Source organism: Cyclobacterium xiamenense, assembly GCF_009467825.1.
GTDB classification, from domain to species: domain Bacteria; phylum Bacteroidota; class Bacteroidia; order Cytophagales; family Cyclobacteriaceae; genus Cyclobacterium; species Cyclobacterium xiamenense.
Genome location: NZ_WIOK01000017.1, coordinates 1 through 57671, shown reverse-complemented (window position 1 = coordinate 57671; position 57671 = coordinate 1). Strand labels below are relative to the sequence as shown.

The 57671-nt window shown below is 47.2% G+C and carries 49 protein-coding genes (1 of these 49 running past the window's edge); 35 read left to right on the top strand and 14 right to left on the bottom strand.

Annotation, left to right across the window (positions count from 1 at the left end; all coding sequences use genetic code 11):
- Window positions 1-694, bottom strand: the 5' portion of a protein-coding gene (locus tag GCU44_RS13935; protein WP_154856943.1) for an aldo/keto reductase. The gene continues 284 nt to the left of window position 1, outside the view; 694 of the gene's 978 nt are visible here — the first part of the coding sequence; its start codon is at window positions 692-694; its stop codon lies beyond the left edge, outside the window.
- 161 nt (window positions 695-855) lie between these two features.
- Here GCU44_RS13935 and GCU44_RS13930 point away from each other — a divergent pair, with 161 nt between their 5' ends.
- Window positions 856-1152, top strand: a complete 297-nt coding sequence (locus tag GCU44_RS13930; protein ID WP_154856941.1) for a Dabb family protein — start codon at window positions 856-858, stop codon at window positions 1150-1152.
- 46 nt (window positions 1153-1198) lie between these two features.
- Here the strand turns inward: GCU44_RS13930 and hslV are convergent, their stop codons facing one another.
- Complete coding sequence (gene hslV, locus GCU44_RS13925; protein ID WP_092174920.1) at window positions 1199-1741, bottom strand: ATP-dependent protease subunit HslV; 543 nt, start codon at window positions 1739-1741, stop codon at window positions 1199-1201.
- Window positions 1742-1832: 91 nt separating this feature from the next.
- The gene (locus GCU44_RS13920; protein ID WP_154856939.1) at window positions 1833-3488 is read right to left on the bottom strand and encodes a pyruvate dehydrogenase complex dihydrolipoamide acetyltransferase; all 1656 of its coding nucleotides are present in this window, start codon (window positions 3486-3488) and stop codon (window positions 1833-1835) included.
- Window positions 3489-3610: 122 nt separating this feature from the next.
- Here GCU44_RS13920 and GCU44_RS13915 point away from each other — a divergent pair, with 122 nt between their 5' ends.
- From GCU44_RS13915 to GCU44_RS13850, 14 genes are all read left to right on the top strand, one after another.
- The gene (locus GCU44_RS13915; protein ID WP_092174562.1) at window positions 3611-4573 is read left to right on the top strand and encodes a YheT family hydrolase; all 963 of its coding nucleotides are present in this window, start codon (window positions 3611-3613) and stop codon (window positions 4571-4573) included.
- Between the two features lie 41 nt (window positions 4574-4614).
- On the top strand, window positions 4615-5313 hold the full coding sequence (locus GCU44_RS13910) for an SOS response-associated peptidase (protein ID WP_154856937.1): 699 nt from the start codon (window positions 4615-4617) through the stop codon (window positions 5311-5313).
- On the top strand, window positions 5313-6212 hold the full coding sequence (locus GCU44_RS13905; protein ID WP_154856935.1) for an MBL fold metallo-hydrolase: 900 nt from the start codon (window positions 5313-5315) through the stop codon (window positions 6210-6212). The genes GCU44_RS13910 and GCU44_RS13905 overlap by 1 nt, the downstream gene beginning before the upstream one ends.
- Before the next feature lie 658 nt (window positions 6213-6870).
- Window positions 6871-9216 carry a GumC family protein gene (locus GCU44_RS13900; RefSeq protein WP_154856934.1) on the top strand — a complete coding sequence of 782 codons (2346 nt, stop codon included), beginning with the start codon at window positions 6871-6873 and terminating at the stop codon, window positions 9214-9216.
- A 35-nt stretch (window positions 9217-9251) separates the two neighbouring features.
- Window positions 9252-10157, top strand: a complete 906-nt coding sequence (locus GCU44_RS13895; RefSeq protein WP_154856933.1) for a beta-1,6-N-acetylglucosaminyltransferase — start codon at window positions 9252-9254, stop codon at window positions 10155-10157.
- Window positions 10154-11557, top strand: coding sequence for an oligosaccharide flippase family protein (locus tag GCU44_RS13890; RefSeq protein WP_154856932.1), 1404 nt, complete (start codon window positions 10154-10156; stop codon window positions 11555-11557). Before GCU44_RS13895 ends, GCU44_RS13890 begins: the two co-directional genes overlap by 4 nt.
- Entirely contained in the window at window positions 11554-12840 is a 1287-nt protein-coding gene (locus tag GCU44_RS13885; RefSeq protein ID WP_194201672.1) for a hypothetical protein, read from the top strand. The genes GCU44_RS13890 and GCU44_RS13885 overlap by 4 nt, the downstream gene beginning before the upstream one ends.
- Window positions 12837-13862, top strand: coding sequence for a glycosyltransferase family 2 protein (locus GCU44_RS13880; protein WP_241684954.1), 1026 nt, complete (start codon window positions 12837-12839; stop codon window positions 13860-13862). Before GCU44_RS13885 ends, GCU44_RS13880 begins: the two co-directional genes overlap by 4 nt.
- Window positions 13863-13894: 32 nt before the next feature.
- Window positions 13895-14992, top strand: a complete 1098-nt coding sequence (locus GCU44_RS13875; RefSeq protein ID WP_092174547.1) for a glycosyltransferase — start codon at window positions 13895-13897, stop codon at window positions 14990-14992.
- Between the two features lie 12 nt (window positions 14993-15004).
- Window positions 15005-16021, top strand: a complete 1017-nt coding sequence (locus tag GCU44_RS13870; RefSeq protein ID WP_154856931.1) for a glycosyltransferase family 4 protein — start codon at window positions 15005-15007, stop codon at window positions 16019-16021.
- A 56-nt stretch (window positions 16022-16077) separates the two neighbouring features.
- Complete coding sequence (gene pssD / locus GCU44_RS13865) at window positions 16078-16566, top strand: PssD/Cps14F family polysaccharide biosynthesis glycosyltransferase (protein ID WP_092174543.1); 489 nt, start codon at window positions 16078-16080, stop codon at window positions 16564-16566.
- A gap of 50 nt (window positions 16567-16616) precedes the next feature.
- Window positions 16617-17096 (top strand): PssE/Cps14G family polysaccharide biosynthesis glycosyltransferase, encoded by a 480-nt coding sequence (gene pssE, locus GCU44_RS13860; protein WP_092174541.1) that lies wholly within the window; start codon window positions 16617-16619, stop codon window positions 17094-17096.
- A 299-nt stretch (window positions 17097-17395) separates the two neighbouring features.
- The gene (locus GCU44_RS13855) at window positions 17396-18244 is read left to right on the top strand and encodes a polysaccharide deacetylase family protein (protein ID WP_161993943.1); all 849 of its coding nucleotides are present in this window, start codon (window positions 17396-17398) and stop codon (window positions 18242-18244) included.
- A gap of 14 nt (window positions 18245-18258) precedes the next feature.
- Window positions 18259-19224 carry a beta-1,6-N-acetylglucosaminyltransferase gene (locus GCU44_RS13850; RefSeq protein WP_154856929.1) on the top strand — a complete coding sequence of 322 codons (966 nt, stop codon included), beginning with the start codon at window positions 18259-18261 and terminating at the stop codon, window positions 19222-19224.
- A gap of 56 nt (window positions 19225-19280) precedes the next feature.
- Here GCU44_RS13850 and GCU44_RS13845 read toward each other — a convergent pair whose 3' ends face one another.
- The gene (locus GCU44_RS13845) at window positions 19281-21842 is read right to left on the bottom strand and encodes a malectin domain-containing carbohydrate-binding protein (protein ID WP_161993942.1); all 2562 of its coding nucleotides are present in this window, start codon (window positions 21840-21842) and stop codon (window positions 19281-19283) included.
- Between the two features lie 451 nt (window positions 21843-22293).
- On the opposite strand from GCU44_RS13845, the gene GCU44_RS13840 reads away from it, so the two are divergent.
- The 5 genes from GCU44_RS13840 (at window position 22294) to GCU44_RS13820 (ending at window position 27467) form a co-directional block, all read left to right on the top strand.
- The gene (locus GCU44_RS13840) at window positions 22294-23292 is read left to right on the top strand and encodes a 3-oxoacyl-ACP synthase III family protein (protein WP_154856925.1); all 999 of its coding nucleotides are present in this window, start codon (window positions 22294-22296) and stop codon (window positions 23290-23292) included.
- 13 nt (window positions 23293-23305) lie between these two features.
- Window positions 23306-23869: a hypothetical protein gene (locus tag GCU44_RS13835; protein WP_154856924.1), complete on the top strand. Its 564-nt coding sequence runs from the start codon at window positions 23306-23308 to the stop codon at window positions 23867-23869.
- 167 nt (window positions 23870-24036) lie between these two features.
- Window positions 24037-25620 carry a toxin-antitoxin system YwqK family antitoxin gene (locus GCU44_RS13830; RefSeq protein WP_154856923.1) on the top strand — a complete coding sequence of 528 codons (1584 nt, stop codon included), beginning with the start codon at window positions 24037-24039 and terminating at the stop codon, window positions 25618-25620.
- 46 nt (window positions 25621-25666) lie between these two features.
- Complete coding sequence (locus GCU44_RS13825; protein ID WP_143057618.1) at window positions 25667-25834, top strand: Lacal_2735 family protein; 168 nt, start codon at window positions 25667-25669, stop codon at window positions 25832-25834.
- Between the two features lie 163 nt (window positions 25835-25997).
- The gene (locus GCU44_RS13820; RefSeq protein WP_154856922.1) at window positions 25998-27467 is read left to right on the top strand and encodes a DUF6600 domain-containing protein; all 1470 of its coding nucleotides are present in this window, start codon (window positions 25998-26000) and stop codon (window positions 27465-27467) included.
- Window positions 27468-27534: 67 nt separating this feature from the next.
- On the opposite strand, the gene GCU44_RS13815 is transcribed toward GCU44_RS13820, so the two are convergent.
- On the bottom strand, window positions 27535-28458 hold the full coding sequence (locus GCU44_RS13815) for a sugar phosphate isomerase/epimerase family protein (RefSeq protein ID WP_154856921.1): 924 nt from the start codon (window positions 28456-28458) through the stop codon (window positions 27535-27537).
- Window positions 28459-28563: 105 nt separating this feature from the next.
- Window positions 28564-30279, bottom strand: coding sequence for an Ig-like domain-containing protein (locus GCU44_RS13810; protein ID WP_154856920.1), 1716 nt, complete (start codon window positions 30277-30279; stop codon window positions 28564-28566).
- A 208-nt stretch (window positions 30280-30487) separates the two neighbouring features.
- Here GCU44_RS13810 and GCU44_RS13805 point away from each other — a divergent pair, with 208 nt between their 5' ends.
- On the top strand, window positions 30488-31993 hold the full coding sequence (locus GCU44_RS13805) for a hypothetical protein (protein ID WP_154856919.1): 1506 nt from the start codon (window positions 30488-30490) through the stop codon (window positions 31991-31993).
- Here the strand turns inward: GCU44_RS13805 and porU2 are convergent.
- Together porU2 and GCU44_RS13795 are read right to left on the bottom strand one after the other, a co-directional pair.
- Entirely contained in the window at window positions 31982-37054 is a 5073-nt protein-coding gene (gene porU2, locus GCU44_RS13800; protein ID WP_241684953.1) for a putative type IX secretion system sortase PorU2, read from the bottom strand. The genes GCU44_RS13805 and porU2 overlap by 12 nt on opposite strands.
- The gene (locus GCU44_RS13795; RefSeq protein WP_154856918.1) at window positions 37017-38132 is read right to left on the bottom strand and encodes a putative type IX sorting system protein PorV2; all 1116 of its coding nucleotides are present in this window, start codon (window positions 38130-38132) and stop codon (window positions 37017-37019) included. Before GCU44_RS13795 ends, porU2 begins: the two co-directional genes overlap by 38 nt.
- A 398-nt stretch (window positions 38133-38530) precedes the next feature.
- Here GCU44_RS13795 and GCU44_RS13790 point away from each other — a divergent pair, with 398 nt between their 5' ends.
- The 8 genes from GCU44_RS13790 to GCU44_RS13755 all read left to right on the top strand — a co-directional run bounded on the left by GCU44_RS13790 (window position 38531) and on the right by GCU44_RS13755 (window position 46296).
- Window positions 38531-38869, top strand: a complete 339-nt coding sequence (locus GCU44_RS13790) for a PadR family transcriptional regulator (RefSeq protein WP_154856917.1) — start codon at window positions 38531-38533, stop codon at window positions 38867-38869.
- 49 nt (window positions 38870-38918) lie between these two features.
- A complete protein-coding gene (locus GCU44_RS13785; RefSeq protein WP_154856916.1) occupies window positions 38919-40814 on the top strand; it encodes a PspC domain-containing protein in 1896 nt (631 codons plus the stop codon).
- A gap of 56 nt (window positions 40815-40870) precedes the next feature.
- Window positions 40871-42271, top strand: coding sequence for an MBL fold metallo-hydrolase RNA specificity domain-containing protein (locus GCU44_RS13780; RefSeq protein ID WP_154856915.1), 1401 nt, complete (start codon window positions 40871-40873; stop codon window positions 42269-42271).
- A 56-nt stretch (window positions 42272-42327) separates the two neighbouring features.
- The gene (locus GCU44_RS13775) at window positions 42328-42873 is read left to right on the top strand and encodes a carboxypeptidase-like regulatory domain-containing protein (protein WP_154856914.1); all 546 of its coding nucleotides are present in this window, start codon (window positions 42328-42330) and stop codon (window positions 42871-42873) included.
- Window positions 42874-43004: 131 nt separating this feature from the next.
- The gene (locus GCU44_RS13770; protein ID WP_154856913.1) at window positions 43005-43574 is read left to right on the top strand and encodes an RNA polymerase sigma factor; all 570 of its coding nucleotides are present in this window, start codon (window positions 43005-43007) and stop codon (window positions 43572-43574) included.
- Window positions 43564-44325, top strand: coding sequence for a hypothetical protein (locus tag GCU44_RS13765; protein WP_154856912.1), 762 nt, complete (start codon window positions 43564-43566; stop codon window positions 44323-44325). The genes GCU44_RS13770 and GCU44_RS13765 overlap by 11 nt, the downstream gene beginning before the upstream one ends.
- A gap of 12 nt (window positions 44326-44337) precedes the next feature.
- The gene (locus tag GCU44_RS13760) at window positions 44338-45363 is read left to right on the top strand and encodes a hypothetical protein (protein ID WP_154856911.1); all 1026 of its coding nucleotides are present in this window, start codon (window positions 44338-44340) and stop codon (window positions 45361-45363) included.
- An 18-nt stretch (window positions 45364-45381) separates the two neighbouring features.
- Window positions 45382-46296, top strand: a complete 915-nt coding sequence (locus GCU44_RS13755; RefSeq protein WP_154856910.1) for a DUF4097 family beta strand repeat-containing protein — start codon at window positions 45382-45384, stop codon at window positions 46294-46296.
- A gap of 28 nt (window positions 46297-46324) precedes the next feature.
- On the opposite strand, the gene GCU44_RS13750 is transcribed toward GCU44_RS13755, so the two are convergent.
- Window positions 46325-46831, bottom strand: coding sequence for a hypothetical protein (locus GCU44_RS13750; protein WP_154856909.1), 507 nt, complete (start codon window positions 46829-46831; stop codon window positions 46325-46327).
- Window positions 46831-47931, bottom strand: a complete 1101-nt coding sequence (locus tag GCU44_RS13745) for a ferredoxin--NADP reductase (RefSeq protein WP_174238257.1) — start codon at window positions 47929-47931, stop codon at window positions 46831-46833. The genes GCU44_RS13750 and GCU44_RS13745 overlap by 1 nt, the downstream gene beginning before the upstream one ends.
- A 201-nt stretch (window positions 47932-48132) precedes the next feature.
- Between GCU44_RS13745 and GCU44_RS13740 the strand changes: the two genes are divergently transcribed.
- The 3 genes from GCU44_RS13740 to GCU44_RS13730 all read left to right on the top strand — a co-directional run bounded on the left by GCU44_RS13740 (window position 48133) and on the right by GCU44_RS13730 (window position 52250).
- A complete protein-coding gene (locus tag GCU44_RS13740; protein ID WP_161993941.1) occupies window positions 48133-48867 on the top strand; it encodes a DUF4397 domain-containing protein in 735 nt (244 codons plus the stop codon).
- Window positions 48868-49005: 138 nt separating this feature from the next.
- Complete coding sequence (gene purB / locus GCU44_RS13735; RefSeq protein ID WP_154856907.1) at window positions 49006-50349, top strand: adenylosuccinate lyase; 1344 nt, start codon at window positions 49006-49008, stop codon at window positions 50347-50349.
- Between the two features lie 338 nt (window positions 50350-50687).
- Window positions 50688-52250, top strand: a complete 1563-nt coding sequence (locus GCU44_RS13730; RefSeq protein ID WP_154856906.1) for a SulP family inorganic anion transporter — start codon at window positions 50688-50690, stop codon at window positions 52248-52250.
- A gap of 268 nt (window positions 52251-52518) precedes the next feature.
- Here GCU44_RS13730 and ftsY read toward each other — a convergent pair whose 3' ends face one another.
- The 4 genes from ftsY to rpmB all read right to left on the bottom strand — a co-directional run bounded on the left by ftsY (window position 52519) and on the right by rpmB (window position 54214).
- A complete protein-coding gene (gene ftsY / locus GCU44_RS13725; RefSeq protein WP_092174483.1) occupies window positions 52519-53475 on the bottom strand; it encodes a signal recognition particle-docking protein FtsY in 957 nt (318 codons plus the stop codon).
- Between the two features lie 90 nt (window positions 53476-53565).
- Window positions 53566-53718, bottom strand: coding sequence for a DUF4295 domain-containing protein (locus GCU44_RS13720; RefSeq protein WP_092174480.1), 153 nt, complete (start codon window positions 53716-53718; stop codon window positions 53566-53568).
- 32 nt (window positions 53719-53750) lie between these two features.
- Window positions 53751-53933, bottom strand: coding sequence for a 50S ribosomal protein L33 (gene rpmG / locus GCU44_RS13715; protein WP_092174477.1), 183 nt, complete (start codon window positions 53931-53933; stop codon window positions 53751-53753).
- A gap of 38 nt (window positions 53934-53971) precedes the next feature.
- Window positions 53972-54214: a 50S ribosomal protein L28 gene (gene rpmB / locus GCU44_RS13710; protein WP_092174474.1), complete on the bottom strand. Its 243-nt coding sequence runs from the start codon at window positions 54212-54214 to the stop codon at window positions 53972-53974.
- A gap of 212 nt (window positions 54215-54426) precedes the next feature.
- Between rpmB and rocD the strand changes: the two genes are divergently transcribed.
- The 3 genes from rocD to hemB all read left to right on the top strand — a co-directional run bounded on the left by rocD (window position 54427) and on the right by hemB (window position 57402).
- The gene (gene rocD / locus GCU44_RS13705) at window positions 54427-55713 is read left to right on the top strand and encodes an ornithine--oxo-acid transaminase (RefSeq protein ID WP_154856905.1); all 1287 of its coding nucleotides are present in this window, start codon (window positions 54427-54429) and stop codon (window positions 55711-55713) included.
- Window positions 55713-56369, top strand: a complete 657-nt coding sequence (locus GCU44_RS13700) for an HAD family hydrolase (protein ID WP_154856904.1) — start codon at window positions 55713-55715, stop codon at window positions 56367-56369. The genes rocD and GCU44_RS13700 overlap by 1 nt, the downstream gene beginning before the upstream one ends.
- A gap of 64 nt (window positions 56370-56433) precedes the next feature.
- On the top strand, window positions 56434-57402 hold the full coding sequence (gene hemB / locus GCU44_RS13695) for a porphobilinogen synthase (protein WP_154856903.1): 969 nt from the start codon (window positions 56434-56436) through the stop codon (window positions 57400-57402).
- Window positions 57403-57671 lie beyond the last annotated feature (269 nt).

Genomic DNA, 57671 nt, shown 5'->3' with positions numbered 1-57671 from the left:
CCCCGGCTCTATTGAATTGCCTGTGATCTTCTGGATGAAATGTGGTCTCTTTGGAGATTTTACCGGTTAGAAGCCCACTTGCAAGGGGGACCCGGACGATTACCCCGCAGTCATTATTTTTCGCCTCTTGAAAAAACACATCTGCGGGCTTCTGGCGAAACATGTTGAAGATAATCTGAACCGTAGCAACGTTAGAGAAGGTCAAGGCCTGCAGGGCTTCGTCCACTTTTTCCACACTAACCCCCATGTGCCGGATCTTTCCTTCTTTTTGTAACTCTTCAAAAAGACCAAAAATTTCCGGCCTTTGGTATACAGGGCTCGGTGGGCAATGCAACTGAATCAAATCGATGGTTTCCACGCCTAAATTTCTCAAACTTGCTTCCACGTACTTCCTCAATACCAGTGGGGTATATCCCTCGGCCAGGTGCGGCTGTATTTGCCTACCACATTTGGTCGCGATATACACCTCTTCGCTGCGCTCCCGAACTACCTTGCCCACAGCTGCTTCACTTAGTCCGGCATCGTATACATCTGCCGTATCGATAAAGTTAATTCCCTGATCGATGGCTTCGTGAATAATCCTATAGGCAGTCGATTTATCGAAAGGGCCTCCCCATCCTCCGCCAACTTGCCAGGTACCCAATGAAACAGCTGAAACTTCAAAATTTGTTTTCCCTAATTTTCTGTAATTCATAATTTGCTCTTACCTTTAATTTGCGATTCAATACCGCATGTATCGATTACCATCTACCAAAACAACAGATGCTCAAGCGAAGAAAATTTATGGCTGCATTTGCAGCAATTAGTCTGGGAGCATGGATTCCTTTCAAAACCGTATCAAAAACCCCATCCACTATGATCGTCCATCAAGTATTTTTCTGGTTACACCATCCCGAGCAAGACCTAAATGCCGTCTGGGAGGGATGTACGAAAATCGCAAGCACGGAGAGCGTCAGTCGGTACGCCATCGGAAAACCCGCGAACACCGCCCGGCGGGAGGTAGTAGACCACAGTTTCCACCTATCGCTTACCGTTTATTTCGATTCCGTTGAGGCGCATGATCGCTACCAAACAGACCCGATACACCTGAAATTCGTGGAAGACCACAAGGACAAATGGTCACAGGTGAAAGTCTACGACTTTGAGGTATAACCAGCCCTGCGTTTCGGTTTCAGTACCGGAACGCAGGTATGCTCCATCAGGAAGTCACTTTCTCAATTACCAGGTTGTGGTTGGTATAAATACAAATATCCGCCGCGATGCTTAGGCTCTCCTTTACCATTTCCTCTGCAGTGAGGTGTCCAGCGTACATTTTCAAGGCTCTCGCTGCTGCCTGTGCGTACATGCTACCGGAGCCTATGGTAGCAATACCCAGGTCAGGTTCAATAACATCACCGGTCCCGGATAGAATAAGTATATCTGTGGCGTCGGCCACGATCATCATCGCTTCCAGCTTGCTTAGCATGCGGTCCGTGCGCCATTCCTTCGCTAACTCCACAGCGGCCCGCTTCATGTTATTGCTGTAGGCACCCAACTTTTCTTCAAATTTTTCCAAAAGTGTAAACGCATCGGCCGTGGAGCCGGCAAAACCGGTAACGATCTTACCGCCTTGTAACTTACGTATTTTGTTGACACTGCTTTTGGCAATGGTATTTCCCAGTGTGGCCTGCCCATCCGCACCAATTGCCACCTGTCCTTCGTGGTGGATGGCCACTACCGTAGTAGATTTTAAACGTTCCATATCTTTGGTTTTCTACGCGCTATACACGTTCTTTCAAAAACAAAAAGCCCTATCTCTAGGACTTTTTGACTACTATATTTTATACCAATGGTCAAATAAGTAACCTCACCGGGTCTTCCAGCAAATTCTTGATGGTTTGGAGGAACGCGGAACCAATGGCTCCATCCACTACCCGGTGGTCACATGAAAGCGTTACTTTCATTAAATTACCGACCACGATTGCTCCATCTTTGACAATAGGCGTTTGCCGAATACCCCCGATGGCAAGGATGCATGCGTCCGGCGGATTGATAATTGCCGTAAATTCATCGATACCAAACATGCCCAGGTTGGAAACAGTAAACGTATTACCTTCCCAATCTTTGGGTTGGAGTTCTTTGTTCTTGGCTTTGCCAGCCAGCGTTTTGGCTTCCTGCGATATCTGAGAAAGCGACTTGCTGTCTGCAAAACGAATGACCGGTACCAGCAAGCCTTCTTCTACGGCTACGGCCATGCCGATATGTACGTGGTCGTTGTAGCGAATTTTATCACCAAGCCAGGCTGAATTCACATTGGGATGCTGTTTGAGTGCAGCAGCCACTGCCTTGATAACCATGTCGTTGAATGAAATTTTTACCGGAGCCACCTCATTCATGCTCTTTCTGGCTTCGATGGCTTTGTCCATATTGATTTCCATGGTCAGGTAAAAATGAGGGGCCGTAAACTTGCTTTCTGCAAGTCGTTTGGCGATCACTTTCCTCATTTGAGATACCTTTTCTTCCCGGAAAGACTCCTGTCCTACGCCTGCTGCAGCACGGCCGGCCTCCGGCGCAGCCGCTGCTTTGGCTGGAGTATAATTCTCAACATCCTTTTTGATTATCCTTCCGCCATCACCCGATCCTTTCACCAGGCTGATATCTATGCCTTTTTCTTTGGCCATTTTTTTGGCGAGCGGAGAGGCCTTGATTCGGCCGTTGGATCCGCTGTTGGAGGTTTCCGTGGATTGCTCTGCCTTAGACGCTGGTTTGGCAGCAGGCTTCTCTTCGGTTTTCTCCTCTTTAGGCGCTTCCTTTTCCGAGGCAGCGTCCGGCGAAGACTCCTGCTTATGGGCCTTTAACAAGGTTTCGAAATCGGCTCCTTTTTCACCGATAATCGCGATGACACCGTTCACTTCAACGGAATCTCCTTCTTCCACCCCAATGTACAGCAAGGTACCGTCATCGTAGGATTCGAGTTCCATCGTGGCCTTATCGGTCTCTACTTCTGCCAATACATCCCCGGATTTCACCTCGTCCCCTACTTTTTTCAACCAACTGGCAATGGTTCCTTCCTGCATGGTGTCACTCATTTTGGGCATGGTGATCAGCGCAGCATTGATGGAGGAAGTATCGATTTTTTCGCTTGGTGAGTCTTTCTTGGTCTCCGATGCCTTTTCTTCTGCTTTCGGTTCATCTTCCTTCACTTCTTCGGTGGGCGCAGCTCCATTTCCACCGGCTTTAATTTCCTTGAGCAGCTCATCTATATTTTCGCCTTTTTCGCCCAATATGGCAATGACTCCATTTACAGGTACGGCGTCCTTTTCCGCTACGCCGATGTGAAGCAAAACCCCTTCGTCGTACGATTCTAATTCCATGGTCGCCTTATCCGTCTCCACTTCCGCCAGAATATCACCGGGTTTTACCTCGTCTCCTACCTTTTTCAACCATTGCGCGATCACCCCTTCTTCCATGGTGTCGCTCATTTTGGGCATTCGTATTATTTCGGCCATAAGTTAAATTATTCGAATTCATTTATTCAGCAATCCAAAAATAGTTCTTAAAAGATGTTTATTCAAATTTAATAATAGTATTTTCACGTAAAGAAATGTTTACGGAATGCCCTATACGCTGAATGCCAGTTTCAAAAGAGTTCCCTTACCACCCACGCCGATTTTTATTTAACGGCCACCTTCAAACCCTGTTTCCCGCGCTTTTTAGAAAAAATATACCCTTACCTTTTGAAAGAGAACGGATTAACACGACAGACGGGGATTTCCTCGATTTGGATTGGCTCAGGCAGGGAAGTCAGGAATTGGTCATTATCAGCCACGGGTTGGAGGGAAATAGCCGTCGCCCGTATATGAGCGGCATGGCGGAAGTTTTTTTTTCCAACGGCTACGATGTGCTAAACTGGAATTTTAGGGGATGTAGCGGTTCCATGAACCAAAAACTGGTTTTCTACCATTCCGGAGCCACCGAAGATCTGGAACGGGTCGTGGTCCATGCCCAGCATTCCTACCGCTCACTGTTTTTGATCGGCTTTAGTCTGGGAGGCAACCTCACCCTAAAATACCTGGGTGAAAATAGATGGCCGGGTCATCAGAAAATAAAAAAAGCGGTCGCTATTTCGGTCCCATTGGATTTGGCTGGCTCTTGTGACCGGATAGACCAACCCGTTAATAAAATGTATGCCTTGCATTTTCTGCGCTCACTGAAGCAAAAAATCCGGCAAAAACAATTGCGCTTCCCGGAAATCACCCATGGAATAAACCTCCGGCAAATCCGTACCCTACGTGCATTTGATGAGGCATTTACAGCGCCTTTACACGGATTTGAAGACGCAGCCGATTACTACAAAAAGTGTTCCTCCCTGCAGTTTTTATCGGGAATCTGTCATCCCACACTTGTATTAAACGCCCGGAATGACCCTTTTTTGAGTGCAACGTGTTATCCAAAAAGCGAGAAGGAAACGGCAGATGGCCTGCGGATGGAATTTCCATTGAAGGGAGGCCACGTTGGGTTTGGTCCGCGAACGGTAAACGAGCGGTACTGGTCCGAAATCAGGGCACTTGAATTTATTCAATCTGGAAATTAACTTTAATCGAGGTAACTCGCTCAAGAAAAAACAAAACCTTTATGTGTGGAAGATACTCCTTAGCCAAGTCAAAAACAGAACTTGAAAACAGATTCGCTGCTGAGATGCTGGAACCCTTTGCACCCAGGTATAACATTGCTCCTGCGCAACTGGTGCCCGTCATTACTGGCGAAAGCCCCAAAGGCTTTTCCCATTTTTATTGGGGGATAACCCCCGCCTTTTCAAAAAACAAACCCGTCGCCAGTAAACTAATAAATGCCCGTTCGGAAACCATCACGGAGAAAATAAGCTTTAAAACGTCCTTTAAGAAAAATCGTTGCCTGGTGCCAGCCGATGGCTTTTACGAATGGAAAAAAATCGGAAAGAAAACGAAAGTCCCTTACCGGTTCGTTCTTCATGGGGAAGAACTATTTGCTTTTGCAGGAATTTGGGAAGAGTACGAGACTGAAAACGGCGACATTGCCCACACCTTTTTGATTCTAACCACCGCTCCGAATCAACTCGCCTCCGAAATCCACGACAGGATGCCCGTCATACTCCCCCCCGGTCAGGAAGCAACCTGGCTGGACCCTCAAACACCGGAAAACGTATTGCTTGAAATGCTGCAACCCTATCCCGATAAGGAAATGATGACCTATACAGTCTCCCCAATGGTGAACCAGGTGGCTAATGACAATCCCTATGTCATCCGAAAGACCTTGCCCATGGACCAATTTGGAAACTATACTCTATTTGGATAATGCATACCATACGTAGCCTGGACCTCCATTTTCAAAAAGAAGCCAATACCATTGCTAGTTTTTTGGTTTCCGATCAAAACCACCACGTGTTGGTTGAAACGGGACCTGAAAGTACCTGGCCTCAACTGGTACACCAACTTCAACGCCACCACCTCCGGCCCGAGGATATCGACGCAGTATTGCTGACACATATTCATTTTGACCATGCCGGTGCCGCCTGGAAATTGGCGGAGGCAGGCGCACGCATCTACGTACATCCGCTGGGGCTTCCCCATCTGGCAAATCCGGAGAAACTCTGGCAATCCGCCGCCCGCATCTACGGGAAAGACAATATGCAGGCGCTTTGGGGGAGCATGAATCCCATTGAGTCAACCAACCTTATCGCTTCCAGCGATATGGAAGCGGTACTTTTGGGGAAAATGACTTTTGTTCCGGTGCATACACCTGGCCACGCCATCCACCACGTAGCCTGGAAATTGGACGACAACCTATTTACGGGAGATGTAGCTGGTGTAAAAATTCACAGCGGCCCGGTGGTCCCTCCCTGCCCGCCTCCAGATATTGACCTGGAAGATTGGAAGGATTCCATCGCCAAAATTCGCGCACTTGAACCAGACAGGTTGTACCTGACACACTACGGCACCGTCTCGGATATTTCCAATCACTTTCAGGAACTGGAGCGAACGATGGACGAATGGGCCGCATGGATGAAAATCCGGTTTGACGATGGCACCGCGCCCGAAGTAATTACCAAAGATTTTATGGCCTATACCGAAAAGCAACTGATAGATCAGGGCGTGGGGAAACATCTACGGGAATGCTATGAACTTGCAAATCCGAGCTGGATGTCGGTAAGTGGTCTCATGCGCTATTGGAAATTGAAACAGTCAAGAAAATAATATTTAGACTATTTTTTCTAATTATTTAATATTTTTTACAAAATATACTTACTTAATCTATATACCTATTTAATTAGTGTTTTAATAGGATAAAAAATTTCCTGATTTAGAGGAACCTTTATTGTTTCGCGGGTAGGTATTTCTTTGTTTTACACATCATGTACCAAATAAAAAATCAATAAACCTATTCCCTATAAAATTAATGGTATATATATACTAAATAGGTAAAATGATAAAAAAACCAAGCTGTGTTTCCCAACTTCTGTCCCTCCAAAATCATCACTGCATTATTTACAGAAAGAAAAACTGATTTCAATCAGGTAACATTTTTGAAAAGAAATTTTTTTTTATCAGATTTATTATTTTACATTTGTAAAAATGTATTTCAAATACACAAAAAAGATTTACAATCGATAGCAGCCTAAAGCAGCATAATTTGCTGTGAGGTAGGTAATATTTAACTATTTCTAGTCATCGCTAGAGTATTTAAATATGTTTTTTTTTTAAAACAGCAGAAGACGTTTCAGGAAAACAGCAAGACAAAAAAACTGGAACAAATACATAGTTGATCACATCCATGTGATTGACCAGACGAAGTTGTGTACCGGCAAGGAGGTACGCTAGCCGTTTTTAACCGAATATTCTTTCACTTACAGTCATGGAAATCAGAGATTTATTAACCCAGGATATTGATGTAAAAAAATCGAGTGCGGTCCCACTCGCTTTCTATTTTAAGAAATACCTTCGGCTTTGGTATCTTTTTTTGATCGGCATATTTAGTTTCGTTGGGGCGGCCTTTACGTATATTTACTACACTCCGGAACAATACGAAATTACCGCTACATTGCTAATCAACTCGGGAGAGGAAGCGAAGAGAGGTTTTTCGACCAACGCGGTTTTGGACGACCTGGACGGGTACCAAACAAGCAATATCATTGAAAATGAAATAGAAGTATTGACGTCCGTTTCCTTGATCAGGAAGGTTCTGGAAAATTTAAACCTTTACAATTCTTTTTTTGTAGCGGACGGGTTCAGGAGGTATCGGGAGCTTTTTGGAGAAGCCGTTCCAGTAACGATCTCCTACACCAAGCTAAGCGATCGTCCAAAAAATTTCCCGGGAATGGTGCGCCTGGAAATACTTGACGAGAATTCGTTTATTTTAGAAACCGAGCAGGGGAAAAGGAGTCAACACCAGTTCGGCGAAAATCTATCCAATTTTTACGGCGAATTTACTATTCAGCTGAAAGAAGAGCGTGTTGAATCCCTTCCAACCACCCTTTTCTTTACTTTCAATGACATGCGGGAGATGGCATTTTCTTACAGCGAAGACATTCAAGCCGAGCCGACTAACAAACTATCCACGGTTATTTCCTTGTCCTTACCAGCGTCCATTCCTGAAAAAGGAGAGCTGATTTTGGCGAAGTTGGCGGAAACCTATAATAGTGAAGCCTTGAAAAATGTCAATTCAACGGCAGCAAATACGCTGTCATTCGTTGACGAACAAATGGCGAAGCTCACCGCAGAACTGGCGGAAATCGAACAGGCGGTGGAAGCCTATAAAAACGAAAATTCGATTTCCGACCTAAGTGCGGAGTCCCAGCTTTACCTGGAAAATTCCAGCACCGCCAAGCAAAAACTTGCAGAATACGACATACACATCGAGGTGCTAAACAACCTGGAAGAAAACCTTACGGATCAGAACAATCCGTCTAAAATGGTGCAGGGGTCGCTGTTAATCGACGATGTCACCCTATCGGATCTGGTAAAAAAATACAACGAACTGCAACGTGACCGGCAGCGGCTTCTCAATGGAACCACTGCAGACAACCCATTGGTGAAAAATCTGGACGAACAGCTTTACAGCCTGAAATCCGACCTGTTGGAAAACATCCAAAGCAATAAACGAAGCATCCAAATTGCGAAAAAGAGTCTGGAAGAAAACTCCATGAAAATAGAAGACCGGGCAAATCGGGTGCCGCAAATTGAGCGTGAACTACTAGCCATTACCCGGCAGCAGGCCACCAAACAGGAAAATTATCAATACCTCATGCGAAAGCGGGAAGAGTCCGTCCTCTCGCTAGCCGCCACTTCGGTGTCCAACGCCCGTATCATCGACCCACCCATGGCGGGCCTATACCCTATACACCCCGTGAAAAAATTGATCGTGGCATTTGCGCTACTCCTTGGTATCGGTGTACCCTTTGGACTCATCTACCTAAACAGCTATTTCTTCGGTAAAATAGGCCAGAAAAATGAAGTGGAAGCAATTAGTCAGGTACCAATTATGGGGGAAATTTCGCATGAGAAAAAGAAAAATCTGTACGTAGGTAATTTCAACCGGCGATCGCTTATTGGAGAACAGGTAAACCTGATCTGGACCAACATGAAATTTGCCTCCATGAGAAAATCCAATCAGGTGATTCTGACTACCTCCAGCATCGGCGGAGAAGGGAAGACTTTTTTCAGCATCAATCTGGCCCGTTCCATTGGCCTATCCGGTAAAAAAATCGTTGTTCTGGAATTTGATCTTCGAAAGCCTTCTGTTTTTAACCAACTTGGATTAAAACCTACCAAACCGGGCCTTAGTGAATACCTCTCAGACGAGCGTTTTTCCGCTCGAGATATTCTCACTCTTTCTGAGGATAACCCAAACATCTTTCTGGTAAGTGCCGGAAAACTACCAGAAAACCCGGTACAACTGTTGAATAGCCCGCGACTGGAGGAACTATTTTTGGAACTACGTAGCACCTTTGACCATATACTGATTGACAGCGCCCCCATAGGACTCGTTGCTGATGCATTCGCCTTGTCGCCGTATGCGGACATGCTTGCATACGTCGTTCGGTATTACTACACAAAACCCAACCACTTGACGTTAATCAATGACATTGCCGAAAAGGGCAAGTTCAGGAACCCCGTTTTGGTGCTAAACGACGCCAAGTCCGAACATAGCTACGGATATAGATACGGGGACTACTATACCAAAAAAACCGCTACGATTTAAGAAATTCAGTCTTCATTATTTTTTTTCAACCAGCCATGAAGCACGCTGTATTATTTTTGGCCTACAAAAACATCCATCACCTGTTTGACTACATAAGCATTTTGGACGATGACTTTCTGTTTTACATTCACATCGACAAAAAAAGTGCGGTCAGCAGCGATATCATCGAGGCGCTCTCGCAGAAGAAAAACGTCGTATTTCTAAGCCGTAAATACACGGTCAACTGGGGAGGTCTGAATCTCCTGAAAGCCATACTCCATTTGGCAGGGGAAGCCGTGAAAAACAGGGAGGTCGGATACATCCACACCATGAGTGGACAGGACCTGCCGATAAAAAGTAGCCGGGAAATAAAGGAGTTTTTCGAAAGGAATGATGGAAAACAATTCATTGAGTATTTTCCGCTACCGTCTTCCCGTTGGACGGATGGGGGCCTTGATCGGCTAAATTATTTCAATCCATACGATACGTTTGATCGAAAGACCCGCATGGGTAAAAAACTCATAAATGCCACTGTACGATTTCAGCGGTTTTTTGGAATCAAACGAAAACCATTCGACCTATTTCCTACACTGTACGGCGGGTCGGTATGGTGGTCACTTAGCAGCAGTTGCGTACAATACGTACTCGATGAAATCAGGAATAATCCCGCTATTTTGAAACGCCTTCGGTATACCTTATGCGCAGAGGAAATTCTCGTTCAAACCCTCTTGATGCATTCACCCTACCGAACGTCGATCGTTGGGAATACGCTGACCCTGGTCCTTTGGGAATACCGAAATGGAAACAGTCCGGCAACCTTGGATAAATCAGACTTTTCCACACTGCAAAAGTCACCTAAACTGTTTGCCAGAAGATTTGATTACCCTGCCTCCAGAGACCTGGTGAGTCTGATTAAAAAAGAGCTACTTCACAAGGAACATTCCAATTCATACCTGTCGTGATCAAAAAAATTTTTCAAAATACAGTTTTTCGGAATTTTTCATACCTAACCATCGGTAGTATACTGTCGCAATTAATTAGTTTACTGACAGTATTGAAAATTACCCAAATCCTACACCCGGACGACTATGGGCTGTACACGTTTATGATAGCCCAGGGAACCTTACTCCTTACGGTCGGTGATTTGGGTATCCGAAACATCGTGATACGGTCTATAGCCAGGGATCCCTCCCGATCCAGGGACCTGATTTATAACGGTGCGCTGTTACGGACCCTTGCACTTCTAGTGCTGGGAGGCTGCTACCTGGTGTACAATTATTTCCTTGGAAACCTTCAGGCAGAGGAACTGCTTTTTGTGTTTCTTTTTGCACTTATTTCCTGTTTAGGCAAGCTCTTTGAAACTGCATTTCTGGGCCACCAGAAAATGCTTCCCCCTTCGGTCATCAACCTCAGCTTCAGTATTCTTTGGTTTTTGTGGATATTTTTATTGCCGGCATCGACCTTGAACGTCGCCTTCTTGTTTTATTCTTTCCTGGCGCTGAATCTTCTGAAAAATCTCGTGTTTCACATCGTTCTACGAAAACAGGGGCTGATACTGGGGAAAATGAACAATTTTTTCGCTTCCTCCCATTCGCTGTTAAAAGAAAGCTGGCCCTATCTGGCTCTGGTTTTGGTGATGCTGCCTTACACGAAACTCACAAACAACTTCTTGGATATCCATTCCACACGAGAAGAAATTGGGTATTTCAACCTGTCCGAACGGCTTACCGGACCGATTGCGTTTGTCCTTGATTTTGGCTTGGTTACCATTTTTCCAAACCTGTCGGCACTGTGGGTTTCCAACAAAACAAAATTTAGGAACTACATAAGCGCTGGGTTTAAATACTACATGCTGTTGGGCATGCTATTGTGTTTTCTTTTCACACTATTTGCCAAAGAGCTGTTTGGGTTGATTTTTCCCGAAAGCTACCTACCCGCTGTGTTGGTTTGCCAGCTACAGGTTTGGTACCTTTTTCTTACCTCCGTGGACAGTTTGATTGGGACCATTTTTGGAGCTACTGACAACGAGAAAAAGATTCTTCGTCTGGGAATTGTCAACTCCCTGTTTTCAACACCTATCCTTTTCTTCAGTAGCCAGTACGGAGCACTGGGCCTGGCTTCCGGAATGGTTTTTTCCTTTGCTTTTTTTCAGCTATACCTCTGGTATGTATTTGGAAAAACGCTGCACGTCGCGATAGAAGACCGCGGGCTGATGTGGTTGTCTGCAGCCGTATTGTTTGTAACCTCCTATTATGTCGCCAGCGACCTGCATGTGGGCTACAAAGCGGTGATGGCTGCTGCAGCCTTGCTCCTTACCGGTATGTATTTTTTCAAAAATTACACCTTGGCTAAATCAACATGAAAGCAAATCTACTCGTCGTCTACCTGGTTCTGTTGATCGCAATCAGTTTGAATTTTTTTGATGCAAAATTCATTCCGGCAAAGTTGGTCAACTACCTTGAATTTGCCGCAGTCATGGGATCGGTATTGGTCGCAATCGTATACATGTTTGACAGGAAGGGTGGTTTTGTGCTCCCGGTACAACTGATTTCGTTGTCTATTATCTTTTCAATGGTAATGGCCTATATCTCCTGGGGACAAGGCTTTAGAGACAGTTTGCTTGAAACCTCCCAATACATATTGTGGCCGTTGTTTTTTCTACTGCTTCATCTCAAAGTACCCATTCGTACCCTTGAAAAAATCATTCTTACCTATGGGGTGCTTTACGTTATTCTCTATTTCTTTCAATACGCCAATGCGCACACGGTACTATTTGGCAAACCGATTTCAGGGGAGGAGTTTTCCGAACAGCGGGGAGCTATTCGCATTATTTTCCCCGGTGCAGGGATCTTTATACTGGCCATCTTTATTGCTTTAACGAAAATTACTCAAGCGGTACGATACCGTTGGCTCTACCTGGGTTTCGCAGCACTGGGACTCATCGTACCCATAATGCAGGTCACCAGGCAATTCATTGCCGGCGTAGTGCTGATATACTTTTATCATTTCTTCAAAAGTCAATCTATTCTGAAAAAAACGTTGATTTTGGGCGCATTTGCCGGAGGCGTACTTGTCCTGCTCAATGCAGACATCCCCATGATCCGCGGGGTTATTGAAGTACAACAACGAGATACCAAATTAGGAAAAAACTACATTCGCGTTCAAGCGGGCGAATACTTCCTCACCGATTTTTCCCCCAATGTTCTTAGTCAGGTTTTCGGAAATGGCGCTCCAAATTGGGGCATCTCCAGGTACGGAAAATTTATGGAGCGGCTCAGCAATACGCAGGAGTATTTTCTTTCCGATGTCGGAATCATCGCGGTTTACGCCATGTTCGGGATTTTTGCAATAGGGGGGTTTATGCTGATGTGGTACAAAAGCTTTACGCTGCCGGTTCCGGAGCAGTTCGCCTATGTAAAGTATTACCTATGGTACCTGCTTTTGACCAGTTTTACCTGGTATTCGGTCTACCACTACCATTACCTTATCGCTACGATCTTTGCCCTTTACATCTATCACCGAGCTGTGATGGACGAAAAAAAACGAGCGGTTATTGGCTATCTGCTCCGAAAAGCATCCGCCACTCCCAAAGCTGCAGACCGGGATTTTTCTCCAATGAAAAAAGAAACGCTACTAAAATCATGAAGACAGCTATGCTATCGGTGGTCATGCCCGTATACAACGGTGAAAAGCATCTACAGGAAGCTGTGGACAGTGTGCTTCAACAGACATTTTCTGAGTTTGAACTGATCATTATCGATGACGGGTCTACCGATGGCTCCGCAAAAATCATTCAGCAACTATCCGATCCCCGGATACGGGTACTACGTAATGACTCAAATAAGGGGATTTCCTACACCCGAAATAGGGGGTTGGAAGAAGCCCGTGGTGAATTTCTAGCCTGGATGGACTGCGATGACCTGATTTCCCCCGATCGGTTTGAAAAACAGTTGGCCTATTTGAAAAGGCATCCACTAGTGGGCATATGCGGCAGCTGGCTGACCCGCTTCGATGAAAATAAATCGGAGGTGTCAAAATCTCCGACCGATCATGCCGCCATCAAGGCACTTCTGTTATTCAAACCCGCGCTATGGAACGCTACTGCCATGTACCGACTGGATCGCATCAAAAAAGCGGGACTTTCCTTTGACACCCGACTTACCGTCGCCGAAGACTACGACTTTTACTGGGAAGCCTGTCGGAAATTACCCGTTGCCAATATTCCGGAATCCTTGTATTTCTACCGGGATTCAGATTCCAGCATTATGAAGAGCTTCGAAGGTGCCGAGGAGAAAAGCTTTGCCATCCATAAAATCATTTATACAAAATCATTGCATGAGCTGGGCATAGCTCCCACGGAAGCGCAGCTTAAAATCCACCGTAGGATCGGATCTACCCAACTGTTTTCTACCTACTCCTCCTACCTGGAGGCGGTTGATTGGCTGATTTACCTGCAGAAGCGGAACGAAATAGAAAGAGTTTATGAGCCAAACGCTCTTTCCGAGATCCTTGGAATCATCTTTTACTTCATTAGCAAAAAATCTTCTCGGGTAGGCTTGCCCGTGTATATCAATTACATAAAAGAAAGCAAGAGGTTCGCTCCGGTTGACCTATACCAACGCATCAAATTACTTATCCGGTGTCTTATAAAGTACCGGCGTTTTTAAGCGATCATTTTTAACGTAAACAGCATAGGAAAATGAAAAGCCTGCTAATCGTCACTAAATCCCAATACGGTTACCACATAGACCCGTATAAGTTTGGGGTGTACCTAAAAAATGACTTTCGAATATGCCACATTAGTTGGGATTTTGGTCTTCCCAAAATACAGGGAGAAGGCGTTCAGACCAAATACCTGCCCAGAAAGGGAACGAAGGCATCCCGATTTTTCCGCTTTTTACGGGAAATCAATACGGAAATCCAAACCGGAGCCTACGACCTGGTTTTTTTGGTCTATTTTCCCGGATGTTCGATTTTGCTGCAGCAAAATCCACAGCAAGCTTTCAACGTGGACATACGCACGGCTACGGATACGGACAGTTTGTTCGTCAACTATTGGAAAGACCGCCTGTTGAGGTGGGAGACCGGGCGATTTCCCCACCGATCGATTTTGAGCCATGGACTAGCGAAACGACTGGGTTTTGACCACTATCACTTCCTCCCGCTCGGAGGAGAAAGGTTTTGCTCCCAGGATAAAGCGTTTGACGAATTGCATTTGCTTTACGTGGGTACCCTGGAAAACAGAAACCTGCTCACCTTTATTCGTGGACTTCACCGCTTTATACGCCACTCAGAGGGGACTCCATTCCCCCCAATTTCCTGCACCATTGTAGGCGATGGCCCCGGTAACGAACGTGCCGATATTGAGGAATACATCCAGTCGAATGGCCTAAAAAAACTGATCCAAACGACCGGATACGTACACAATGACCAACTTTATGGCTTTTTTGAAAAGGCAACCGTAGGTATTTCGTTTGTGCCGATCACGCCGTACTATACCCATCAGCCGCCCACTAAAACCTATGAATACTTGCTTTCCGGCCTGCCCGTGTTGGCAACGGCTACGGAAGAGAATGCAAAAATCATTTCAGATACCTGCGGAGTATTGATTGCCGACACCGAGGAGGCCGTTGTGGAAGGGTTGGAAAAGCTGCTACAAAACTTAAACCGGTTTGACTCAAAAATCATTCGGCAGGTTTGCAGCGAACATTCCTGGCAGACCATCGCGCAGACAAATCTGGCTCCCTATCTGGAGACCATTTCCAAAGCGAAAAAAACCTCATTACAGATCGGTTAACGAAATCACGCCATGCAAGAAAAGAAAATAACAGCCCTCTATGTGACCAATATGTATCCTACACCGGAACATCCCGTAGACGGGATTTTCATCCAGGAGCAAATTGAGGATTTGGCCAAAACACTACCACTAGCTCCAGAAATTGCATTGATCGATTCGGTATATCAGGGAAAAAAGGAGTACCTGAAATCGATTATAGCCATCCCGAAACGCATTCGGTCAAAAGCTTATGACATCATTCATGTACATTATGGATTGTCTGGCCTTTTCCTGCTTTTCTATAAACCAAAGGCAAAAGTATTGCTCACCCTCCACGGTAGTGACATTCAGAAACGAGAAAACAATGCCTGGCAGGTTTGGCTGACGAAGAAGATCCTCCCCAAAGCGGATCAGGTCTTTGTGCAAAACCAAGCGATGAAGGACCTGGTTTTGCCACATAACCGGCAGGTGTCCGTTCTTACCTGTGGGGTAGATACAGCGTTTTTTAGACCAGAGGCCCCGCCCGAATCCACGGGTAACTCCAGATTAATACTATTTCCAAGCAGTCCCAGCCGGGAGGTCAAAAATTACCCCTTGTTTCAGGAGGTCATTCGCAGGATACGCGAAAAGGTCGCCTACGACGTGGAGTTTGCCTGTATAGACCAATTAAGCCGAACGGAGGTCCGCTCGCTTCTTAGCAAAGCAGACTGCCTCCTGCTCACATCAAAAACCGAAGGATCACCGCAGGTGGTAAAAGAAGCGCTGTGCTGCAACTTGCCGGTGGTGGCGGTTCCTGTGGGTGACGTCAAGCAAATCATCGCCGGCGTCCCCAACTGTCGGGTAGCCGGATCTCATGACGCAGACGAACTGGCCCATTTGACAATCCAATGCTTGCAGGAAAAGCGGGAAAACATCCGGGATGCTTTCTTACGAAATCAAAAATACCAGCATCGGGAAATTGCCGAGACCATGGCCCGGCACTACCTGCAAGCGGTACAAAAGGAATCTCCAAACAATCAACTCATACCATCCACTGAGACCGTCTCCTGATCGAGGAAATGTAGTCTTAGGAAAAATCCAAGTCAATTTCTAATCCAAGCACGCACATGTATACTTCAGAAAAAAAGAAAAAAATAATTCTTATCTGTTCCAATGGGGGGCATTTGGCGCAAGTCATGGAATTAAAGGATTGGTTTGTCAAATTCGATTACTTAATTGTCACGGAAGAGGCGCCGTCCACCCTGCCGTATGCGAAGCACTTCAATATGAAATTCCTAAGGGGTAGGCCAAAAGGAAAAAAACGTAGTTTATCCTTTTTCTATCACTTGTTGGTCAACTTCTACCTGACATTAAAAATCCTGGCACACCACCGTCCAAGAGCGATTATTACTACCGGCAGCCATACAGCCATTCCCATGTGTCTGGCAGGAAAAATCCTGGGAGCCAAAGTGGTTTGGATATTGTCATACGCCCGAATCAAATCACGGGCAGCATCGGCTGATCTCATTTACCCATTTGCAGATAAATTTATCATACAATGGCCGGAACCACAAAAGTTCTATAAAAAAGCCATTTATCTGGGCGGTATTTACTGAGGTACATCGTTAATTCTTCTTTCTTTCATTAACCTTTCAATTGACCTAAAATGATACTAGTAGTTTTGGGGACGTTTCCCACACAATTTCAACGCCCGCTGATTGCTCTTGATGCCCTGTGTAGGGAGGGAATTATTCGTGAAAACGTCATTGTACAAAATGGCTTTACTGAGTTCCCCTCCAGGTACCTGGACTACAGACCGTTCCTTCCGGTCGAAGAACTCGATCAGTTGTACAGCGAAGCCCGGATTATTATTTCACATGCCGGTTCCGGCTCTCTCTTAAAAGGCCTGAAGATGGGGAAAAAAATAATTGCCATTCCCCGCATGCCGAAGTACGGAGAGGTAGTAGACGACCACCAGCTGGAGATTCTGGAGGAGTTTGAAAAAGAAAAGTACCTCCTGGGATGGAGGGAAAGCGATGACTTGCGGGAATTACTGGAGCGCATAGAATCCTTCGAACCCGCGTGTTTTGTTTCGAAAAAACAAAACATCATTAATTTTCTAGATGAGTACATGGAAAGTCTTTAAATGTAAAAGGTGAAGCGACTGAATAAAAAAATGTAGGGAATGGTAGCACTGGACACCTTGTTCCAAAAAAAACCGTTTGTTACCCGAAACATCTTTAGTACATTCACTTCGGTTGCGCACTGATTACTAGAAATGGTAGAAAAGGTTTCGTTACCTTTGCTTCCTTACGCCAAAAAGATCTATCCCTTGCAATGCCTCTTCACGTGCAACTTGCCATGGGTCCTTACCAATTAGTGATAGCTGTTCGGTACCGGTATAGCCGGCTTTACTATTCATTCGAATTCCTTTTTTTACCACGCATGAAAAAAATTGTTTTTGCTTTGCTTCGGTATTCCGGATTACCCGTCCTATTTCGGGAAGTTTTTCAACGAAACAAAGTCTCGATTTTGGTTTTTCACGACATGGACCGCCAAACAGCGGAAGCATCGTTCGCTTACTTGTCCAAACACTATAACTTCATTTCATTGGATCGGCTGATTACAGCCCTCCAAAACAAGGACGAACGGCATCTCCCAAAAAAAGCCATGGTTGTCACCTTCGATGACGGCCACGCACGAAACTACGAGTTACTTCCTGTGTTCAAACGGTACAAGGTTCCCGCCACTATTTTCATTTGTTCGGGAATCATCGATACGGGACGCCACTACTGGTTCCGGGAGAAGTTGGACAAAAAAACGATTCGGTCGTTAAAGAAAATTCCAAATAAAGACCGCATCGCCTTCCTGCGGTCAAGAGGTTTTGACCCGGAAAAAGAATACCCAAACAAACAAGCCTTGTCCGCGGCACAGATCGAGGAAATGAGCACCTATGTCTCGATGCAATCCCACACCGTTTCCCACCCGATTCTTAGCCGCTGTGAGGACGAGGAATCCAACTGGGAAATCAGCGAATCAAAACGTTCGTTGGAAAAAAAACTAAAGCAACCGATCAATGCAATAGCTTACCCAAACGGCAGCTATACAAAACGTGAGGTGGCATTTGCCCAGGCAGCAGGCTATGCGTGCGGATTAACGGTAGAAGCAGGATTTAATTCGACGCGGACCGATCCGTTTCGCCTCAAGCGACTGGATCCAAACGATACTCCCGATATCAATGAACTCATTGTCAAGGCGTCGGGAATGCAAGTCCTCCTTGGCAAACTTCCGTAGCGAACCAACTACCCATGACGATCAACTACCTAATTCTTGCCCACACCAACCCACTGCAGGTGAAAAAACTCGTGGAAGCGTTAAACCAGGACAATGTCTGGTTTTATGTACACATCGATCGTAAGGAAGACGCTTTGCCCTACCAAGATGTCCTCTGCGAATTTCCGAACCTTTACCTGCTGACCGAAGAGCAGCGGCAACGATGTACCTGGGGCGGAATAGGCATCGTATCTGCCACTTTGACCATGTTACGGCTACTTGAAGAACACAAAAGAGATGGTTACGCCGTACTGATGAGTGGGCAGGATTACCCCATACGATCCAACGCGTATATTAGGTCTTATTTCCAACAAAATAAGGGTGTAGACTTTATCTCCTGCTTTCCCCTTCCATCTCCATACTGGACCAATGGCGGCCTGGACCGACTACGTTGCTACAAGATCGATTTATCCGATAGAAGAGGTGATGTTGTACTACTTCCTTCCATTCAATCTTCGGGATTTTACCGCTTGGAAAGTATGAAAAAGCTGGCAAAAGTACTGATTCGAAAAAAAACGGGGAAATTGAGGGTGTTGTTGCAACGAAAAGCCTTTCCCGCTTACCTTGAACCCTATGGAGGAGACACCTGGTGGGCGCTTAAAACCGAAACAACATCTAACATTCTGGCTTATACTCAAAATCACCAGGAGCTTTTGACGTTTATGAAGCACTCAAATTTACCCGATGAGATGTTGTTTCACAGCATTGTCCAGGAAATATACAAAGGATCTCCAGAAAAAATCGCTCATTCCCCCACCTTTGCAAATTGGTCTGGATTGGACGAGCCCTCCCCCAGAACCTTCGAACCCGAAGACCTTCCCCGATTAAAAAATCTCCCCTTTGATTTTCTTTTCGCAAGGAAATTTGACGCGAACCGATTCCCTGAACTTCTGGAAACCCTGGACGAGGAACTCAGAAAGCCCGTTACACTCGCTATTTGATCAAAAAGGCGAGGTCGACTCCACTGGGGAAATCGACCTCGCATCATTTTTCCAATTTAGGAAACCACCAAAAAACGTAGCCGTTCCACGGAATTATCCATTTTCACAATGCTGATAAGGTAGACGCCCTCCTTGATACCTGGTAAGGAAAGCAGGTACCCCTGGCCTTCCTTTTGAAGCGTAGCAGCATCGTACCGAAACAATAGATTGCCCAACGTATCGTGAATCAGAAATTGCTGAAAATCCGTTGTACTTCCCTCCAGGAAAATCCGGTCCTGTGCAGGGTTGGGATACAAGGAAATCCGACCAACAGAAGCTGCTTCTGTTAATTCATGTACAGGCTGCTCCTGGTTTTGCGCAACCCGAAGGTGCGTACCGGAGGAGGAATTGCTGCCAAAAATAGAAATGCCTGAAATTGTGGCCCGGTTGGCAGATGCCTCTAGCGCCAACTCCAGCAGTCCATCCTGAACCACCACTTCCTCAAAAACCAGCTCAAGCGGCTGATTATTGCTTACTAAAAATAAATCCAAGTTACGTTTCACCTGCTTGCCTTCCAGCGAGATGCTGAACACCCTTCGGCCAGCGCCGGCCGTAGGACCTTCCTTTCCAAACCAGAGCTCGTTGTGATAGGTTTTCACCACATACGTACCGTTAGGTACCGGGATTTTGTACGTTAGGTTAAGCCCATGTCGCTCCGATTGAAATAATTCTTCGCTACTTGCAGTCGTTGCCTGGTAGGTAGTTGGTGAATTAAAGAAATCAACCGACCCAATCTCTCCCAAAAACTCCTCGGTACCAAATACAGTGGATTTGGAGGAACCCGTATTCAGGGAGAGTTGAAAGGTATTTTTAACAGGCGCTGTGTTTGGCGCGTCCTGCTGGTGAGAAATTATCGAAATCCCCGAAAGCGTGGCCCGATTAAATCGGGCTAGCATGCGAATGTCCAAAACTCCATCCACTACCTCTATGTCCCGAAACGTCAACTTCAGGGGAGCGTTGTTGCTCTCGCGGTAAAGATCCAAAGCCTCTTTTACATTATTACCCTCCATCTCAATGGAAAACACCCGTTTGCCGGGACCCGCAGCCGGACCTCGTTTACCGAACCACAGTTCGTTATGATGGGTAATGACCGTATATCGACCATTTTTTACCGGTATTTTCAGCCGTAGATCCGGGGAATTTCGCTCTTGTTGGTACAGAGGAAGGTCACTTGCCTCGGGATTACTAAAGGTATACGACGTCCCGGAAAAAAGCGTTGGCCCTGGATCCCGCGCAAAAACTACTCCCTCAAAGGTCACGGCATCATTAGATCCAAATCCATAGTGAACGGATATCTCCTCTTGCTCCTCGGGAACCGATTCCGGTATATCGCTTTGTACGGGTGATTTTGCCAAAACCAGTAGGTTTACTTCTTCTGAATTTGAAACATTTCCTTTCGTATCCCATATTTTTGCTCTAAGCCGGTAGCTCCCCGCTGGGAGGGAGGGAATGGAAAAATCATAAGGCGCTGTTTCGGTGGCACCCATCCACGTGTCATTGCTAAAAAATGCTACCTGAGAAATCCCAGCACGAGGATCAGTAGCTACCTGTGTTTCGATGGTAAGCCCGTCCCCTTCTGTAATGACCGTTTCATTCCGAGGTGAAACAATAGCTGCCTGAGGTGCTGTCAACGGCTCCGGTTCTTTTTCCACTTCCGGCATTCCGGGCAAATTGATCGAAAGATCGTCGAGGAAAATGTTCGTCACATGCGGAAAAGTTTTATCAGCATAGGCATTGATGCTGAACATGTTTACGTCCACTTCCGGCTTCAGGGTATTGCGAAAACCGGTATCAATAATCAGCGTATCGTCCTGCCAAACGAGTACCCTGCCCTTGTCTCCCCGATCCTGAATAATTCTCAGTTGGATTTTTACCCACTTCCCGACGGGCAGGTCAATGCCCGCCGGGGCTTTCCATGTAACGTCCGGGTTGCTCCCCCAAAATTTCTGTAGGTCGGCAAGGCTCAGGTAATTTGCCCCTCCACTACCTGCTCCTCCACGTACTTCCAATCCGAGCACATAATGCGGCAAATTGATCTGATCCGGACCAGTACCGGCCCCTCCCGGTGCGAACTTGACGCCTTTGGTTTGGATTAGATTAAACCAATTGTTATTTCGGTCAAAATCGATCCGGTTAGGAAAATAGAAATACTGTGTAAAAATTAAATCGTTGTGCTCGGATATTTCTTTCCAGCGGTAGTTTCTTGTGGCATGCCCTCCCCCCTTTGTGGTATTTATGGACATCTTTAATGCGTAGTTTCCCGTTCTGGCCAGCTCCGTGCTGACGAAACTGTTGCCGGTATTGCTATTAAACTCACCGCCGCCGCCATTCACAAACCAATCCGCTTGTGAGCCACTTTCGTGGCCGGTGCTCCATAATTGTTCCCCTAGCCGGTTAGATGGGACGGAGTCCTGAACGAGAACGCGACTACTACGCCTGGTATTTTTTAGGGTGTGCGCATCAGCACGCGTAGCATTCAATAAAACAAAATTGGAGAGAATGACCGCAAAGGCTACGTTAAGCACCCTACGCATACTCAGTGGATCGGCTATCCGTCGGTTATGCACTACCTGAATCATGTTACTTGTGGTTAGATCTGTCAGCATTTATTCGTAAAAAAAAGAAACTTATTGCCTTTTTAATGTATTTAATGATTACAAATAATCTAATTTGTATTTTAAATACACCAATATATTTTTCTGATTTATGTGTATTTTTTAAAATAAACAAAATTTAATTTCAAAAAACAAGAAGGGATAAAAATACTTTTTACAGTCCCAACGGTCAAATTTCTGCCTAAACGTCGCTGAATCAATTAACATTCAATTATCACCAAATGAACGTCAAAAAAGCAGCTTGGAATAAACCGCCATCAAACAAAATTCTATTCGCTATTATTTCAGTATGAGCAGCAATAACGGGGTGAATCAAGCCACTTTTCCGAGGGTCCGATTTCATAATCAATGCCAAAATTGATTTTTACATTAAATTTGCCCTATTTGCCAAGAAAAGAAATCGCCATTCCGAAACATGAAGCATTCCCGAATTACCGGAGCAGGACACTACCTCCCTGAGCGAATCGTGACCAACGAGGATCTTTCCACCATGATGAATACCAATGACGCTTGGATCGTCGAACGCACAGGTATCCGGGAACGAAGGTGGTTTACTCCGGGAAAGGAAACGGTAACCAGCATGGCCAAAGAAGCCTCGGAAATGGCCCTCAGAAACGCCGGATTGACAGCCAAGGCCATTGATTTCATCGTATTCGCGACCATCACTCCAGACTATTTCATTCCCGGAAACGGCGTGCTGTTGCAGCGGGAACTTGGGCTGCAGGGAATCGGTGCTCTGGATATACGAAATGCCTGCTCGGGTTTTATCTACGCGCTTTCGATCGCCGACCAGTTTATCAAGACCGGTATGTACCGGCGAATTCTGGTAGTGGGGGCAGAAATCCAATCCTCTGCACTGGACAAAAGTGACGAAGGGCGCTCCTCCGCAGTTATTTTTGCAGACGGTGCCGGCGCTGTCGTCCTGGAGGCCACCGATGAACCCGAACGAGGTATTCTCTCAACCCACCTGCATGCGGACGGGGATCATGCGGAAGAACTGTATGTAAAAGACCCGGGAAGCAGCCGGGAAACGCGCATATCGAAGGAATTAATTGATTCAGGATCGTTCAACCTATCAATGAATGGCAATGCCGTTTTCAAGCATGCGGTCGTGCGGTTTGACGAGGTTATCCGGGAAGCGCTACAGGCCAACAAAAAAGAACCAAAAGACCTGGATTTGCTCATTCCGCACCAGGCAAACTTGCGCATAAGCCAATACATACAGGCCAAGCTGGGTCTGGAAGACCGGCAAGTCTACAACAACATCACCCATTATGGCAACACCACCGCAGCGACCATTCCCATAGCGATTTCGGAAGCCTTGATCCAAGAAAAAATTCATCCGCAGGACCTGATTTGCCTGGCCGCATTTGGGAGCGGGTTTACCTGGGCATCGGCGCTCATTCGCTGGTAACGAAATAAATACCATGTACAGCTTCGCCTCATTGCTTTCCATTACCCGGGAACGGGAACTTTTTGAAAAAATCAGTGCTGCTAAAAAACTATTTGTGACTATTTTTTCAGAAGTAGGCAATCGGGTCGGGTCGGTTGATTTGACGGAAATCCACGCAGGTCAAAAAGGAATAAAAATCAGCAAGGGAAACGAACTGCAGCACTGCCCCTACCAGGTGCTGGATATCATTCGGGACTTTGATCCGGAATCTGGCCTGAATATTCGGGTATTGCATTGGTGGGGAAGAGGCCTATTTCTCCAACTCTACCTTGGCCGGATACACCCCTTTCTTCGGACATCCCAGGTAGAAAAATTAACGCAGTACGAGTTTAACCTCTGCAAAGCCGATCGGTGGAACTACCAGCAAATCATCGACCAGGATAAAATGGAGCCCTTTGAGGTCCAATACCTGCCGGAACACCTGCTCCACTATTCCCACCTTCAGTTGATCAAAACCCTGCCGATTACCGAGCCAGACCAGGTGATACAGGATGTATCACTGGAGATCAAGCGGTTGTATTCCCTGCTTCGGAAATAGAAGGTAGCCTAGCAATCAAAAACAAGAAAAAATCGACTAAAACGATAAAAAAACAAAAACCCGGAAAGTTTTTCCAAACTAAATAAAGTTTTTTAACTATATCCCGTAAATTGGAACCAAGAACGGGCCCAATCCGTAAGACCTTTATAAATCGATTGAAATCGCTCATGAAATACCTATTTGCCTGTCTCGCCACCGTCTTTTTTATGGAATTCGCTTTTGGACAAGGTCAAATGGTCAACCTGTACAACAAGGATTCCACCCTTATGGGCAGTGGGCTCATGGTGAACAATAAAATGGACGGCCTTTGGAAATTCATCCACCCAAGAACCAAGGCCCTGATCCAGCAAGGCACTTTTGACAACGGAGTTAAGGATGGACCCTGGATCAGCTACTTTGGAAACAAGCAACGGAGAATTGTAGCGGAGTACAAAGACAACCTCCTGAACGGCAACTACCAGGAATTCGACCTGTTTGGAACACTGATTAAGCAAGCCGTATACCAGGATAGCGTATTGATTGGCCCTTACAAAGAATACTACGGAAATCGCGGTGAAAACGGGTTTTTCAACCCCGGGCAGGTGAAAATAGAGGGAGACTACGCTGCTGGTAAGCGAACGGGCACCTGGGTTTTTTATTACGAAAACGGAAAAAAAGCAGTAGAATTAAGCTACAAGGAAGGCGTAAAGGATGGGGAGTACAAGGAATTCTCGCCGTTTGGCGAGTTAGTTGTCGAAACCTCCTACCAAAACAACCAACCGCACGGCGAATTCAAGCGGTACTCTCCCTCCGGTAGAATCCAGGAAGAAGGCACCTACGAAGCAGGTAAGAAAGTGGGCGAATGGGTGAGTTTCTTTCCGGATACGGGGATCAAAGAATCCGAGAAAAATTTTGACGATTCGGGGAATAAAACCGGTACCTGGACCTATTATTACGAAAACCGACGGGTCGCTCGCACGGAGAAATACGAAAACAACATTCCGGTAGGAATGTGGGAGGAGTTTTTCCCGGATAAATCCTTATCTAAAAAGGTTACCTACGACCTGGGCGTACCGGTCGGCGACTACATCGAAAACCACAGCAACGGCAAGCCTTCCGTTCGGGGACAATACGAAAATGGCTTTCGTACAGGCGTATGGAAAAGTTACTATCCGGAAGGAAAACTCTATTCCATCGGTGAATATAAAAACGATCTCAAGTCGGGGCTTTGGAAGTACTTTAACAAAATAGGCATTCTCATAGCGGAGGGCAGCTACCAACTTGGAAACGAGACCGGACAGTGGTTTTACTACTACGACGGAGGGCAGCTAAAGTCAGTCGGAAGCTATTTGCTTGGGAAAGAAGACGGCATGTGGGGCCTATTTTACGACAACAAGCAACTTACCCAGGAAGAAACCTGGGAGTTTGGCAGACTAATGAACGTCAGTGAATACAATAATTACGAAGGTACCGAAACACTGGACGCCGGAACATTGACCGACGGCAACGGTACCCGGCTGACATACTACATCAATGGGCAAAAGGAATCGGAGGGCAATTATAAGTCCGGGAAAGCAGAAGGCACCTGGAAATACTACCACGACAACGGAAAACTAGCTTCCGAGGGACAGATGGTGGAAGGAAAGAAAAATGGGGCCTGGAAGTATTTTACCCGCTCAGGGAATCTGGAAGACATCATCAACTTCAAAGAAGACGAGGTCGTGCCGGAAAATATCCCTGAGGAAAGCGATTTGTTTCAGGATTTCAACTAATTCCGAACAAACTGCGCGCATCGCGGTTTTTATAGAAAAAGAAGATATGTTTGGTCTATTCAAGAAAAAATCGGAAGTAGAAAAATTACAGGAAACCTATAAAAGCCTGATGGAGAAAGCCCACAAAGCCTCTCACCAAAACAGAGCCCTGGCAGATGACCTGATGGCGCAAGCCGAAGAGGTTGCAAAAAAGATAGACGCCCTCAAGAAATAATTAGCTGGTAAATCCAGCTTTTTTTGTGATTTTTTTTGTGCACCATCCTATTTTTTAGTATTAAAAATCTATTTTTTCAATATAATATTTTGTAATGAATCCATTAGCGAAACATGGTACACTTATTGCCGTATACATTCCTAACAACAAATTGTTATGCGCCATGAAAACGTTCAGAATCAATTCATCGCTTTCGGAGAAATTTGTAGGGTTTGTCATTGTGGGTATGTTGCTGTTTTTGTTTGCCGGAAACAGGACTAGCCAGGCTTCTCCGTTTGCTGTTTCCTTTCAGGTTTTCTATGAAGAGCTTAGTCCCTATGGAGACTGGGTAGAGGACCCGCATTATGGGTTTATATGGATTCCATACGCCGAACGGGGCTTTCAACCCTACCGGACCAATGGACATTGGGTCATGTCGACCTACGGCAATACCTGGGTCTCCCATTACGATTGGGGCTGGGCGCCCTTCCACTATGGAAGGTGGTTCTTTAGTGACCTTTATGGGTGGGCCTGGATTCCTGGGTACGAATGGGGGCCCGCCTGGGTCAATTGGAGAACCGGGAGTGGATACTATGGATGGTTTCCCCTGGGACCACGGGTTAGCTTCTACACCTCGTTTCGATTTCCTGTATACAGCCATTGGGTATTTGTTCCAAGGCGACGCTTGCTAAGCCGAAACCTTTTCCGCTATTACCTGCCGGGTAGAAACGTCAACGTCATCTACCAGCAAACGACGGTGATCAACAATACTTATGTCTACAACAATCAGAACTACATTGCCGGGCCAAGTAGACGAGAGTTGCAGCAGGTAACCCGACGAGACGTACCGGTATTCCAGGTAAGGGAAGGACGAAGACCTGGAAGAACCGCCGTAAGCAACAACAACATAGAGTTATACCGACCTCGGATACAGCCTGAACAGGCGCGAAGTCGTAACAGCCAGGCTCAGGCCAGGCCGAGAAACTATATCCCTTCCACCGAGTACCGTAGCAGAAACGCAGAACGGGTTCAACCGGAAAGAAGGGCAATAGTACCCGGTAGCACACCGGCAAATACCGTGAGATCCGAAACACTCAAAGACGGGAATATTCGGGACAGCCGGTCAGCACGGAGCAATCAGGCGGTATCTCCCGCACGAATTGGGTCCGATACCGGCGGCACGCGCGGGGGCGCCACCTATACAAACCGAGCCGTTAGCCCGAATCGAAAAGAGGCACCCGCATCGCAACGATCCCAACCCTATGCCCGGTCCAGGACTACGACCGTCGCTCCTCGGAGCAGTGCACCTTCACAGCCCACGGTTAGATCCGCCCCTTCTCAACCACGGGTAAACGCCAGCAGACAGCCGTCTACGGTACAACGAAACACTAGATCTGCTGCGCCAACGATACAGCGCAGCCGACCGGCCCAAGGCCAGGTTCGGACAGCAAAGCCTGAAAATACCACCCGAATGAGGAGTTCGGCACCGGCTAGCCAAAACAGAACCCTTAGAAGCGCACCGGCTACCCGTTCTACCCGAACCTACCAAAACAGGGGTAGTAGCGGAACACCGCACAGGGTGGCGCCTTCTACGCCAAGAACCCAACGCAGCGCGCCTGCAGCTTCCAGTCAGCGCTCCCGAAGAGGTAACTAGTCGATTGTAGTCACAAAAAAAGGCGGTTTGCAACCGCCTTTTTTTGTGACTAGCCTGGCGGCAGCCCTCAGGAAGACGCCTTTACGGCGTTTTTCATCTTCAAGAGTCCTGTTTTTGCCACTTCCAACGGATCCCTTTCCCAATAAGAGGGATTAAAAAGTTCCAGTGAAAGGACTTTGTCTCCGCCCATTTCCCTCAGATCGCGAAGTATTTGCGACAAAGGTGCCACACCATCCCCAGGATAAACGCGGTCCCTGTCCTGCTGCTCCTCGCGTGGAATGGAGGCCGGGTAATCGTTCATATGGAATATTTCGATGGCTTGACCATGAATGAGTTTCAATCCATCAAACCCGGACCCTCCCCGGTACAAATGATACACATCTGGAAGCAATCGAACATCCGGATCATTGGCCACCGCTGCCACCATCAAAATCTGACCCAGGTGATGAAAGGGTGCAAAGGCCCCCCAAAACTCAAGTTGGGGCATCACGCCCGTCTTTCTACCCAAATCCAATAACGCCTTGTATTTTCTCCCAGCCGCCATCAAATCGACTGGTGCCTCCGCCCCAATACCCGGTGCGGCTACCCTGTAGCAGCCTATTTCTGCAAGCATGTTCATTTCTTCCTCCATCTGCCGAAAACCTGCCTTGCTTTTGGATTCATCGGAAGCCATCCAGGGAGCAAATCCAATGGCATTTTCCACGCGGAGCCCATGCTGCCGAAAGAGTTGCTTTAATGCTTCTGTACTGTGTCCTTCCGAAAGAAACTTCTTTACATCGTCTACCCAGACCTCGATACCATCGTATCCGGCTTCTGCAGCAATCTCTATGTACCGAAGCAGTCCCGGCTGCTGACCGCGGATGGTACTGGTGTTTAGGCAATAACTAAACGTAGATTTCTTTGGGGAACTGGAAAAGGCGGGAGCCGGAGCAAATGCTCCCAGGGCACCCAGGCCCATACACTTCACTACATTTCTTCTGTTGGTCTTCATGTGTTTTTGGGAAACATGGAATGGTTATTTGATCGAAAAAACGCCCGATAGGCGGTTAAATCTACAAAAAAAATTGCCCATTCCAGCTTCTCACCCTTGAGTCAATCAATTCTTTTCGAATCGAAAGAACTCTTCGCCCCGAATGCCAATATAAATTCCCTGTGGCAAGCGGTCAATTTCCAGGCGATTCAGGCAGGGGGCGTCGGTGACACATTTTATCAAATTTGTCTTTTCCCGCCCAAATAGGTCATAGATCCGAATTTCTTCCTCGCAAGAATCGCCCCCATCCAGCCAAAGCTCCCTATCGGAGGGATTGGGATACACCTTCAACTCCCTGGGTTGTCTTCGTTCAAAATTTGCTGCCCAAACCTCCGAGTAGGTGGTCTTTCCATCCTGATCCACCTGCCGAAGCCGAAAAAAGACATTTCCATCTCCTGATAAGGGCAAAAAATGGCGATAGGTAGTGGTTTTGCTCGAAAACCCTGCTCCTTCCACTTCTCCCTGTACGACCCAGTTTTTACCGTCGGTCGACGATTGTATCTGGTAGTACCAGGAATTTTTTTCGGAAGCAGTGGCCCACTTCAATGCAATCCCCTTTCCCTGGTGTACCGTACCGGAAAAATTCAATAGGTCAACCGGCAGGAATATTTGCTGAACCTCTATGGTAACGAGGGCCTCGTCGCATTGCAAACCACCGGCTCCACAAATTTCGTAGGTAAACTGATCCATTCCAAAGAACTCCGAATTGGGTGTGTAGGAAATGGTGCCGGTATTCGTGTCCACGGACAGCGAGCCATTCGCCGGATGTGCCAAAATGGTCAGGTACGTAGGATCCAAAAGACCCTCTGGCAGATCGTTTTCCAAAACGTTTAAGACAACTGGTTCCTCCATCGTGGTGACACCTTCGTCGTTATTCGCTGCAACAATATCAAAGACCCCTACCTTGTAAGCAGCAAAGGCCAAATCACTACTTCCATTTAGCCGGTACCGGAGGCTTCGCACCGTTTCGTAGTTTCCCATGTTGATACCAAAGGACTCGAGATCTGCCACCCACAAACGTAAGTCCCTTGATTCATTGGTAAATGCAGCCGAATTTCCATTCAATTCGTAAAAATCCGCTATCCATTGCCCCAAAACCGCTATCCCATTGTGATTAATGGTCAGCGAATTACCCACCTGATTTCCGGACGCATCGGTAAGAAATATCTCATCCAGGGTGCCACTGGGGTTTGCAAACTGGGTAACCAGGATATCCGGAATTCCGTCACCTATCTGCAAGGGATCAATAATTCCCGAAAAATCGAAAATAACATTCCCTGCGGCAACATTGGCTACCCCGGTACCGTAATCCAAACCCTGAAGACCATCTGTAAGAAATCCAGCAAGGTTTGGGGGTACAGAAAAAGGCGGTGGACTGGAAATTCCATCATTCACTCCATCGTAAATCTGACCCAATCCAATATACGTCCCCGAACTTTTCGCTTGCACATTCCGTACCGGAAAGGCTTGGTATACCTGGGGAGAATAGGAAACGCCCTCCAATGTCATTTGTGAATCGTTCACCCCGGTGGAATAAACCGTTCCTTGCCAGGTAAATCCAAGCAAATGGTGCGAGTCGTCCGGTTGCACGGGATTAATAGCGCCGGTGGCCGATGTCCAAAAGCCGTCATAATCGGTGTAAATTCGGGTGGCACCGCCATGACTTTGGGAAAAGGCAGATAGATGATTGACCAAAAAGGCAGCAACGATCCAGGTAAAAACTTTCCAATGAGAAAGTTTTTGCCGATAAAAAAACGTCCGCGGCATGATCGAATTGACCATTATTTTTTGTTTTCGCTACCCTTCAACCAATCTATGCAAATAATTGAATTTCTTACAAACGAAATTGTCGATCACAAAATTATTAAGCACTATTTATTAGATTTGGAGCATAAAATTAACCAAAAAACGGATAAAAATATAATTAAATTCTATAAATTACCATAATGATTCGCAGGCGACCTGCACTGTCCCGATCCAAAAACCGACCATGGTGAACCCCGAAAACAAAAAATTGTCTCCTGACATAAAAGGAAATAGCCCCCTCTTATCGATTCTTAAACTAGTGTTGGGCCTGTTGATCCTTAGTTCAGCCGCTAGTTTCTGGAAATTCGGATCCTACCTGTCTCCCGACTCCCTGAGTTATGCAAGACTCAGCGAGGGCTTTCCCTACTTGCTTTCCTCCTTGTCCCCATTTTATCCTTTCCTTCTATCCCAGCCTCCCCTTTCTCTCATTCCGCTTATTGACAGGATCCTGGTGCTGAATGTACTGGTATTCGGGGGAGCGATTTGGATGGTCGTTAAAATCGCCAGGAAGGCGGGCGATTATTTTTTGTTGATATTCTATACGTTCGGGATCAGCCTGCTGTCGTGGTGGTCCTTCCGGGTAATCGGAAGTGCCCACGCCGACAGCCTTTTTTACCTACTGCTACTCCTTTGGCTATACCTGTTCGTTTGGGGAAATAAGGGAGAAGACTACTACTTACCAGCAATAGCTAGTTTGTCTGCCCTGTTGATCTGGGTAAAACTCAATGCCTTGTTTTTAATCCCTTTTTTGGTGATTTGGAGTTTTATCGAGCGTAAAAAAGGCTGGCTTTTGATCGCAGGTACCACGCTGCTCTCCTGGTTGGTTTACCAATGGGCGATCCCGGAAAACATCCTTTCCTACCACCTGGGGGATTCCCCATTTCCCATCGCTAGTGGACTGGATGCGGCCCCTTTGTTTTATGAAAACTTCGCGACCTGGATGCAGGTAACGCTGGGGCTCGTCGTTTCCGATACACTGAGCCAATACATACCGAGAATGCTCGCGTTTGTACTGGGAATAGCCTGGCTCGCTTTTCTCGTCCTGTTTCTGATCGGCCATAAAAATAAATCAGGCAACAAACGATATGCCCTATTGCTTTTCGGCACCATCTACTCCCTGTTTTTTCTGGGTTTTCAACAGTGGTCCGGTTTTCGAGAAGTCAATTACCGTACGCTATTTCCTTACCTACTGGTAGTTTCCTGGTCGCTATGGCTATTTTTACTTCGAATTAAACGGCCGAAGATGCTGCTCCTTGTAGCACTGCTTGTGGCCGGTCATACCCTGGTCGGCCACCTGTTGCTTTGGCAACGGGAAGACGTTGCATCCCTTGTGGAAGCCCGTTCGTTTCACCACAGTGACTTGAAAAGGAATATCGTAACCCTGCTCAAAGGCAAGCGGATAGAAATACGAACAGACTACCCCGAAAAGCTGATGCTGTCTTATCGAGACAAAGAGGTGATTCGTCTGGACCCTGCATTTGCGTTTATCAACGGAAAAAACGAACCGCTAGCCCCGGACAAAATGCTGGAGCAGCGGCAGGAATCCCTAAACTCCCTCATGCAGGGGACGGCGGTGATCGTCCTTTTCAGACCGGACTCTTTTTGGAAGCAAGTGGCTGAAAACCCTTCCGTTCATCGCCTTATAGATGGGGAAACACTGATCCTTTACTCAGCGAGTTTACCGAAGTAGATACATTTTCCCGTACCCTTTTTTAAAGGCTTTATCGCCTGCACTATCCCGAAGCTCCATAAACTGTCCATTTTTCCTGACCAATACCCGGTAAATGTACACGCCATTGGCCAACTGATCGCCAAATTCATCTTTTCCATCCCAGGCATAGGCAGAAATATTGTTCCCGATAGTTACCGGACCCAACTCATCCTGGAAAATTTCCTTTACTACCTTGCCACTAACGGTCATGATTTGGATCTTTATCTCGTCCGGAATTTCAGCCCCAGTGAGCGTAAAAACAAAACGCACCCGGTTACTAAAGGGGTTGGGGTAGGGATAAAAATGCGTAATTTGGCTTTCGTTGATCACTTCGAAACTTACCTCGTAAGGTTCCGTTCCTGCCTGATTCCCGGATGCATCCATCGCATTGATTCGCAGGGCATACCGGCCATCCTCCAGGGGACCGGGTTGGAATTCAATTTTAAAATCCGCATTTTCGGTAGCCTCGAACCACTTCACCCTCGGATCACTAAAGGAAATTTTTTCAAAATCACAGGTTTCACAGGGCTTGCGTAACAGGAGTTCCATCCCCAATGTATCCTTTTTTAGTGCAATCTTGTTTTCGTCCTTTACGAGGGCAGAAATGATCACGTTTGGCGACACAATATCGCCATTCATGATGTATCGTCCGTCAAAGTTGACATCCAGTACCGGGTTTAGATCATCTCCCTGCACCTTAAAAAATCCGGGCAGATCCAACACGTTGTTTCTGTACAACTGTTCCGGGAAAATCCGGGGGTTGGCAAAAACGTTCAGGGAATTACTTCCCGGCCGACCCCTGGAATCGAATGGCAGGGTAAAGGCAACTGCCTCACCGGCTTGCGCGGGCCCAATTTTCAGACTACTTCGCTCGATACTTCGCCGTTCCTGATTCTGAAAGGTATAATCAATGGTGATCGAATCGGGAAACGAATGCCTGGAAATATTTACAAATTCGAAGGCCAACTCGTCTTCCTCCCCTTCCCGAAGGATCGATTCGTTTCGTTTATCTTTAAGTACCAACACCCCTTCTGGCACACCGGTATAATTAACCTGCCATTTTGCCAATTGGGGTAAGGAGTTTTCCGGTAGATCCTCCAGGGAATACCTTAATCTCAGGAAGGGGTAGTCGGTTGCACTAAACGCGGAAAGATCCAGCGGTGCGTCTCCAACATTTGAGCGCAGCGACACTTCCCCTCCCTCCGGCGTAACGCCGACCACATCCATACTACCCGTTTCGGGGAGATAGTGCTCTTTCCCGTTGATTTCATTAAAAAAACTAACCCAATCTGCCGCGGGACCAATTTTGGGAGACAAAATTCTTCCCGATGGAAAGTACCCCGTGATAGCTGTTTCAAAATTAATCACCTGGGAATCTCGTGGTAATTCGGCGTCGGTATCCGGCACCACCTCAATCGCTTCCCCCGGGTTCATGCCTTTGCGACCGAATAGAATATATGGGTCTCCTGTTTCCAAATTTCGCAGGGTGGCCTCGTTAGCCCCCAATTCTTTTAATTTTAGATAGGCCGCATCCGGCCAGTCTGAAAAGGTGACATTGCCTACAGAAAAAATAATCACGTAATCGTCCGGTTTCGTGCCGTCCACAAAATCCAACAGCATGGTCTGCCCTTCCCCTACAATGGATGCATTGCGAATACTTTGGATTACTTGCGGTACCCGACCGCAGGATCTGGGATCCAATACGTCAACAGTCACCAAAGGAACCGGCAAATAGGGTTCGAGGGTCTGGTGGTCAAAGGCCATGAGTCCGAGGGAGCCATTCGGACAAAACCGATTGAATGTATCCAAAATATACGCTACCCCATTCAGCATGATTTGCGTGTTTTCCACGCTGTATCCCTCGGTATCGGCCCCAAAGGTAAACACGTCAATATTCAGCGCGGTTTCCTGAAATTGCCATTCCCTTTTGGATAAATCAAGCGTAAGCTGATCCAGTTGATTGCCGGCAAACTGCGGGAGGCGCCGCTGGGTCCAGCCCTCAGGACCGTTTTGAATAAAGGAAAAACTGCTTGTATTCCAGGCTGCATTTTCGCCATCCCTGGGCTCCAAAAACCGGGTTCGCCAATAAAACGTCAGGGAGTCCTGTAGGGGAAGGTCCTCAAACAGGTCCACAGCCCACCTGGCCAGATTATCGGTAGTGATCCGAACTTCCTTTCTTCTCGGACTGGAAAAATCAGCCGCCGTATCCAATTGGATGACCAGGTTTCTTTCTTCCCGGGCAAGACCCGGTATCTGCGCCACCAGTTCAAAAGAGCGTTCGCTGACGATGCCAAACTCCAGGGGAAACAAATTTAACGTACCGCTCAATGGAACGAAAAAAGAGACCGATACGGAATTGTTAGCGAAAGTCATTTCGTCCGGTTCACGTCCCTTGTTCAGCGCAACGGTAAAGAGGTTGTCACCAAAAGAATTGATTCCCGTGTTAGGAATGGTTATAAAAAGGCTATCTTTTCTAAAAACAGGACGGAGATTTCGGGTATCGAGTCGGGTCAAGGTGCCGTCAGGCAATTGCCGTTCGATGTCCAGCGTCACCGAATCCAAAAGCACCATTCCCAGATTTCTGGCCACCAGAGATAGCTCCAGGGAATCAGACAGGGAATTCAAGGGATCACCGCCCAGTCCCCGTAGCCGGACTTCATCCGGGTACAGGGCATAATCGGGCTTATTTGCGGGAAACATTCGGGCAGCAGGGTCTCCCAACATAATGATTTGGTTTGCGTGCGATTGATTCACCTCCGAGGTTCCATACCGGCTATACAGTAGTTTTTCGGCCTCTATTTTGACTTTCCCCAGGCTTTGGTGAATCAGGGAAGAATCGGCAAACGCCCGCGCATAGAAGGATTCACTGTACCGTCGTAAATACACATCGATGCCAATGTCGGCATGTGCCAGAAAATTGGACGCCCCCCTTTCCGGAGTCACGATCCAGTCCTCCCCGAAGGTATAGGCATCCCCGTACGCATTTCCGGCATCACAACCGTTCAGTAAAAGCACCGGGTATTTCCCTTTGTTTCGGTAACCCATTTCATTCACACTGGCAAATCCGATATCGATATCGGTAGTAGAAGGAGCCGCATGCCCAAAAAACGTAACCAATCCTACACCCTGATTGATCTCTTCCGATATATTGATTAGCTCCGTTGTTGCATTGGATCGCTTTCGGACGGTGGCAACATTGCCTCCCAAATAAATATCCTCGGCGACAGCTTTAAACCCGTTTAGAAAATTAAAAAAACGCTCCAACTCAAAAGCCGACCGCCCCCCACTGAGATGAATCAAGTCCTTTTGCCAGGGCTCGGTGACTCCCAGAGCGTCTTTTTCCTTCATTTTGTCCAGGTAGGCGCCCACATCATCCGGAGTTCTGGCAGGAATGCGTCCGATACTGATCCGTTGTTCCAATGGAGACCCTGGATCCAAGCCGACGACGTAGCGGTTATCGGAATAGGGATAGCCGAAAGAGGGAATTAATTCCTGAAAATCGAAAAGGTCCGGGTTTGTCCGGTAAAAATAAGTTACTCCTCCTTGCCTTCGGGTATTGATCATGCCATACGCCCTCCCAATTAACAGTAGGTATTCCGGACTGAATCGGCTTTGGTACGCCTTCAAAAAATTACGAATGCCGAGGGGCGTTCTTTCTCCGTAGGAAAACTGGTCGTATAATTCCTGAACGGTGACCGTCAGGGTATCGAACCCACCGCCCGCGGGCGTGGCCCTGTACGAAGCATAAGCTCCCACCGGATCTCCATAATTTGCGGCAGGTCGACGTAGCAACGCATGCGTGATTATCAGATAATTGGCATTTTGTGCTAAAAAATTTCTGAACCTTACCCGTTTCATCACATTGATTTCCTTCACCAGGCGCTGGTTTTGAACCAGTACGCTGGCGGGCTTTCCGGGAAGGCCGGTGGGGAATTCAAGCAAATCTCCCGACCGCTCCATTTCCAATTTTATTGGATTGTCGGGATCTTCCATATCATAAGCCAGGTAGGAGTCATCGAGTCCTGACAATCGCATTTTGCCACCGCCATCATCTAGTCCAAAGGTTTCTTTCTCAAAATCACCTTCCTTTCCGGAGCCATGGTAGGTAACCTTGCAATAGCTTACCGAGATGTTGTCAATGGCATTATTGTCCCCCAACGAGGTAATCCGCACCACTAAATCTCCCTGTGGAGAGATGTCAGCAACCGTTAATTCTTCTTCAATCCGCCGAATCTCATAGTCCTTGAAATCATAATTCCCCAATTCTCGAAGCGAATTTTCAGAAGGCCCTACCCGAACGGAGGTAAGATGAGGCGTTCCCGACCTTCCCAAAAGGCTTAACTCGAGCCTAGGTGGCACCGCCCCCGATACAGCTGCCAACCCCGTATATAGGATGGACCTGCTAAGTCCCCTGGATACGATGGAAGAAGTCCATCCCTGACCCTCATCGTAAACCGATAGGCGAACACCGGGAAAATATACTCTCCCCAGAGAATATTGCTCTACAAACGAAGAAAGGGCTGTTCGTTGGAAGCTACTCACTTCTTCCCTACCCTGATCCAGCGCTACCACGCGCATCCTTTGCCCCCGCTGCCCTGGGGTAATGGTTAAAAAAAACGCCGTCGTATCGGAGTGGGTATTGTAATAGGGGTTTGGAATCCAATCCGGATTCTCGTAGAGTTGCCGATCCATGCTGGCATCGTTTCGCTTTCCAATAAACTCCAGGTAATCCCCCTGGTCAAAGGAGCCATCCCCTTCCCCCGATAGGTGCACCGCCACTTCTTTTCCTCTGTGAAAAACGCGAATTTCCCGCGGATCGATCGATTCTACCGGAATACCCGACGCAGCAAGCGTGGTGTAGCTCAACCGAAACACCCCGTCCGAAGCCGTGGGGATTTTATAGTAATCGCTACCAAAGTCAATCCACTGATTATCCTGCCCCGTAAGGAGCGCATGCGTGGAGAAAAAAACCAGCAACATACAGCATCCTTTCCGCAACAGATCACTCATTTTCCCACCCGCTATATATTCTGAAATCATCTTTTAATGGGTTCAACGAAACCTTTACACTAAAAACATGCGAATAGGGAGTCTCCGAAATACTCCCTATATCGGTAAGCGCATAATCTACCAATACCTTTTCACTCAGGCGGAACCCCAGGCCAAAACCTGGTTTCAGGGAAGTGTACGAGGACCCATCAAAGTTTTTCAGTCGCTGCACATTTCCCGCGCCCATCCGAAGGTACGCGGTTTCCTTGTAGGCCAGTTCCATACCGAATCGGGGATCTACATTGAACAGGCTGCTTCCATACAAGGAGTTGCGTTGCCCGTCAAACGAGAAATCCAGATCCAAAACGGCCAACAAGCCAAGATCCATTCCAAGTTCAAAACGTTTGGCCAGGCTAAAAATGGCCTTGGGCAAGGTAAGTTCGATGCTATTTACCGGTATCTCGTTCTGGGTTTGCGCATAGATATCCCGGACCATCGCGGCATCGTGCGACCAGGCATTGAAGGTAGTCGTGACATCCCTGGCCATAAAGCCAAACCTCCAGCCATTGACCAGGTAAATGGCGCCAAAATCCAGCCCAAATCCCCATGCTTTTGCAAATTTACCAACATTGCGGTGAATGATTTTTGTATTTACACCCATCTTGAAATGATCGCTCATGTCCCGTGCGTAGCTTAAAATCAATGCATAATCCGCCGCATTAAAGTATTGAATATTGTTATAATTCAACGCACCGTTCGCATCGTACAAAAAACGGGTATCGGGAATATCGTCCACGCCAAATCGGATAATGGATACCGCTACCTGATTGTCCTCCTGTATATTGGTGGTATACGCGGCGTAATCATACGAGGCAATCCCTGCAAAATATTCCGCATGCATGAGCGAAAACTCGTGTTCGTGAGCCACTCCCAATAGTCCGGCAGGGTTCCAATAGGCCGCGGTCACATCCTTCACGGCAGCCACCTGAGCCCCACCCATACCCAGGGCTCTGGCACCTATCCCTATGGTCAGAAATTCATTGGAGTACTTGGGCGCTATCCCCTGAGCCTTAACGGAACCACACAGCACCAAACCTACCCACACATAAAAATAAGCCCTGGAAATCATAAGTTTAAATAATAATTCCACTGCAAAGTAAAAAGAAAAAATCAATCGAAATACGCAGCAAATGGAAAAATTCAGCCAGATCGTGTGCGTAATGTTCAAAAGCGAACAAAAAACTGTTCGGAGTTTGGGTTTTTCAATGCGTATTTCAACCTGACTCGTGAATCGGTAATAATTAAGAGAAAATTATCCCTGCGTCTTGGCTAATGATTTATGTCCTTAATAGCTACTAAACAGTCGTTTATAACGTCGCTATCCTTAAAATCTCTGTTCCGGCAACACAGTTCCGCGTACCGGCAGGTAGCCGGAAAAAAATTGGTATTATTTTTCTTACAATTTTTGCCAGCGGGACCTGTGCACCGAAAGACCGGTTCCTGCTACTGGCTATTAATCCAAAAACCATGAATGCTTCAAACACCCAAACACAAATGCGAAAAGGAATCGTGGAATTTTGTGTACTACATATGGTGGGCCGGGGAGGAATCTATGCCTCGGATCTTATCGAAGAACTAAAAGACGCTCAAATGATCGTCATCGAAGGCACACTTTACCCCTTGCTACACCGGTTGAAACAGGAAGGGCTGGCAACCTACGAGCAGGTAGAATCCGATGTAGGTCCTCCCAAAAAGTATTATTCTCTAACCGATAAAGGGCACCAATTTTTGAACGAACTGCAGGAAACCTGGAAAAACCTGAATTCCGCAGTCAACCAATTGCTTTCAAAACCAAAAAACCACTGAATGCATTCGGGATAGTGCCAATTATTTCTTAACCTTAGCCAAAGAAATCATGAAAAAAACGATTAGTATAAACATAAGCGGTATCCTGTTTCACATAGAAGAGGATGGCTATACTTCTTTAAAAAACTACCTGGATGCGATCAATCAGCACTTTTCGCTGTACGCAGACAATCAGGAAATCATCACGGACATCGAAAACCGGATCGCGGAAATATTCCTCAGCAATTTAAAAAACAACAAGCAGGTTATTACCGCAGAAAACGTCAGCAACCTGATTGAAAAAATGGGGACGATCGCAGATTTCAAAGCCTCAGCGCTTGATCTGGACGGGGAAAAAGCAGGCGAAGAAGAAAACGACTTTTACAAATACATAACACCGCCGGACCAAAAATCAGGCAAGGCTTATAAAAAACTAACCCGACTCGCAAACACCAAAATCCTGGGTGGTGTCTGTGCAGGTTTTGCGAACTACTTTTCGATCGATCCCCTGTGGACCCGGCTGATAACCATTTTGCTGGTCTTTAGTGGTGGGCTTAGTTTCCGATCATTTCCAATTCCCTTCTTTTCCGACGACTTCGGGCTCTCAGTGGCCCTGGGCTGGTGGACGCTCATCGCTTATATTCTATTATGGATTATCCTGCCGGTATCGTACGAAAAACCGGAAGATAAAAACATAAAAAAACTCTACCGAAACCCAGATGATCGGGTTTTGGGTGGTGTAGGAAGTGGCCTTGCTGCCTATTTCAATTTGGACGTTATCTGGATGCGTCTGGCCTTTGTCGGATTGATTTTCGCCGGGGGGTCGGGGTTTGTATTGTACCTGATTCTTTGGATCATTACGCCCGTAGCCAAGTCAATTACGGAACGGATTGAGATGAAAGGCGGGGCCATCACATTGAGTAATATCGAAACCACCATCAAGCAAAACCTTTCGTCCGAAAGCGCCAGGGAAGAGTCCACCGCAAAGAAACTGGTGCTGGCACCGTTTCGCTTTCTGGGACTGGTGATCAATGGAATCGGAAAAGCACTGGGTCCCTTTGGTCGATTTCTGGTGGAACTGATACGCGTTGTATTTGGACTATTGATCTTTTTTGTCGGCATGCTTGTCCTTATCCTGCCCCTGGCATTCCTGGGAATTTACACCGACATCCTGACCAACGAAGGGTGGGCATACGTATTGGATGGATTCCCGATCGACTCGCTGGCAGAGTTATTACCGATCTGGCTTGCAATTACCGTGTCCATACTCGTACTTATCCCGAGTATTGTCCTGGTAATTCTGGGTATAAGTGTGCTGATCAAGCGCAACCTGATAGATGGCCGGTTTGGTCTGGTGCTTTTTGGGATATGGCTGCTGAGCATTCTATTGGTCGCTTTTCAGGCTCCAAAAATCATCGGCCAATTTAATGCGAACGCCACCCATGCGGTGGAAAAGCAATTGGAAGTCCCCTCCGGCACGCTGGTTGTGCGAACGGAAGATTCCCTGCTCGAAAACAAGGATTGGGGGCTGGTACGCCTGGAATTACGGGGCCATGCGGAGGACAAAGTCGTTCTCAACCAAACCTTTTCTTCAAGGGGGTCCACCCACGAAGATGCGCTGAAAAATGCCTCCTCGGTGAACTACAGTGCACAACTTACCGATTCCGTACTGGTATTGGGAAAAACGCTTAATTTTCCCAGCGGGGTAAAATTTCGTATGCAGCAGCTAAACCAAACAATGTACCTCCCATACAATCAACCCTTTGTAATGGACCGCAGTCTGCTACCTATCCTAAAAAACACACTGGCTCGTGATGGGTATAAAAGCCGGGACATTTCCAACAGCCATCACTGGATTTTTAATGAGGACGGCTTGCTCTGCCTGAACTGCATCAACGACCACAACCAATCCCCTGCTGACAGTGTGTCCAGAGCATTGTTTCAAAACCGCTATTTTATGGAATAAGCGATTGTCTTTCCCTGGTTTTCGTTAATTTCAGTTTCTGAAAGCAGCTAACGTATATGGATGTAAAGGTTAAATTTATGGGAGGAGCCGGAACGGTCACCGGCTCCCGCTTCCTTCTGGAGACCGACCGATTTCGACTATTGATCGACTGTGGGCTTTTTCAAGGGTTAAAAGAATTGCGCCTGCGGAATTGGGAATCTTTTCCAACCGATCCTGCAAAAATAGACGCCATTGTACTGACGCACGCGCACATTGATCACTCCGGGTACTTACCCAAACTGGTTAAAGAGGGGTTTTCTGGTCCGATCTACCTCACCGAAGCCTCTTTGGAGCTGGTAAAAATTCTTTTGTTGGACGCCGGTAAGCTCCAGGAGGAAGAGGCCAAATTTGCTGCCCAAAAAGGCTACTCCAAGCACCAAAAGCCCCTGCCACAGTTTACCCAGGAAGATGCCGAAAGGGTGTTTCCCATGCTCAAAGCCATTTCGTTCGAACAAGAGGTAACGATAGCTGACCACATTCAGCTCACCGCCTACAATGCCGGTCACATCCTGGGGGCAGCTATCATCAAACTCAAAGTAACAGGAGAGAACCAGGAAAAAAAGCTCGTGTTTTCGGGTGATTTGGGCCGGTACCGCGACCCCATTTTAAACCCGCCCGCTGATATCCCTTTCGCAGACGTACTGTTTTTGGAATCCACCTATGGAGATCGCGTCAACGAATCCATCGATATAGACAAACGCCTCGGCCGCGTCATTCGGGAAACCTATCAGCGTGGAGGAGTGTCCCTAATCCCCTCCTTTGCCGTAGGCCGAACACAAATGCTGTTGTTTTACCTGCATCGGTTGCAGGAAAAAGGCCTGATACCAGCGATACCAATTTACGTGGATAGCCCCATGGCCATCAACGTGACGGAACTCTATAAAAAATTTGTGCATTACCACCACCTGGGTCCCTCCCTGGAAGAAAAGGGAGCCAATCCATTCTTGCATCCCAACCTCCACTATTACCGGGAACAGGAAGCCTCCATGAGCCTTAACCACATAAAGGGCGACGCAATTATTATTTCGGCAAGCGGAATGGCGACCGGGGGGAGAATCCTACACCACTTGTATCACCGACTTCCCAACGAAAATGACAGCGTATTATTCGTCGGCTACCAGCCCGAGGGTACGCGGGGACGGAAAATCCTGGATGGCGAAGATACCTGTCGCATCTATGGTATAGACGTGCCGGTAAAGGCCTCCATCCACTTCATAGATGGGCTTTCTGCCCATGCAGACCAAGCCGAGTTGGTCACTTGGTGTGAAAATTTTATTTCAAAACCGAAATACACGTTTTTAGTACATGGAGAAAAGAAAGCCAGCGAAAAACTGGCCGGAATTTTGAAAGACACGTACGCGTGGAATACCATTTGTCCCGGGTACATGGAATCCTTCGAATTGTTCTCCGGAATATGATAAGTAAATTTCCAAAAAAGATCCGTAGGTAGCACCGTATACAAAAACAGGCGCCCATGACACGATTCCTTCTTTTACTAGCATTGAGTTTACTTAGCGCGTCGCTGCTGTATTCTTGTAAATCCAGCCGTCAATTGTCCGATCCTTCCAATGAAAAGGATGTCGCCGGGCAAAAACAAGAGTCGACCAAAAAAACACCTGAAACCGATACCGGAGAAGGAATCCGGGGACAGGTGTTTTGGGTGGAAGGCAACCGAATGCCACAATCGAACCAATCGGCGGGACAACCCGGCTTTCCCCCCGAAAAGAAACCCATCCAACGAACCCTACGGATCCATCAGCTCACCCATATCAATCAGGCCAGTCTGGGCGATTACCTGTTTGGTGATATCGAAACCGCGTTGGTTGCTGAGGTACAAACGGATGAGTCCGGGTTCTTTGAAGTGCCGCTTCCGCCCGGTACATATTCGCTGTTTACGGTAGAAGAAAACGGCTACTTCGCCAACGTGTTCGATCTGGATAGCTACGTGCATCCCGTGACGGTGACAGAAAACGCCTGGGAAACTACCCAAATCACCATCAATTACATGGCAAGCTACTGATGCCAGTTGCGTGATTTTCAATTCCTTTTTGTCTGAAAGCCCAAGGGCTTGCTACATTTTTTACCTATTTTTAATCAGCCATGCAACCATTTTCGCAAAGCTAGCATCTACCTAACTGTAAGCCATCAAGCATGTCCTCCAAAAATAGCATTAGGGAAGAAGAGTTAATCGACGGTTGCCTGAAAGGGAATCGGAAATCCCAGAGGCAATTGTACGAGTGCTATTCCGGAAGTTTTCTTTCCCTGTGCATGCGTTACGTTAAGGACATGGATCTGGCACAAGATGTACTGCTGGAAGGATTCATGAAGATATTCGACAACCTTTCCCAATACAAGAAGGAAGGGAGTTTCGAGGGATGGATGAAGCGCGTGATGGTCACGCAGGCCCTGCAAACGCTGCGAAAAAACAAAAAGTTGGCCATGGAAGTAAACCTGGAGGATCCGGAAAGTGAGTTTACAGCAGCTGCGGACATGAATGTACTGGAAGTGGAGGAGTTATTGCAACTTGTGGCAGCACTACCGGTAGGCTACCGAACGGTTTTTAACCTGTTTGCGATAGAGGGATACAGCCATCGGGAGATTTGTGAAATGCTGGATATATCCGAAAACACGTCCAAATCTCAGTTGAGCCGCGCCCGGGCTATCCTGCAGCAAAAACTCAATACCACATCCACCAAAACGGTAAAAAAAAATGGGAGATAAGAAAAAAAATCCGGACGCCTTTTTTCGGGATGCCCTGGCAAACCATCGCATCCGTCCCGAAGAAAGGGTCTGGGAGCAGCTTTCAGACCGGCTGGACAAACGAAACAAGCGGGCACTGCCAATCTGGTGGAAATGGGCCGCCGGGCTTGCCCTACTGCTTGGACTTACCTGGCTGTTTTACCACCTGGCAGAGCTTCCCGATTCTACCCGGCGAATGACCGCTGACGAAACGTCGGTTCAGGAAATACGTCCAGCTGAAATACCTGAGGCAATGGACACCGCAGTCAATCAGCCAGCTGAAAAAAGCACGAAAGAACCATCGGCGCAACCCGACAGGCCTAAACCAGCAGACAGGGAGAGCCGGAATCCGATCGAAAAGTCTTCAGAGGAACGCCATAAAAGTCTCCCTCCCACCGATCGCCTGATTTCCGCGGTTCCGGAGAAACCCGTACGTGAGCAGCTGGAAGCAATCCACGCTCCCACCCGGGGATCTGGCGACGAGTTGTTGGCGAAAAAAATGCCCCCTTTACCAGAAGGCGCCCGCACTGCGACCACGGATACGTATACCGTGCGGATCGTTTCAAGAGGTTATGCGCTGCAGCCTGAAAAAGAAAAACTGGTGGACGAACTGGAAACGAAAATCGGGGGATTTATCAGCAAGGTTGACGAAGGGTTTGGCGAACTACAAGATGCAAAAAACACCCTTTTCGCCTCCCTGACTTCCAAAAAAGAACGAAAGAACACGAAATAAAACCGAAGAAAAATGAAGAAATACGTACTCGCCATGCTCCTCATGGCATTGGTTGAATTGGCCTTTGGCAGCCCGGTGCTTCCGGATCCGCGGCCAGTAAACGATAGTATCATTGTAGAATTTGGCAACTCCGGAAAAATGGTATTTGTAGTAGACAATCCCGATGACTTTGAACGGTTGAAAAACATGGACATCAATCAGATTATCCGGGAGCTGAACATCCCCGATACCAAAAATAACGGGGAACTAACCGTCATCGAAATCCGGCAGAAAGACGGTCACAAAGAAATCGTGAGTATTTACGAAGATGTAGGAGAAACAGAGGTCACGGTCGGCAGGTACAAACTGATCGTGGACGAAACCGGTAACCGAACGAAAGTAAAACTCGAAACGAGCCCAAAAGAAGAGAAGGATCCTTCGTTTCGTACCTATTTTAATACCGATATCGGTATCAACAGCTATTTTGAATCGGGCACCATACCTGGAGCAGGCGCTGCATATGGTCCCAAGGGCTGGGGCAGTTGGAACGTGGGCTTTCATTGGATGGCCAGCCAACGACTCAGCAAAGGCGCTTACTGGGATTTTGGTTTGGGCGTAAGCTGGTACAATTTCAAACTGGACAACCCCCGGTACCAGGTCATTGGGTCGGAAAATGGCATTCAATTCGTCAACCGAACCGACGTAAACGGCTTTAAGAGTAAAATCTCCGCTTCCTACCTGAATGCATTGACCATGTTCAAAGTGGATTTCGGCAAAATCAACGATACCGGCAGAAACGGGCTTCGCATTGGTATCGGACCGTATGCAGGCTATCGGCTTGGGGGAAGAAGCAAGTTTGTCTATCGGGAACTCAATGGATCCGGTAGGAAAAAAGAAAAAGAACCTGCAGGAAGCTATCTGAACAACTTTCGGTACGGTATCCGGGGGGAGGTGGGCTTCAAGAGCATTACCTTCTTTACCACCTATGATTTCAACCCGCTGTTTCACCAATCGCTAAGCCCGGAGTTGCATCCCGTGAGTTTCGGCATCGTATTTTAACTTTAACGTACACGCACCATGACATCAACGACGAATTTCCGAGTCCTATTTGTACTACTCCTACTGGGAAGCCATGCAGTAAAGTCCCAGGAATTGATTCAAAAAACCTTCTCCGGCATTCAAAAGCTGGAACTGAATGCCGGGGCAATCGAGGTATGGTATCAGGGGCAGGAGGGACTGGAAGATATACAGCTGGAGGCCTCCTTGGGCAACACCGAAAACACCGACAAAAGCCTACTAATGGTAACCGTCGGAAATACACTAAAGATCGCTTACGACCCTCCCAAAGAAAATGGTCGTAGCAAAAAATTTATCCGCCTCAAAGGCCCCTCTTCGATTGAACTCGATTTTGTCAATGGCTCGGGTTCCTTATCTGTCTCAGGCATACGGGCAGCCCAGACCCGACTTCAGGTTGGGTCCGGACAAATCAATGCTCGGGAAATAGCCGGGGACGTTTGGGTCAAGGGGTCTTCCGGTATCATACGATTGGAATCGGTCCAGGGCGATGTAACCTGTCTACTGACCTCGGGGAATGCACACCTGCACCAAATCAACGGAAACCTGGCTTTCACAGCCACGAGTGGGCAATTGAATGCTTCCTCCATCGGAGGAGTGGTCAACGCCCGCCTGACCTCTGGTAACATGCGGCTCAAACAAATTGCTGTGCTGGGAAAACTGGAAATCACCTCCGGTAATATCAATGCCGACCAGGCGGGATTGGGGCAAGACACCTATTTTTCCGGCTCATCAGGCAATATAAACGTACGCACCATGAGTGACCTGGCCGCCTATAATTTCGACTTACAGGCAGGAAGTGGAAACATCCGTGTGGCCAGCCAAACCCAGCCCGGATCCCTACACATTCGAAACGGCGACTTCCCCACCATAAAAGGAAAGATTAGCTCTGGAAATATCGCCATTTTACCTATTTAAGTGTAGCGGAACACGACGACCTGATCTATCAGTCCTCTCTTTTATTGATTTGGTAGACCAGGTCTTTATCGCCCTTAGTTAGCTGCAATGCGGTCACAATGCGGTGGGGTGTCGGCTTCCCCAGGGAAACAAAAAGCAAGGTCAACGCATAACCGATGGTGAATCCGGGATTATCGTATAAAAACAGCCCCAGCGCACTGATTACCCCCACCCAAAACAACTGCCAATACCGCAGAAAAGTGGCTTGGGCATAGCGTTTGACCCGTTCGTGTAGTTCTGAATCACTCTTTTTTACCAGCTGTATCCTCCTTTCAAATGCTACCTGCTGCATCACCAAAAGAACCGCCACCGTGCCCAGCCCCAGGTAGGCAAGTACCGGAGGAAGGACGGGAAGGTCAAAAGAAAGGGTGTCGCTGGTGGAATAAAGATAGGCAAAGGCAAAAAAAGACAGAGGTATTGCGATAAGTAGCAAAACGTTCCGTTCCAACAGCCTGAAATCCTTTTTTAATCGAAGGAGTCGCTCATCGTTATCCATTACTCGATGCGGACTTTTACCTCGGAATCAGCAGGTTTAGAGGAGCAGCATAAAATAAAGCCTTCGGCTATTTCCTTCTCACTCAACCCCGCATCCTCGTCCATCGTGACCTTTCCGGCGATCAATCGACCACGACATGCCGTACACAAACCACTCTGACACGAATAGGGCATGTCCAGCCCTTCCTCCAGCCCGGCTTCGAGAATGGTCTTGCCCGGTAGCACGTCGACGACATGCTCCGACCCCTCCAACTCCACGGTGATTGATCGGCTCAGTAGATCTTGGGTCTCCTCGTCGGTATTTTTCTCTCCTTTGGCCAGGTAAAAGCTCTCCGTGCGAATGGCCTCCCTCGGAACGCCCAGTTCAACGAGGGCATCCTGCGAACTGCGCATCATCCCCTCTGGACCACAGATGAAAAATCGGGACTCCAAACCGGATTCTTTTAGGTGATCTTTGAAATACCCCACCACCCTGTCTTTGTCCAACCTTCCACAGGGTCCTTCCCAACCATCCGTTGGCTGGGACAGCTGATGTGACACCTGCAATCTGCCAGGATTGCTTTTCTGTAGTGCTTCAATCGCCTCGTTGAAAATGATACTGTCTTGAGAACGACTGCAATACAACAGGTGAACGGTAGAAAGTGGCTCGTTTATCAGTATGGTTTTAATGATTCCCATAATGGGAGTGATGCCACTGCCTCCAGCAATCATCCCGTATAGCCGACGGTTTTGCGAATGGTAATCCGAGACGAAATTTCCAAGCGGTTTCATGACGGTCACTCGTTTGCCCGGAAAAAACTGATCGTTGATATGGTTGGAGACCAAGCCCCCTTCCAGGCGCTTTACGGTAATTCCGGGAAAAGGATCTACAAAGGGCGAGGTACTCAAGCTGTAGGAACGACGTTCCTGCTTTCCGTTCAATTCCAGGATAAGCGTCAAAAACTGACCCGGCTTGTAATCCAAAAAGGGTTCGGGCTGCTCAAAATAAACCGTTAGGGTATCGGGGGTTTCGCGAACGGTTTCGCGAATACGCAAGGTTAGATACGCTTCTTCTTTGTGATCCCCCTCATCTTTGTTTTTTTTGAATAAATTAAACAGCATTTCTATAAATGATAAATTGAACAGGTTTCAGTGTAAAATTAAACAACCGATTCCATAAATACAGAATCGGAAGGAACTATTAGTAACCTAACCCGGCCGACGCCCATATGGTTCTGCCTGGAATTGTTTTTTTTACCTGGATTAGTCGCACTTTGGGAATATTTCACGTAAAGGGAACAAATGATTAAACCAAACTATTACATGACATCCCAATCACAAACGTATCTGAAAAAAATTCGCCTCCTCTGGAAAGGAATGGCATTCGTCCTCTTACTATCCGTAGGCGTTTCTTGCCTAAACATGGACGAGGAATCCCTGGACAATACGCCCACGGCCTATGTTTCCTTTTTTAATGGAACGACGGTGGATCGGGAAATCAAGATCACCGTAGACGAACGGGTGTATGACCGGAGGCATTTTGATTTTGGCCATTACATCGACTACTGGTATTTTTATACCGGCAGTAGGAATTTTTCTTTCAAAGACCCGGCCACTGATCAATCGCTGCTCGATACAGCAGTAACCCTTGAGGTGGAAAAAGCCTATTCCTTTTTTATGACCGAACAGGGGGGAGAAATCAAAACGCTGTTTACTGAGGATCAACTGAATTTGCCGGAATCAGGCAATGCCCTGATTCGCCTGGTTCACCTCTCTTCGGACAGCCCAGAAATAGCGGTTTACCGGTCCGGGGTATCCGATCCGCTTTTTTCTGAGCAGGAGTACATGGAAATAACCGACTTTATCAATGTATCGGCGGGCGAAACCGACCTGGTACTCATGGATGCTGACGGAAACGAGGAATGGGCCCGGCTAAACGACGTACACCTGAGAGAAGGCAGAATCTACACGCTGATCCTGCGTGGCGACCAACAGGCTGCGAGTACTACCGAACAAGGCCTCCACCTGCAATTGATCCGAAACTATCCCAACTATTAACTACCCATTCGGGATCGGATTCACGAAGCCCCCAGTGCAAACGGGGGCTTTTTTATTTCAACATTATAGGAGCGGAGGTTCGCCTTTTGACAAATATAAATTAATTTTGTACCTCCATTAGACGGACTAACGAAACGTATGATTCTTTCCCCACTCACTGCAATTTCCTCCATTGACGGACGGTATGCCTCCAAAACCAGCCCTTTGATGGCTTATTTTTCTGAGTTTGCCCTGATTCGCTACCGGGTCACCGTCGAAATCGAGTACTTCATTGCCCTTTGTGAGCTTCCCTTACCGCAACTTGCCCAGGTGGACACGGGTACCTTTGCCGCAATCCGGCAAATCGAAGAAAACTTCAGCGAGAAGGATGCGCAGGAGATCAAAGAAATCGAAAAAACCACCAATCACGACGTAAAAGCCGTGGAGTATTTTTTAAAAGAACGGTTTGTGAAACTGGGATTGGCTCAGATCTCGGAGTTCATTCACTTTGGCCTGACATCTCAAGATATCAACAATACCGCGATACCCCTTATGTACCGGGACGGTATTCGAGGCATCATCCTGCCTGCTCTGGAAAAAGTACGAGAGAAAATCCAGCAACGGGCAGAAGAATGGGAGGCAGTGCCCATGCTGGCCAAAACACACGGACAGCCCGCCTCCCCCACCCGGCTTGGAAAAGAGCTGCAAGTCTTCGTCCAGCGTCTGGAGGAGCAACTGACCCTCTTACAACAAATCCCTTTTGTGGGGAAATTTGGCGGCGCGACAGGTAATCTGAATGCCCATTACGTGGCCTATCCGCACATCGATTGGCAACTGTTTGCGAACGAATTTGTCGCTGGAAAGCTTGGCTTAAAACGCAGTTTTCCTACCACGCAGATCGAACACTACGACCATCTGGCCGCGCATATGGACGGCCTCAAACGAATCAATACGATTCTGATAGACTTTAGTCGTGACGCCTGGCAATACATTGCCATGAACTACTTCAAGCAAAAAATCAAATCAGGCGAAGTCGGTTCCTCTGCCATGCCTCACAAAGTAAACCCGATCGATTTTGAAAATGCCGAAGGCAACCTGGGGATTTCCAATGCCTTACTGGAGCACCTTTCTGCAAAATTACCCATTAGCCGCCTGCAGCGTGACCTCACCGACAGTACGGTTCTCCGAGTTTTGGGCGTACCCCTTGCCCACATGCTCATCGCATTTTTGTCCCTGGAAAAAGGACTGGATAAGTTGGAGTTACACCCTTTGGCGATTAATAAAGACCTGCAAGATAACTGGGCAGTAGTGGCCGAAGCCATTCAAACCATCCTGAGGAGAGAAGGCTACCCGAAACCCTACGAAGCGCTCAAAGCACTTACACGAACCAATCAGGCCATTACCGAGCAGAGCATTGGTGCGTTCATCAACGAGCTGCAGGTATCGCAGGAGATCAAAAATGAGCTAAAAGCGATAAGCCCCTTCAATTACATAGGTAGGTGACATATTTTTCGGTACCCCCCTATTTTCATTTCGGTTAAATAACGTTTCATTTACAAAAAATGGGTTTTTGTACCCAAACGAAAAGAAACCGACGCAACCTATCCGGGCATAAAGGCGCATAATCAAGCAACCTAACGTGGTATTCGCATAAATTTTGTGAAATTCTTCACGAAAAAGTTGCCTTATTGAACCCTTTTGCATAAAATTTGTTTATGTAAATCATAATTTAAAATTTTGATCTGCACTTGGGACCTTCCCTCGGCAAACAATCCAACCGTAGGAATAGGCTATGAAGCGAAAACGTAGTAACCCATTGCACGAAAATTAAACCATACAGTATGTCAAGTAAAAACGGAATTTTTTCACATTTAGGCTCGGATTTACCTGCCGGCCTGGTAGTGTTTTTGGTGGCGTTGCCCTTATGTTTGGGAATTGCGCTTTCCTCAGGTGCACCCTTGTTTTCTGGGGTGATTGCCGGAATCGTTGGAGGAATAGTGGTAGGCTTTCTTTCGGGCTCACACACAGCGGTTTCCGGACCCGCTGCGGGGCTAACAGTAATTGTTTTGAACGCCATTGAAGACTTGCAAGCCTACGAGCTTTTTCTGACGGCGCTGGTGATCGCGGGAGTCATACAGCTGGTCCTTGGATTCATCAAGGCGGGTGTTATTGGGTATTATTTTCCCACTTCTGTCATTAAGGGAATGTTGGCAGGAATTGGTATCATCCTGATCATCAAACAGCTTCCGTTTGTTTTTGGCACCAATTCCAGCGAATTGGTAGAGGACTTTATCCCCCTTGTAAACGATCTTCAGGCTGTCCTGGCCTTAAAATCGCTACAGAACACCATTGAGTACGGTGCCGTAATCATTGCTGTGGTTTCCCTGTTGATTTTAATCTTTTGGGAAAAACCGGCCATAAAAAAGCACCCCTTCCTGCAGTTTATTCCGGGGCCATTGCTGGCGGTATTACTCAGTGTGGGCGTGAATAAGTTTTTTAAATATGTGATACCGGATTTATACATCGATTCGGAGGACAAGGTTACGCTACCCGAAATTACCGGTTTGTCTAGCCTGGGAGATCACCTGTTTTTTCCCGATTTTTCCGGGATCTTCAATCCCGATGTGTGGGTAGTGGCCATTACCATTGCCATCATAGCCAGTTTGGAAACCCTGTTGAGCCTGGAAGCAGCAGACAAAATTGATCCACACAGGCGCGTTTCCCCGCCAAACCGGGAACTACTGGCGCAGGGTGCTGGAAACCTGGTAAACGGTCTGGTAGGCGGAATGCCCATAACAGCCGTTATTGTCCGGAGTTCCGCCAACATCAACTCGGGTGCAAAAACGAAAATGTCCGCGGTATTTCACGGCATTTTGCTCCTGCTTAGCGTATTGCTTATTCCTAACCTTCTCAATCTAATCCCCCTATCGAGTTTAGCGGCTATACTGCTGGTGATTGGGTACAAACTTGCCAAAGTATCTCTTTTCAAATCCATGTATAAGCTCGGATGGGACCAGTTTCTGCCTTTTCTGATTACGATTTTGGGGATCATCTTCTTCGATCTACTCAAAGGCATCGGTATGGGAATGATTGTAGGCATTGTCTACATCCTGATGAGAAACTATAAAAATTCGCACTTCTTCAAGGATTCCAGAGAAGATGACGAAGGTATCGTTCACATTATCCTTGCGGAAGAGGTTAGCTTCCTAAACAAGGGATCCCTCATAAAAACGCTTAAACATGTGGGAGACAACAAGAAAGTAATCATCGACGGCAGTAATTCGAAAATCATCGACTACGACGTGATCGAAGTCATCAGGGATTTTCAAACCAATGCCAAAGAAAGGAACATAACCGTAGAGGTCATTAATATCGATAAAGAAAACGCCGCAGTATTGAATTGATTTGGCCCCGTTATGATTGGGATGAAGCCCCTTCAGAAAAAATCCTGAGGGGGCTATTTTTCAGACCTCCTACGATGCGCCCTAAAAAATTCGGGACGGAGTTCTTTTCCTGTTCTTTTTCGCGGCAAACGGTGTCAATTTGGCGGGAATTCAACCCCATATAAAGATAGCGGCGGAAAAGTCAGGTTAAAAGCGATGCCTTGTATGCGCATGCATCCCGGTTCAAATGACCCTGTATACCTACGAAAAAAGCAGGAGTTATGGGTCTCTATTTTTTCTTAAACAGGGAATCCACAAATTCCCTACGATCAAACACTTGTAAATCGGTCATCTTTTCTCCTACCCCAATATACTTCACTGGAATTTTAAACTGATCCGAAATACCGATGACCACCCCTCCCTTTGCTGTGCCGTCCAGTTTGGTAATGGCCAATGCGCTGATCTCGGTAGCTTTTGTAAATTCTTTGGCTTGGATAAACGCATTTTGTCCGGTAGACCCATCCAGTACCAGCACTATTTCGTGCGGGGCCTCGGGTATGAATTTCTGCATCACCCGCTTGATTTTCGTTAATTCATTCATCAGGTTTACCTTGGTATGCAGCCGACCAGCGGTATCGACGATCACCACATCCGCGTTCATTTCCACCGCCTTTTTGACGGTGTCAAAGGCGACGGAAGCAGGATCGGTATTCATGCCGTGAGAAATCACCGGAACGTCTACCCGCTCTCCCCACAGAATCAACTGATCCACTGCCGCAGCGCGAAACGTATCGGCCGCTCCGAGCACCACCGACTTACCAGCCTGTTTGAACTGGTGGGCAAGCTTGCCTATCGTGGTGGTTTTTCCCACACCGTTGACTCCTACCACCATGATGACGTAAGGTTTTTTCCCCTCCGGTAGGTCATAATCCGCAAGATCCTGCGTATTGTTTTCCTCCAACAGCCCGGCTACTTCTTCCCGGAGTAACAGGTCCAATTCGGAGGTATTCACGTATTTATCTCGCGCCACGCGGGCTTCGATACGCTGTATGATCTTGATCGTGGTATCCACACCTACATCGGAAGTAATGAGGATTTCCTCCAGTTCATCCAGAATGGCCTCGTCTACTTTGGACTTGCCTACGATGGCTTTGCCGAGTTTTGAAAATAAATTCTCGCTGGATTTTTCCAGCCCTTTATCCAAACTTTCCTTTTTTTCTTTTGAAAAAAATCCAAATATTCCCATAAGTACAAATCTATCGCCCGAATATACGCAAAAATCCCTTTCGATTAGAATCGAAAGGGATGTATCCTTACACGAATGCTGGGATTAGCTTTATTTTTTTAGGGTTTCCTGAACCATCGGGCTAGGAACCATTTCTTCTTTGAAGGTGTATGCTCCGGTCTTCTCTGACCGTACCGCTTTGATTACTTTGGCATAGGATATACCACCTTCTTTTTTCAGTGTTGCTACTACTTTCTTAGCCATATTCGTTATTATTTATCCCTGGGGGAACGCGATTACTTGATTTCCTTATGAACCGTCACCTTTTTAAGGATGGGGTTGAATTTTTTCAACTCCAGTCGCTCGGTCGTATTTTTCCTGTTTTTGGTCGTGATATACCGGGAGGTACCGGGCATGCCACTCTGCTTGTGTTCTGTACATTCCAGGATTACCTGAACTCTGTTACCTTTCTTAGCCATTGCTTCGTATGATTTAGTGTGGTTGGAGGGATTTGTGCTTACTTGATGACGATATCACCTTTTTTCTGCGCCTCTTTCAATACCGCACTGATTCCTTTTTTATTGATCGTCCTCAAGGCAGAAGAGGATACTTTCAGCGTGATCCAGGCATCTTCCTCCGGGATGTAAAAGCTCTTCTTGTGCAGGTTGGGGTAAAATCTACGCTTGGTCTTGTTATTGGCGTGCGATACGTTATTCCCTACCTGAGGCCTTTTACCAGTTATGTCACAAATTTTTGCCATGATATGTATGTATCCGTGTTGTTTTACTTTTTCAATTGGGTTTGCAAATATCGGAAGTTTTCATTAAATAACAAAAATAGGCTCTATAATTATTTAATAAATCCCTGCCTACCAACTTTTTGGTTTTGCCTCCTGTTTCCGGATCGCTTTTCTTATATTTGCCCTTTCGGGAATTAAAATCCCATGAATATAAAGCGTAACTAAGCAAGTCCATGATGCAGGAGATTCGTTCAAGTGAGGAAGCGATACAATTGGAAGACCGCCACGGCGCCCATAATTACCACCCCCTACCGGTAGTCCTCAGCAGGGGCGAGGGGGTCTACCTATGGGACGTGGAAGGAAAAAAATATTTTGACTTTCTTTCCGCCTACTCGGCGGTCAATCAAGGGCATTGCCACCCCCGAATAAAGGAGGCGCTTGTTGCACAGGCAGGTACCCTGACCCTTACTTCCCGGGCGTTTTACAACGACGTGCTTGGGCCTTACGAAAAATACCTGACCGACTACTTTGGCTTCGACAAGGTATTGCCCATGAATACCGGCGTGGAGGCGGTGGAAACTGCCATAAAAATTGCCAGGAAATGGGGCTATGAGAAAAAGGGAGTTCCCGAACAACAAGCAACGATCATTGTGGCGGAAGACAATTTCCATGGCCGAACCACCACTGTTATTTCCTTTTCCAGTGACGAAAACGCCCGAACTAACTTCGGCCCCTTCACCCCTGGATTTATCCGCATTCCCTACAACGACCTAAGCGCCCTGGAAGAAGCCTTGAATGCCCATCCTGCGACAGTAGCCTTCCTTATCGAACCCATTCAGGGCGAAGCCGGAGTCAATACCCCGGATGAAGACTACCTGATGCAGGCAAAGAAACTCTGCCAGGAGCGACAAGTCCTTTTGCTAGCCGATGAAATCCAAACTGGAATCGGGAGGACCGGTTCCTTGCTGGCTGTTTGCGGTAATTGCAATTGCGAGGGCCACTGTGAACAACAAGAAACCTACGTGGAACCAGATATTTTGATTCTAGGCAAGGCCCTCTCCGGCGGGTTTTTCCCTGTTTCGGCCGTTTTAGCCAACGACGCCATCATGGAGGTAATTCACCCCGGACAACACGGGTCCACCTTTGGAGGAAATCCGCTGGGAGCCAAAATTGCGATGACTGCCCTGGAGGTGGTGCGCGACGAAAAACTTTCCCAAAACGCCCGGGCGCTGGGCAAGGTATTTCGGGAGCGTATGGAACTTCTCGCCGATAAATCGCCCTGGGTCAGCCTGGTTCGGGGACGGGGATTGCTGAATGCCGTGGTGATCAACGACAGCCCGGACAGCAGCACGGCCTGGGATATTTGCGTTGCTTTGAAGGAGAATGGACTCCTGGCCAAGCCTACGCACGGCAATATCATTCGCTTTGCACCACCACTGGTGATGACCCTCGAAGAGTTGCATAGCTGCTGCGATATTATAGAAAATACCATCCTGGGCTTCCAAAAAAAGCGTGCATAATGAAACAGCAGGCCATCATTTTCGATATGGACGGCGTTATCTGCCATACCAACCCGTTTCACTCGGAAGCATTTCGGGTATTTTTTGGCAAACGGGGTTTGAACCCTACCGAACAAGAGTTTGCCCAACACATGTATGGCAAAAGCAATAAGTACATCTTTGCTCATTTTCTGGGCAGAGAGGTTATTGGTAGCGAATTTGCTGAACTGGAAAACGAGAAAGAGGGATTGTTTCGTGAAATCTACGCCGGTAAGGTAGAAACATTGCCTGAATTTCTCCCGTTTCTTCAGGCATTAAAAAAGGAAGGCTACCGAACCGGAGTCGCTACCTCAGCCCCCCGGGCCAACCTGGATTTGATCATGAATAGCCTGGGCTTTGGTCCCAGCATGGAATCGGTGTTGGCGAGCGAAAATGTAACGAAACACAAACCGGATCCGGAAGTGTACCTCAGTTCCTCCCGAAATCTGGAGATCGACCCGACCCGTTGCCTGGTATTTGAGGATTCCCATTCCGGTGTATCCGCCGCTCGAAATGCCGGCATGCGCGTGGTAGGGGTGCTCTCCTCCCATACCAAAGAGGAATTACCCCCGTGTGACCACTATATCCGCGATTACCGGGACATCGATACCGATACGGTATCCAAACTCCTATCTTGAAAAAACACATGAGTTTATAACCGTTATTTATTGTACCGTATACCTACCCAGAATCCAAAGCGACATGCTCAGAAGACCACGTAGAAACCGGAAATCAGCAGCCATTCGATCCCTGGTGGAAGAAACCAGACTATCCCTGAGTGACTTTATTTTCCCCTTGTTCCTGATCGACGGAATCAATCAAAAAGTACCGGTACATTCCATGCCAGGAATTTACCGGTATTCCCTTGACCTGATGCTTGAGGAAATCGATTCTTGCCTAAAGCTAGGGATCAATGCTTTTGACATTTTTCCTGCCTATCCGGAAGAAAAAAAAGATCGCTTCGCAACAGAAAGTTACCGAGAAGACACGTTCTACCTAAACGCCTTGCGTACCATCAAGCAAAACTTTCCGGAAGCCTGTATCATGACCGATGTGGCCATGGACCCCTACAATTCGGACGGACACGATGGGCTGGTAGAAAACGGCCGCATCCTCAATGACGAAACCCTGGAAATTCTTGGTAAAATGACCCTGGCGCAAGCCCGAGCCGGTGCAGACATCATCGGTCCTTCGGACATGATGGACGGCAGGGTCGGCTATCTTCGTAAAATATTGGATGAAAATGGCTACAAGGAAGTGTCGATTATGTCATATACGGCCAAGTATGCCAGTGCTTTTTACAATCCCTTCCGCGACGCACTTGACTCTGCGCCTAAGTCAGGCGACAAAAAAACCTACCAAATGGATCCGGCAAATAGCCGGGAAGCCTTGATAGAAGCCCAGTTAGACCTGGAGGAAGGTGCCGATTTTTTGATGGTGAAGCCCGCGCTTGCCTATCTGGATATCATTCAACTCCTTCACCAACGCTTTCCACTTCCCATCGCCGCGTATAATGTTAGCGGCGAATACGCCATGATCAAAGCATCTGCGGCCAACGGTTGGCTGGACGGAGAACGCGCCATGCTCGAATCCCTGCTTAGCATCAAACGTGCTGGCGCAAAAATCATCTTAACCTATTTTGCCAAGGAAGTGGCGCAAATGGGCTTGTAATCCACCCTTTGGTTAGGTGCCTGGAGCGCTGGTGCTCCGAGGGAAGAAATAAAAAGGGCTTCTTGGAAAATCCAATAAAATTTGACCACGTAGGATGAAACTATATCCTTCGTGGTTTTTTTATGATTATTTGCTCTGATCGACAGTACAATTCCGCTACGGTAAAGTTTAATTTTCTGGTGAATCGAGTACCTCTTTTTTGCTTTTTTGTCAATGGGGCATAGTTATCCCATCGGAAAGGGTTTTTGATCGTTTTCGTCTTTAGGCTG

Excerpts from the sequence above, each read along its gene's own strand:
- porU2 (WP_241684953.1), bottom strand. The coding sequence starts at position 37,054 with ATGATTTCAGAATATATAGCGGGTGGGAAAATGAGTGATCTGTTGCGG.
- GCU44_RS13835 (WP_154856924.1), top strand. The coding sequence starts at position 23,306 with ATGTACAGCTTCGCCTCATTGCTTTCCATTACCCGGGAACGGGAACTT.
- GCU44_RS13870 (WP_154856931.1), top strand. The coding sequence starts at position 15,005 with ATGCAAGAAAAGAAAATAACAGCCCTCTATGTGACCAATATGTATCCT.
- GCU44_RS13750 (WP_154856909.1), bottom strand. The coding sequence starts at position 46,831 with ATGGATAACGATGAGCGACTCCTTCGATTAAAAAAGGATTTCAGGCTG.
- GCU44_RS13905 (WP_154856935.1), top strand. The coding sequence starts at position 5,313 with ATGCATACCATACGTAGCCTGGACCTCCATTTTCAAAAAGAAGCCAAT.
- GCU44_RS13895 (WP_154856933.1), top strand. The coding sequence starts at position 9,252 with ATGAAGCACGCTGTATTATTTTTGGCCTACAAAAACATCCATCACCTG.
- GCU44_RS13795 (WP_154856918.1), bottom strand. The coding sequence starts at position 38,132 with ATGATTTCCAGGGCTTATTTTTATGTGTGGGTAGGTTTGGTGCTGTGT.
- purB (WP_154856907.1), top strand. The coding sequence starts at position 49,006 with ATGATTCTTTCCCCACTCACTGCAATTTCCTCCATTGACGGACGGTAT.
- GCU44_RS13840 (WP_154856925.1), top strand. The coding sequence starts at position 22,294 with ATGAAGCATTCCCGAATTACCGGAGCAGGACACTACCTCCCTGAGCGA.
- GCU44_RS13740 (WP_161993941.1), top strand. The coding sequence starts at position 48,133 with ATGACATCCCAATCACAAACGTATCTGAAAAAAATTCGCCTCCTCTGG.
- GCU44_RS13850 (WP_154856929.1), top strand. The coding sequence starts at position 18,259 with ATGACGATCAACTACCTAATTCTTGCCCACACCAACCCACTGCAGGTG.
- GCU44_RS13790 (WP_154856917.1), top strand. The coding sequence starts at position 38,531 with ATGAATGCTTCAAACACCCAAACACAAATGCGAAAAGGAATCGTGGAA.
- GCU44_RS13825 (WP_143057618.1), top strand. The coding sequence starts at position 25,667 with ATGTTTGGTCTATTCAAGAAAAAATCGGAAGTAGAAAAATTACAGGAA.
- GCU44_RS13810 (WP_154856920.1), bottom strand. The coding sequence starts at position 30,279 with ATGGTCAATTCGATCATGCCGCGGACGTTTTTTTATCGGCAAAAACTT.
- GCU44_RS13745 (WP_174238257.1), bottom strand. The coding sequence starts at position 47,931 with ATGCTGTTTAATTTATTCAAAAAAAACAAAGATGAGGGGGATCACAAA.
- GCU44_RS13885 (WP_194201672.1), top strand. The coding sequence starts at position 11,554 with ATGAAAGCAAATCTACTCGTCGTCTACCTGGTTCTGTTGATCGCAATC.
- GCU44_RS13755 (WP_154856910.1), top strand. The coding sequence starts at position 45,382 with ATGACATCAACGACGAATTTCCGAGTCCTATTTGTACTACTCCTACTG.
- GCU44_RS13900 (WP_154856934.1), top strand. The coding sequence starts at position 6,871 with ATGGAAATCAGAGATTTATTAACCCAGGATATTGATGTAAAAAAATCG.
- GCU44_RS13775 (WP_154856914.1), top strand. The coding sequence starts at position 42,328 with ATGACACGATTCCTTCTTTTACTAGCATTGAGTTTACTTAGCGCGTCG.
- GCU44_RS13760 (WP_154856911.1), top strand. The coding sequence starts at position 44,338 with ATGAAGAAATACGTACTCGCCATGCTCCTCATGGCATTGGTTGAATTG.
- GCU44_RS13805 (WP_154856919.1), top strand. The coding sequence starts at position 30,488 with ATGGTGAACCCCGAAAACAAAAAATTGTCTCCTGACATAAAAGGAAAT.
- GCU44_RS13765 (WP_154856912.1), top strand. The coding sequence starts at position 43,564 with ATGGGAGATAAGAAAAAAAATCCGGACGCCTTTTTTCGGGATGCCCTG.
- GCU44_RS13820 (WP_154856922.1), top strand. The coding sequence starts at position 25,998 with ATGAAAACGTTCAGAATCAATTCATCGCTTTCGGAGAAATTTGTAGGG.
- GCU44_RS13730 (WP_154856906.1), top strand. The coding sequence starts at position 50,688 with ATGTCAAGTAAAAACGGAATTTTTTCACATTTAGGCTCGGATTTACCT.
- pssE (WP_092174541.1), top strand. The coding sequence starts at position 16,617 with ATGATACTAGTAGTTTTGGGGACGTTTCCCACACAATTTCAACGCCCG.
- GCU44_RS13780 (WP_154856915.1), top strand. The coding sequence starts at position 40,871 with ATGGATGTAAAGGTTAAATTTATGGGAGGAGCCGGAACGGTCACCGGC.
- GCU44_RS13855 (WP_161993943.1), top strand. The coding sequence starts at position 17,396 with ATGAAAAAAATTGTTTTTGCTTTGCTTCGGTATTCCGGATTACCCGTC.
- GCU44_RS13875 (WP_092174547.1), top strand. The coding sequence starts at position 13,895 with ATGAAAAGCCTGCTAATCGTCACTAAATCCCAATACGGTTACCACATA.
- GCU44_RS13920 (WP_154856939.1), bottom strand. The coding sequence starts at position 3,488 with ATGGCCGAAATAATACGAATGCCCAAAATGAGCGACACCATGGAAGAA.
- hslV (WP_092174920.1), bottom strand. The coding sequence starts at position 1,741 with ATGGAACGTTTAAAATCTACTACGGTAGTGGCCATCCACCACGAAGGA.
- rpmG (WP_092174477.1), bottom strand. The coding sequence starts at position 53,933 with ATGGCTAAGAAAGGTAACAGAGTTCAGGTAATCCTGGAATGTACAGAA.
- GCU44_RS13720 (WP_092174480.1), bottom strand. The coding sequence starts at position 53,718 with ATGGCTAAGAAAGTAGTAGCAACACTGAAAAAAGAAGGTGGTATATCC.
- pssD (WP_092174543.1), top strand. The coding sequence starts at position 16,078 with ATGTATACTTCAGAAAAAAAGAAAAAAATAATTCTTATCTGTTCCAAT.
- GCU44_RS13785 (WP_154856916.1), top strand. The coding sequence starts at position 38,919 with ATGAAAAAAACGATTAGTATAAACATAAGCGGTATCCTGTTTCACATA.
- rocD (WP_154856905.1), top strand. The coding sequence starts at position 54,427 with ATGATGCAGGAGATTCGTTCAAGTGAGGAAGCGATACAATTGGAAGAC.
- GCU44_RS13880 (WP_241684954.1), top strand. The coding sequence starts at position 12,837 with ATGAAGACAGCTATGCTATCGGTGGTCATGCCCGTATACAACGGTGAA.
- ftsY (WP_092174483.1), bottom strand. The coding sequence starts at position 53,475 with ATGGGAATATTTGGATTTTTTTCAAAAGAAAAAAAGGAAAGTTTGGAT.
- GCU44_RS13930 (WP_154856941.1), top strand. The coding sequence starts at position 856 with ATGATCGTCCATCAAGTATTTTTCTGGTTACACCATCCCGAGCAAGAC.
- GCU44_RS13815 (WP_154856921.1), bottom strand. The coding sequence starts at position 28,458 with ATGAAGACCAACAGAAGAAATGTAGTGAAGTGTATGGGCCTGGGTGCC.
- GCU44_RS13770 (WP_154856913.1), top strand. The coding sequence starts at position 43,005 with ATGTCCTCCAAAAATAGCATTAGGGAAGAAGAGTTAATCGACGGTTGC.
- GCU44_RS13700 (WP_154856904.1), top strand. The coding sequence starts at position 55,713 with ATGAAACAGCAGGCCATCATTTTCGATATGGACGGCGTTATCTGCCAT.
- GCU44_RS13915 (WP_092174562.1), top strand. The coding sequence starts at position 3,611 with ATGCCAGTTTCAAAAGAGTTCCCTTACCACCCACGCCGATTTTTATTT.
- GCU44_RS13910 (WP_154856937.1), top strand. The coding sequence starts at position 4,615 with ATGTGTGGAAGATACTCCTTAGCCAAGTCAAAAACAGAACTTGAAAAC.
- GCU44_RS13830 (WP_154856923.1), top strand. The coding sequence starts at position 24,037 with ATGAAATACCTATTTGCCTGTCTCGCCACCGTCTTTTTTATGGAATTC.
- hemB (WP_154856903.1), top strand. The coding sequence starts at position 56,434 with ATGCTCAGAAGACCACGTAGAAACCGGAAATCAGCAGCCATTCGATCC.
- GCU44_RS13845 (WP_161993942.1), bottom strand. The coding sequence starts at position 21,842 with ATGATTCAGGTAGTGCATAACCGACGGATAGCCGATCCACTGAGTATG.
- rpmB (WP_092174474.1), bottom strand. The coding sequence starts at position 54,214 with ATGGCAAAAATTTGTGACATAACTGGTAAAAGGCCTCAGGTAGGGAAT.